We start from the raw sequence: 54620 nt of genomic DNA on the forward strand, positions 1-54620 counted from the left end.
CGGCGGTTTGTTTCCGTTTATTTGTCTGGCGTTGCTGATCCCGTTCTCTCTCGACTATCGGCCGTTGTTTGCGATGGCGCTTGTTAACTATGGCGCAGTCATCCTGAGCTTCGTCGGCGCCTTACACTGGGGCTTCGCGATGACAGTGCAGGACATTAGCGCCGAGCAGAGCAGAGATCGGTTCATCTGGAGTGTCATTCCGGCGCTTGTCGCTTGGATTGCCACGTTACTGCCAATGCCATTGGGCTGCTTGCTCTTGGTCATCGGCTTTGTTGTCCACCTCCGGCAGGACCGGCAGCTGTTGCAGAGCATGAGCTTGCCCGCCTGGTACCTGCCGATGCGATTAAGGCTGACCCTCGTGGCGAGCGTCTGCTTACTGCTTGCCGCGATCGTTGAGGTGCTTCACTCATGAAGCCTCGTGAGCCCGGCTCGTTGCCCGTGCCGGGCGGTCGCTTATCGCGATTGATGCGTTTTGGCAGTTTGGCCTCGGGCATCGCGGGCGGCATGCTAGCCGAAGGCGCTCGGCAGTGGGTTCAGGGCAAACGTCCGGTGCTCAGCGAACTGATGTTGACGTCGGGCAATGTGCATCGGGTGGTCGAGCAACTGTCGCAACTGCGTGGCGCCGCCATGAAGGTTGGGCAGTTGTTATCGATGGATGCAGGTGATTTGATGCCGCGTGAGTTCAGCGAGATCCTTTCTCGTCTGCGTTGCGACGCACATCCGATGCCCATGAGCCAGTTGGTGGCAGTCCTCAACGAAAGCTGGGGAAAGGGCTGGGAAGGGCGCTTCGAGCGGTTTTCCTTCACGCCATTGGCGGCAGCGTCGATCGGCTAGGTGCATGTGGCGAAAGGTAAAGACGGCCAACGCCTAGCGATCAAGGTTCAATACCCAGGCGTGCGCGAAAGTATTTCTAGCGACGTCGATAACGTTGCAACCTTGTTGCGCATGTCCGGGTTGCTTCCTAACGGCATGGACGTCACCCCACTGCTCCAAGAGGCCAAGCGTCAGCTCCAGGATGAAGCCGACTACCTAAAGGAAACTGAGCACTTACGGCGCTTTGAACAACTGTTGGCCGACAGCCCTGACTTTCTGGTTCCACATGCGCATGCCCAGTTCAGCACGACGAATATTTTGGTGATGTCCTACGTTGACGGAGTCGCGGTGGAGTCACTAGAGCACGCGCCCCAGGCAGAGCGCGACCGGATCATCATGTTGCTATTCGGCCTGTTTCTGCGCGAGGTGTTCGAGTTCCAGTGCGTGCAGACCGACCCTAACTTTGCCAACTACCGTTATCAGCAAGACTCCAGCCGGATGGTATTGTTGGACTTCGGCGCCACGCGACTTTATGACCGCAACACTACCGAGGCTTATCGCCGCTTGTTGATTGCAGGCCTGCATGAAGACCGTGCCGCCATCACTAATGCCGCGCTGGAAGTCGGCTACTTTCAGCCTGAAACGCTCCCCAAACACAGAGCGGTACTCACTGATCTCATTACGCAGGCCTGCGAGCCACTGAGGCATCAAGGTGCCTATGACTTTGCGACGTCTGACCTGGTCGTACGCCTGCGTGATACCGGTTGGGAACTAGGTCTCGACCGCGACTTCTGGCACACACCACCGGTTGATGTGCTGTTTCTGCATCGCAAGGTGGCAGGTTTGTACCTGCTGGCCGCGAAGCTGAAGGCGCGGGTGAATGTCCGGAAGCTATTCAAGTCTTACGTGATTTGAGCGTTTTATGGAACAAAATGATCGCCTTAGATATTGATTAGATCCCTAGCCGAGAATAAATGGCCTCATGAGTTGATAGGATCGTCGATAGTCTGGCATTAGCTGACGAGCCAGCGTATGCGTCCACCCAAGTCATCTACCCTCCCCGGAAAAGCCAGGACATCGTGTGCACTCAAATTTAGGTAGGCACCAGTTCTAGCATACTGAGCGGGTATTCCATGCAGCGAACACGCCGTTCGTATTCCACCCCTTCAAAGCCCAGGTTCAAGAGTGTGTCCAGCCCGGCGTTTCAATCACCAGCGTGGCCCTCAGCCACAGCCTCAACTCCAACCTCGTCCACAAGTAGATTCGGTTGTCATCGCAGAAGAATGCGGCAAGCTTAGCCACTCTCGGAGTACTACGAATCTTTGGTGAGTGTCATTCGACGGCCATAAAGTTGAACGGCTTTTCGGTAACGAATTGGCCCGATGCCTCCCCGGTAAGGATACGGTTCATGTCCACCCCGAGGTCGAGTTTTCGGACATGTGCACCTTCAGTGAAGTCAAGCTTCTTTAAGTCCACCCAGAAGACGTTGGGTGAAGTTGCCGATTCGCCATAGAAGAGCATGCTTTTCTGATCAGCAACCACACGCCAGCGGGTTGTGGAAAGATTCGGTGCTTCAGGAAGGCTTACGCCATAGGGTACCGAAGCGTTGCGGATCACGCTGAATACAGCTGCGTTGGCGATTCGCGGGTCGTCGCTTTGGGTTACCGCGTTGATGTAAAAACCCGCGCGCACGAAGCGGTCTTCGGAGCGGCCACTGCCGGGCAGGAAGTTGAGTGAGTCGACCGCGCTCCAGTATTTCTGGTTGGCGAGTTGGCTGCCATAGGGTGGGTCGTTCGTCACTACTTGGTGTTTGCGGTCATGATGAATGCTCAGCTTTCCGCCGATCCACTCCAGCACAGCGCTGTCGCCGGAGGCATCGGAGAGCGTCAAATGCAACGGCGCGAGGCTGCCGGGTCGGCCGGGTACTTCACCGCTTACCACCTGCACGGGATGGCTGCGCGTATATTCGACCGCCTCTGATACCGTCGCGAACTGATCAAGATAGAACTGTGCCCAGATTGAGAGTGACATGCGAGGCGTCTTCCCGTCGTCCTCGGGAAACTCTGTGGCGTTCAGCCAAAGCAGGCTGGCGTTTAGGCCGGCCTCGTTCATGCCGTCAACCGTCGAAATGTCATAGCCAGACACGGCGAGGCTGCCGAACTTAGATGTCCATTCAAGTGAGCGCGAACCGGAGGCTCCATTGCGCTTCATCCCGCGAGGGAAGACCCAGAAGTTGCTAACCATGGCATCCTTGAAGTCCATACTGCGGCCGGTAATATTCCTCCCATCAGGGCCATGATAAACAGCCCTTGTACAGGCCTGGACTTCGGCGCATAGCAGGGCGGCGGCTGCAATTAAGGTGGTGAGCGTGATTGCGAATTTAGACATGGCGAATACCAATCCTTGGGACGGCTGTGTGAAGCCTTAGCTGATCAAAACTGATAGGTCATTCCGAGTGCCGGGCCGCTGAGGCGTGTGTCGTAGAGGTGGCCGTTGTAATCGTAATCTACGTCGAGCAACTTATAGCCTACGGAGGTGGAAAGGCTATCTCTGAAAGCATAATTAACGGTAACCAGAGCCGACCATGTGAAGTCGGAGCCTGCGCCAAACCCACCGATGTCGGCCTGACCCTGAACGGAGAGCTTTTGCGTAATGGGAAGGAATGCACGCAGGCCGACCAGTGCTCGACCCAGCTGAAGCTTTCGCGGTAGCTGGCAGACTTGCTTAGGCCGCCAAGGCTCCCGGTAACCTTCATCCTGTTAGAGATGTGCCAAACGCGGGCCCCGGCCAGGGCATCGAGGCTGAGCCCAGGTGCATTGATGACCCGGTAACCTCCCATGAGGGTTGCGGTGAATTGTTTTGTGTCGACCTTCGCATCGATGTTGCCGCCTGGCGGTATTACGCCAAGGTCGGGAATCGAGAATGCAGGCAGCGGGCCGAAATTATCGATATATGTCGCATCGACATACATGATGTCGTCCGAGAGGACGAAGCGTTCATAGCGTCCCCAAACATTTATGAAGCCACCAAAGTTCATATCATCTACTACATCGGAGAACGGCTTGTCGCGCTGATTAAAAACTGACCCCACCCTGCCGATTGAAAATTGACCCAGGGCGGATTGCTGATTTTGGCGTCCGCAATTTTAGATAAGCTTAGCAGTCGTGTCCCGGTGGAAGAGGCATTAAAGCCCCACCGCATGTGGGCATGCGGCAGGGTATTTTCGGTGCAGATCAAAACAGCTCATCGTCCTCGGCACCATCATTGTCCTTGCGCTTTCGCTCACGTGATTTGATTTTGGTCTGGGGGACTAAGCTGCTGTGTTGCAGGCGGTATGACTCGTTGCCCGTTTCGACGATGTGGCAGTGGTGTGTCAGCCGATCCAGCAACGCCGTTGTCATCTTGGCGTCAGACCGCGTTTTAGCATCTGCAACGGCTTCGCCAGATCAGCAAACGGAGCGCCATTGCGCAGCGCTCCAGGCATGCGCTCGATAAGCGGGATGTAATGCTGCCAGTCAAAACTGACCCGATCTCGATCAAACAGACGCTCGTGGCTGGCAAACGTCGTTTCAACGGCGATGACCACCACCCGGGAAGGATAAAAACGGCTGCTGACCCACTGGCCGACCCGCTCACACTGCACCGAATAGCGATTTCGCGCCATGCTGATCAGGCAGGTGCTGGAGACCCGTACGGTGCGCTCGACGTAGCCATCAAAGGCAGTCGGCATCGGCATCAATTCAGCGCGTTCCAGCTCAAGGACGTCCGCCACGGTCAGCCCGTTGTACTGCGGGTGCATCAGTTCGTCCCAGAGCGCACGGCAGCGTTGTCTTGGTCGGAGTGAACCATCACCTCCTGTTTCGGCTTACGCCTCCAAACCGCCATCAATAACGCATCAATAACGCGTCAATGGCCAGATCACTGGTCATCTGCGACTTCATTGACCAGCCAACGACCTGACGAGAAAACAGATCCAGCACCACAGCCAAATAAAGCCAGCCTTCGTGCGTGCGAATGTAGGTGATGTCGGTGACCCACACTTTGTTGGGTTCTACGACATCGAACTGGCGCTTCAGTAAATTGGGTGAGGCGACTGCTGGCTTACAAAGGAGCAACAGTAGAAAGACTGGATATCCCGAACACATTGAACCGCGAGTTCGACGTGCCAGCACCCAATCAAGTCTGGTGCGGCGATAACCTCGCGACATAACAGGCTCAAGCACTTAGGCAAAGAAAAGCCCGCGTGGGGAGCGCGGGCTAAAGGGTTTAGAAGGAGCTGGGATCAATGTAATCAGATGCGTGTGAAAAAACTGTGAATCAAGAGCATCTGTCACTTTCCAATAACAGGCCGCTGCCAATCGGTAAACCTCATGGCAGCAATTTCAAGTTTATTTTGCCGCCTTATCAATCAGGTCAGCTACGGCCTTTGGATTGGATACCATCACAACGTGTGAGCCACCCTTGACCACGACAGTTTGCTTGGAGTGCGCACGCTCAGCCATGAACGCCAGGGCCTGAGGTGGGATGTTCTTGTCTTTGTCGCCGTAAACAAACCACGATGGAACGGTTTTCCAAGCCGGCGTGGTGGCTGCTTCATTCAAAGCAGCGACGGTGACAGGGCGCTGACCAGCAGCCATTAGCCGAGCGTCAGCTTCGGATACATCGGCAGCAAACTGTTTATGGAATTTATCCTGCTGGATGTAGAGATCTTTCCCACCGTCAGCAAGATCAACGGGTGCAGCTAGCGCAGATGCAAGCGTTCCGCCTGGGAAGCGGCCAGACAATTCCGCTGCCGTTTCGCCAGCCTCTGGCGCAAACGCTGCGACGAATACCAAGCTCTTCACGTTTGAGTTGCCATAAGCGGCTTCAGAAATCACAGGTCCGCCATACGAGTGACCGACCAGGACAACAGGCGTCTTGATGTTTTTGACGATGCTTGCAACAGACTGGGCGTCACTGGTAACACCACGCAGTGGATTCGCCGCTGCGATGACGGGGTAGCCGTCCTTTTCCAGAATTTTCACAACGCCATTCCAACTTGACGAATCAGCGAAAGCGCCGTGCACAAGGATCACGGTTGGCTTTACGTCAGCGGCGTGTGCAAGGGTTGCGGCAGTGATGGCAGTTGCGAGGGCCAAGCCCGAGAGAATCTTTTTCATTTGAGTGTCTACCAGTGAGTGGAACTGCTTAATATCTTGTGCGCTAATCAATCGCTATGGTAATGATCGTGCGACAGATAAAATCTGTTGTCAATAGCTTGCGATTGAATCGTGCACGTAATAATTTGCGTCCCCTACGTAGCGAGGGAGAAACAGGTGACCCAATTGAATATTCCGGAAGACGATTTCGCGCCACTGAATGAGTTTTTATGCTTCACGATCTACTCAACGGGACATGCGCTTACGCAGTTCTACCGTCCGATTTTGGAGGCAATAGGTCTGACGTATCCGCAGTATTTGCTGATGGTGGCGCTTTGGGCGAAGGATGATCAGATCATCAAGGATCTGGGTAGCAGGCTATTTCTGGAGTCGAGCACACTCACGCCATTAGTTAAGCGTATGGAAGGCGCGGGACTTATCAGCCGCTGCCGGGATCCGAAAGATGAGCGTCAGGTGCGGGTCAGGCTGACGGACAAGGGCAGGGCATTGAAGTCTGACGCACTTAAAGTTCCGGGTTGTATCCAGTCGGCAGTAGGAATGACCGCAGAAAATGTCATGGCGATTCAGGCTGCGGTTGCTGGTATCCGTGACCGGTTAATTGAGGGGAGATAACCTCATCTTGTTGGCGCTAATTGAAAATGGACCCGCCAGGCATGCGGCAGGGTGTTTATGGTGCAGATCAAAACGGTTTATCGTCCTCTATACTCCTAGGGCACTTACCAACTGGTAATTACTAGAAAAGCGCCTACCCATTATTCGACAATGACTTCTCAAAACGACCAGAGACTTAATGATCATGAATGGGCAAAACAATCTAGAATTTGCACAGAACTTCTTACAAAAACTGGGTGCTGGAGACTCTCAAGCACTGGCTCATCTATTTGCTGAGGACGCGCGTTGGGAAATTGCGGGTGATGAGGGGGCACTGCCATGGCTTGGTAAAAAAATAGGCCGAGAGGCTATTGTTGACTTCATAAGAGATACTGCGGCGTTGATAACAAGCGAGAGTCTCAACGTCCACGATATCCTTGCGAATGAGCATCGCGCATTGATACTTGGTGACCTTGCGTCAGTTGTAAAAGCCACGGGTAAACGTATTGAAACGTCATTTGTACTGGTGCTAGAGGTAGATGACGGATTGATTACGAGCTTTCGAATGTTGGAGGATAGCTTTACCGTATCCCAAGCCGCACGAGGCTAATAAATCTTGCTCATCGTCCGGCATATGGAAATGTCGGAGATGTTACATCTCCCGTCTCACTCTCCCAGGTGCTTCACCGTATTTTTCCTTGAGTTCTTTGCTGAAAGCCGCTTGGGATTGAGACCCGACTTACGAAGTAATGTCGCTCAAACCCAAATGTGAATGGTTTAGCAGGTTTGACCGCCAACTCCATTCGGACCTGAGTCAATAGTACCCAAGGTGAAACTCCAGCCACCCGTACGAAGGCTAGCATAAACTTTGCGCGAGACATGCTTGCGGTTTCAGCGAGACCGTCAACGGTCCACTCATGCGCAGGATCCGTCAGCATGGACAGCTGGATGGCATGCCAGCAGTTTCATCTTTCACTTAGTGCAATAGTGAGGGGGTTTACTATTCAATTGATGAGCAAAATATTATGCTGCTTCCTTGGCTGAAACAAGGTGCCCGATGGCTGCACCTTTTTCACAAAGATGACTACTGATACGGGAACGTAACCAGCGTTCACCAGGATCCGTATCTGAAGTCGCACTCCATGACATCGATAGGTCGAGCGCAAGGATGCTCAACGGAAGGGCATCCATCCGCAGGTAACCTCAGCGAATTATAGTCTTAGCTACGTAATCAAGAATTACCGCAACCATTTGCGTGTCCTCGATCAGGGTTTTTAGCGCACTATATTGCGGCACAGCCAAAACGACTTGGCGTTGCTGGCCTTACGCCAGTAGTGCTCGGTTAATAGGGCCAATCACCTCACATTTAAAGACTCGGAAACGTGTGGACGGTCGCCGTCGGGGTGCCGTCAACTAATCGCATACTTCTGCCCAAGAGTTTCTCCATATGTGAATCGTTCACCGGATGCCCAGTCTGCGATCCAGCGAAAGTGTTCCTGCACCGCGCGCGACGATGAGCAACAGCAAGCCAGCCCAGGAAAGATGAGTCGGCCAAGCATCGGGGTAAACGAAAACCTGGATGACAAAGGTCATGCACAGCAATGCCAAGGCGGATAAACGGGTGAACAGGCCGAGCACCAGGAGCAGTGGAAATAGGTGCTCGCTGTAAGTCGCAAGGTGTGCCGCCAGTTCTGGAGAGATCAGGGTCAAGGCGTATTCCGTTCGGAACAGTTCGTAGGTACTCGGTGTAATCGTCAGAATGTCGCTGACTTTGGTGCGCCCTGACATGAAAAAAATGGCGGCGATGGCGATGCGCGCCACCAACACCAGAAACGAATCGCTGATCAGATCGCCCAATCGGGTTGCAACGCGGTTCCAAAGGCCACGCAGGGAATTGTCGTCGACAGGTGGGCGGGTGTGGATGGTATCCATGCTGTGCTCCGTTGATGGCTTCAGCAATTGGTTGTCAGGAGTTCCGCCGTTACAAACGCGTCAGCACTCACCAGGCGAATAATGAGGTTTTCCAAGTTCAGGTCAGACTCGACATCAATGGCCCAGTCAGCGGCTACATCGAGGGGCAGGTGGGCCGCGCAGGCGTCGAGAAAGGCACAGTCTGCGGCACTGGCAGCTTGCCAATGCACGCGGCCGGACTTGCGTGTCAGTAGTGCACCTTCACCTTGCCATTCGAGGTTTTCAGGCATTTCCCGTTGTTCACGATTGACGCACCAGATCGTGTACGCGGGACAGTCCGGCAACCAGACCCAACGGGCGGTGTCCCGTGGTTTAAGCCGCAAGTTGCCCAATTCCGTAGCGGGAATCTGCGCCAAGTCGTTCAGCCCAAGACCAGGCTCATCAGCGGCGCAATGAACCTGTGTCCAGAGCAGGTCCAGACGGGCGACGTCGCCCAGATACGGCATGTCTTGCGCGTGCTCGAATTTGTCGAGAAAGTCGGGGAAGCCCGCTCCGTAACTCAGTAAACGTGCATCTGTTGGAGGTGAAAGCCGAGCATGTATGGCGGCGGCGCTTTTTAGCCAGTCAGTGCCCACCAGGCGCTCTACGGTAGGGAAGTTGGCTAGCAACGCATCCGTCGTGCCTTTGAGTACGGTATTGCGATAGACCGCAAAGCCTGGTTGTTGGGTCAGCGAATCCATCGTGGATGATTCAGTGCCGTATAACGCATCGACGAAGGCATCCTGAAAGCTTGCGAGAGAGGGCTTCATATCGCCACCTTCATTCGCTGATTTTGCCCAAGGTTCAATAACGTCTGCGCTCGGTTGCGCTCGGCCAGTAAAACGTCGAAAGCGGGGATATGGTCGTCGCGTTCGATCAGTGTCGGACGCTGGCCGATCCGCTCGATCAGCCGCTGGTACAGTGACCAGACATCTTCGGCGACAGGGGCATCATGGCTGTCGATCAGTAACGAGGATTCACCCGGATCCTTGGTGAACCCCGCCAGATGAATCTCCATGATGGCGTCGGCCGCAAAGGCATCCAGATAATCGGCGGCGTTAAAACCCAGGTTGTGCGCACTGATGTGCACGTTGTTGACGTCCAGCAACAAGCCGCAACCAGTCACCGTGCTCAATTCGGTGAGAAACTCCAGTTCGCTGTAGTCATGCCCGTCCAGGTGCAAATAATGGGTCGGGTTTTCGATGGCAATGCGACGTCCGAGGGCGTCTTGTGTGCGCTGGATATTGCTTGCTATTCGCTGTAACGCTTCATTTGTTCGGGGAAAAGGCAACAGGTCGGGGTGGTATTGTTCGCGCCAGGCTGACCAGGCCAGGTGCTCGGAAATCAGTGCCGGTTGAACGCGATCAGCGAGCTGTTTCAGGCGTTTCAAGTGCTCCGGGTCCGGCGGGCAATCGGCCGCCAGCGAAAGTGACACCCCGTGCAACGACAATGGGTGCCGCTCGCCAATGGCCTCCAGCCATGCCAGACGGGGGCCGCCACCAACCATGTAGTTTTCCGGATGAACTTCGAACCAGAGACCTTCGACCGTGCAGTCGTGGGCCTCTTGGTAATGATTCGGTTTGAGGCCAAGTCCGGCCCCGATCTGGAATGCCTTGCTCATGATAAGTACGTGCCCCGTGGCGTTGACGTTACATTGGTGTGAGGGTGCCGGTGCCTTTTGGTGTCTTGATGGTGGTGCAAGTGCCAGCGGGAACGTTTTTCCAGGCATTAGGCTGGTAATCCATTTTTGCCGTACCTGCGCATGTTGTACCTGCACCGGCCTTGCAATCGTTCTGACCGGCCATGGCGACGCCGTAGCATTTTTCCATGGCGCCTGCGGCGGCTGGGGTCTCGGCGGCAATGGCGCCGGCAGCAAAGGAGGAAAAGGCAACGGCGATGGCAGCAAGCTTCAGATTGTTCATGGTTATTCTCCGGGATCATGAGGGTGGGTCCTCGCATCAGTGCAGGAGTGCGCTGTGCTTCAGATCCGAAAGGTAGTTCGCTGAGTTTTCAAATCCGGTTACAGCCATCGCAAAATATTTTTTAGAACCGCAAAATGAATCTGCTTGTTGCCTTATGCCTTTGGCGGCAAGCATGATCCACCGCCCGTTATTGGCGCTGGCGTTATGCAAGTACAGAATATTTTCATCCTCGTGTAACCAGAGTGGACGATGGAACGAACTACACATAACGACGCATTGCGCAGCCGGGAAATTCATCTTCAGACTTTGTTCCTCGCGGGCCTGGGCGGAGACGAGCGGGCTTATGGCACTTTCCTCAAGGAGCTGAGTGGTCATATACGCGGCTTTGTTCGAACCCGACTTCAGCGGCAACCGGGTGAAGTCGAGGATTTGCTGCAAGAGGTTTTGCTGGCCGTCCATAACGGTCGACAAACGTACCGTGCGGACCAACCGCTGACGGCCTGGGTGTTTGCCATCACCCGCTACAAACTCACGGATTTTTTTCGTGGTAGGTCACGCAATGAAGTGCTCAATGACTCGCTCGACGATGTGGCGGAGCTGTTTGCCGAGCCTCATCTAGAGCCGGAGCAGGCCCATCGCGACCTCGGCAAGTTACTAGAGCAACTGCCTGACCGGCAGCGTTTGCCGATTCAGCAGGTAAAGCTTGAAGGCTTGTCGGTCGCCGAGTCCGCGCAAATGACCGGGCTTTCGGAGTCAGCGGTAAAGATTGGCATCCATCGCGGGCTTAAGGCGTTGGCCGAGAGGATTAGAGGTACACGATGAAAACTGACGATCTTATTTCCATGCTGGCGACCGGTGTTACACCGGTCGACCGGCATGCGCTAGCCAAGCGTTTCGGCGTCTCGGTGCTGGTCGGCCTGATAACGGCCTTCTTGCTGGTGATGGTCATGTTCGGCGCACGTCCGGATCTGGCCGCAGTGGCGGCAACTCCGATTTTCTGGGCGAAGATTGCCTTACCCCTGTGCCTGATGGTCGGCGCGTTGAGCCAGGTTGTGCGCCTCGCGAGGCCCGGACTTACGCCTGGCGCCGGACAACTGCTGGTCATTACTGCGGTTGCAGCGGTGTGGGCCGGCGCCCTCTATGTCCTGATGACAGCAGCCCCGGACGTGCGTGCTTCGATGATCTTCGGTAAAACCTGGCGCGTGTGTACGCTGAACATCACCTTGCTTTCGATTCCGGGGTTCATTGCTGTCTTTTGGGCGCTGCGCGGGTTGGCACCCACTCGCCTGAGACTGGCCGGCGCCTGCGGCGGACTGCTTTCAGGGGCGATGGCTACCATTGCTTATTGCCTGCATTGCCCTGAAATGGAAGTCCCGTTCTGGGGCGTCTGGTACTTGCTTGGGATGTTGATACCAACCGTTATCGGTGCGCTGCTCGGACCGCGCTGGCTTCAATGGTAGTGGGGTTGAAAGTCGCTAGTTATACAGCGACTCCACAACTGACCATCGTCGCAAATTTGAGATGAGTACATTATTGCCAGCTCACATCCCAGAGTGACAATTTATCGCTTTAGCTCTATTTCGGCTTGGCACTGAGAGCGATGCCAGTTCTGCCAGGTCTCCAGTTCATTTGCATAGGTCTTCGGGCAAACCAGTCTGGGTCTAATCAAGTGGATATCACCGGGGGCTTGAGCGAAGACATATCGATCAGCGTGCTCGATTATGATCTTTCGTATCAGCCCATAGGTCTTAAGATCAGGTGTCGTACCTCGGCGCCATGCTCGGTTACCGATGGACGTGTGAAGAAGGTGTTTCGGGCTCAAAGGCAGGAGTATGTCTCCGTTCTTGACTCCCCAACCGCCACCAAAGTCATAGTTTTCTGAGTCTTGGAAATTAAGACGTATTAGTGGGTTGTCTGATGTCGGCCATGACATGCCAGGCGGAGCATGCAAAATTGTCCATTTGTGTGCCGGTACACGACCTAAAGTTTTTGTTAACAAATGCCTCATTTGCCATATCCACATCCGTCTGCCGATGATGGTCTCGGCTTTTACCTGTCCGCCGCCGTCCTGTAGAGGCTCGATAGATATCTTGAAGAGGGAGAGAGCATCGTCATCCTCTGAGCCACATGCAAGCCGCTCGTTCCTTCCAACTGCCTCTTCCATATCGCGGACTGAACGTTGCATGGTCTCATCCATCAACGCTTCCAATGTCTCGTTCTGGTTACGAATGAACTGCCTAAGGCGAGCGGGAGTGCGGACATCTAAGGCAGCCGCGAAACGTACAAGCCGTCTCCAGTGTTCAGGTAAAAGGCGCTCTTCACGGACAACTCGGCGGATGGCTTCTTCAGCAGGATTTTCAAATTCACTGTCGAGCCAACGTTCGAACTCATCCGTCTCTTCTTGGCCTGCCAAGTAGGTGTAGAGATGTTGGTGGTAGGCGATTCCTTTCAGGGATTGCTCCCTCCAGAGGGGAACGTTTTCATTCTGTACTAGCAAGCGATAAGTAGGGATTTTGCCGTTGTTCGCCCATTGTTTCAGGTAGAGCTTTGGTACGTAGTGATTGTCTTTGCGTAGTTGCGGCATTCCAAGATCTCGCAAATTTGAAGAATCCGGCCAGTGCGATCATATCTGTTACTGATGGGTGGGCTGGCTGAATTCACTCTTGGTTTTTGGAGACAACGAAACCTTTTTTGTCTGATTGTTGCCTTCCACGAAAGCCTGTAATCGACCCAAAGCCGCCCTTTGTGAAGGACAGTTGACGGAAAAAGTAAGCCATAACTCCAATACCAGCACCAGCACCAGCACCAGCACCAGCACCAGCACCAGCACCAGCACCAGCACCAGCACCAGCTTCGGCAACTCAGCAGCGTATGTAGGGAAAGTCCCCCCGCTTTTTTGGGGGGGCATTAAGCAATATGAGTCTACCGTCCCCGAAGAGGGCGTTTCGTCGCAATGTCGTAATGTCTATACCTGATCCTACCAACTGGCTTGGTAATTGCTCGCATGGTTGTACTCACCATTCGTTGAGTAGTCGAAACGGGAGATTAGCCTTGTGGAAACGTGCTCAGCTTATCGTGGTTACCCTTGGAATTGGAGTCCTTACATTCGGTTTGGCTGTCAGCACTGTCCTTATGCAATGGCAGCTGAGATAACCAATTGACGCAACCGTTCAGGTGAAGTCCTGCGTCACGGCTGGATTGGCTTGAGTGGCGCCTAGATCTGTTTTGAACAAATTGCAGATCCAGAAACTGCATGTCAGATACTTTTGTTTAAGGTCGGTAATATTGGCTTAATTCAGGCTGTGTTTTATCGCATCACTCGGCCATTGGGGTCGACTTCATCCGATTGTAAGAGCCATTTGCAGCGACTACACTCCAGCCCATGAAACGCTATCTGCGGTTTTGCATCATCTTCATGATTAGCTTGGCGCTTCCCCTCAGCGGGATGGCGGGTGTCCAAGCACCGACAGAATCGTGCCCAATGAAGACGATGGGTATGGCGATGATGGACGACATGGGCATGGACTGCTGCAACGACATGAAAAGCCCTTCCGAGCACGGCAAACCTTGTAAGCCGGGCCAGGAATGCAAGACGGGCGGCATGCTGCAAGTCTCGATCTTCAAGCCTCCAGTAACCGTATTCAGCCCCGTAGTGCTTTCCTTCTTCAGCGATTCCCTACCCGTACAAACCCCGTCCGGGGTATGGCGACCGCCCCGCGTTTGATTCCTGTCCCACATTGAGCCTCATTCCGCGTTAGCGGGATGGACTAGCTGCGCGCATGTCTTTTGACGCGAGCAGTGGATCTTCACAGGAATCGTAAACATGAACTCCAAGTGCTATTGCACAGGTTGGTCCCTCGTGGCCGGTCTGGCGGCAAGCGTACTGGCATTGCCGAGCTTCGCTGCCGCATTGACACTCGATGAAGCGTTGCGGCTGGCCGAAAACAATGCGCCGTCCCTGACCGCACAAGACGCGAAAATTCAGGCTGCCAGCAGCGCGGCTATTCCAGCTGGTGAGCTACCTGACCCCAAACTGCTACTTGGTGTTCAGAACTACCCCATTGGCGGTCCGGATCGCTGGAGCATCGACCAGGACTTCATGACCATGCAAATGGTCGGGGTCAGGCAGGAGATGCCGAACAGCGACAAGCGCAAAGCGCGGATTGAGGTTGCCGATGCGGCCGTTGATCGCGCCGCTGCGGAGCGTCGAGTCGAACTTCTGAAGGTACGCCAGTCCACGGCTTTGGCCTGGATCAGCAGCTACTCGGTTGAGCGCAAAGATGCGCTGTTCCAGGACTTCTACAAAGAAAATCGTCTGCTGACCGATATCGTCCGGGCCCAGATTGCCGGTGGTCGCGCTCAACCTGCTGATGCGGTGACACCCAAGCAGGAAGCCGTTCAACTGGCGGAGCAACAGGACGATCTGATACTCCAAAGAGCAAGGGCCCGAGCGGCCCTCAAACGCTGGATTGGTTCCGCCGCCAACGACAAGCTTGTGGGCAGCTTGCCTGAATGGCCTGTCGAGACCTCAAGCTACTCCCATAAACTGCAACACCATCCCGAGTTGGTCGCGTTTGCGCCGATGACCCGTCAAGCGCAAGCCAAAGTTAATGAAGCGGTGTCGGAGAAGCAGTCAGACTGGAGCTGGGAACTGGATTACCAGCGCCGTGGCCGTGAGTTTGGCGATATGGTCAGCGTGCAATTTTCCTGGGACCTGCCGCTGTTTCCTGACTCGCGCCAAAACCCCAAAATTGCAGCCAAACAGGCTGAACTCAGTCAGCTTGAGGCCGAGCGCGAAGCCCTGTCTCGCGAGCACACCCAGCAACTGGAAAACGAACTGGCTGACTATGAGCGCCTGAATCGTGCTGTGCGCCGCAACCAGGAAAGCCTGTTGCCGCTGGCCAAGGAAAAGGTCGAACTCAGCATGGCAAGTTATCGCTCGGGCAAAGGCGATTTAAACGCCGTTGTTGCCGCCCGACGTGAACTCATAGAGGCCCGCCTCAAACAGATCGACGTGGAAGAGCAGCGAGCGCTGACCAGTGCGCGGCTGTATTTTGCTTATGGGGAGTCCAGCCAATGAGACTTAAAAAAGGGAACGGGGCATTGCTGGTTGGCATCTCGATGGCATTAGGTGTTGTGGGTGGTTACTGGTTCGCACATCAACGCATGAGCGGAGTACCCAATACCGCCTCGGAGCAGAGCCTCAATTCAACGGGCGAACGCAAAGCGCTCTATTGGTACGACCCCATGTACCCGCAGCAAAAGTTCGATAAGCCGGGTAAGTCACCCTTCATGGACATGCAACTGGTCCCGCAGTACGCCAGCGGCGCAGGGGACCAAGCGACTGTCAGCATCGATCCAAGTCTGACCCAAAATCTCGGCCTGCGTTTTGCGACAGTCAGCCGTGCGATCTTTGATTCCAGCCTCGACGTGACAGGTGTGCTGGGATTCAACGAACGTGATGTTGCTGTGATTCAGGCACGCACAGCCGGCTTTGTGGAGCGGGTTTACGCCCATGCCCCTGGTGATGTGCTCAAAGCCAACGCGGCGTTGGCGGATATCCTGGTGCCAGAGTGGGCAGCTGCGCAGACAGAGTTTCTTGCAATGCAGCGCAACGGGGATGCTGACCTGTTGGCTGCGGCCCGCCAGCGACTGCGGCTCACTGGAATGCCGGCAGCACTGATTGCTCAGGTAGAACGTGGCGGAAAGGTGCAGCCGTACCTGACGCTCACCAGCCCTATTGCCGGTGTACTGCAAGAGTTGAGCGTACGCACGGGGATGACCGTGGCGAACGGCGACACCCTGGCACGCGTCAATGGCTTGAGTAGTGTCTGGCTCGCGGTGGCCGTACCAGAATCGGATGCCGGATCGATCACCGTGGGACAGGCAGTCGAAGCGCGTCTGCCAGCTTTTCCAGGGACAATGCTCAATGGCAAGGTCAGCGCGATTCTGCCCGAGACCAATCCAGACAGCCGCACCCTTCGCGTGCGGGTGGAACTACCCAATCCGGACGGGCGCCTCAGACCGGGTTTGACGGCGCAGGTACGCCTGAACCGCTCGACCGAGCAAAGTGTGTTGTGGGTGCCGAGCGAAGCGGTGATGCGCACGGGCCGACGTGCTCTGGTGATGCTCGCCGCAGACGCGGGTCGCTACCGCCCTGTTGAAGTGCAACTCGGGCAGGAAAGCGATGGCAAGACAGCGATATTGAAAGGTCTGGAAGAAGGCCAGAAGGTGGTTACCTCTGGCCAGTTCTTGCTTGACTCGGAGGCCAGTCTAAAGGGCATTGTTGCAAGCTCGGAGGAAGAGTCACCGCCCAGCGCAGCAGCCTCCAGCTTTCATGAAGCGGATGGGCAGATCGTTGAGATCAACGACAAAGAAGTCACGCTTGCCCATGGTCCCTTCAAGACGCTGGGCATGCCTGGTATGACGATGACGTTCCCACTCGCTAGTCCGGCGCTGATGCAGGGCCTCAAAACGGGCGATAAGGTTCGGATTGCGGTGAGTCAGACCGATGATGGTTTGCGTGTTGAGCGCCTGGATAAATCGGGGAGCCAGCCATGATCGCTGCCCTGATTCGTTGGTCAGTGGCCAACCGATTCCTGGTGCTGCTGGCGACGCTGTTTGTCACGGCTTGGGGCATTTGGTCGGTGCAGAGCACGCCCATCGATGCGCTACCAGATCTCTCGGATGTCCAGGTGATCATCCGCACCCCTTATCCGGGACAAGCGCCGCAGATTGTCGAGAACCAGGTGACCTATCCGTTGGCCACCACCATGCTCTCAGTACCGGGAGCCAAGACCGTGCGTGGCTATTCCTTCTTCGGCGACAGCTTCGTTTATGTGCTGTTCGAAGACGGGACTGACCTGTACTGGGCGCGCTCGCGGGTGTTGGAATACTTAAGCCAGATACAAAGTCGGTTGCCGGCCAGCGCCAAACCGGCGTTGGGACCGGATGCCACGGGCGTAGGTTGGATCTATCAGTACGCACTGGTGGATCGCAGTGGCGGACACGATTTGGCACAGCTTCGCGCACTTCAGGACTGGTTCCTCAAGTTCGAACTCAAGACCCTGCCCAACGTTGCGGAAGTGGCCACCGTGGGTGGCATGGTCAAGCAGTACCAGGTCCAGCTTGATCCCCTCAAACTAGCCAGCCTCGGTATCACTCAGGCTGAGGTGACCGAAGCTATTGGCAAGGCCAATCAGGAAACTGGTGGCGCGGTGCTGGAGATGGCAGAGACCGAGTTTATCGTGCGTGCTTCCGGTTACCTTAAGACGCTCAATGACTTTCGGGCGATCCCGCTCAAGCTGGCTTCGGGAGGAGTGCCGGTAACCCTTGGCGATGTCGCCACGATTCAGTTGGGACCTGAAATGCGGCGTGGCATTACTGAACTCGACGGCGAAGGCGAGACCGTCGGCGGCGTAGTGATTTTGCGCAGTGGCAAGAACGCTCGCGAGACCATTGCGGCGGTCAAGACCAAACTCGACGAACTGAAAAGCAGTCTGCCGGCCGGAGTGGAAATCGTCACCACCTACGACCGCAGCAAGCTGATCGACCGTGCCGTGGAAAATCTCAGCCACAAGCTGATCGAAGAGTTCATCGTCGTCGCGTTGGTGTGTGGGATCTTCCTCTGGCACCTGCGCTCATCCCTGGTGGCGATCATCTCCTTGCCTGTTGGTGTGTTGATTGCCTTCATCGTCATGCGCTACCAGGGCATCAACGCCAACATCATGTCCTTGGGCGGGATAGCCATCGCCATCGGCGCCATGGTCGATGCCTCCGTGGTGATGATCGAGAACGCCCACAAGAAAATTGAGGCTTGGCACGTGGCCAATCCGGGGGAAGAACTGAAGGGTGAACATCATTGGCATGTAATGACCGAAGCGGCGGCAGAGGTAGGCCCGGCGCTGTTCTTCTGTCTGTTGATCATCACCCTGTCGTTCATTCCGGTGTTCACGCTGGAAGCTCAGGAAGGACGGTTGTTCGGCCCTTTGGCTTTCACCAAGACCTACGCCATGGCCGCAGCGGCGGGATTGTCAGTGACCTTGGTGCCGGTGCTGATGGGCTACTGGATTCGAGGACGAATTCCCAGTGAACATCAGAACCCGTTGAACCGGTGGTTGATTCGGATCTATCAGCCAGCCCTGGATGCAGTCTTGCGTCGACCAAAGATCACGCTGCTGGTGGCGCTAGTGGTTTTTGCCAGTGCGCTATGGCCAATGTCTCGCTTGGGTGGCGAGTTTCTCCCCCCGTTGGACGAAGGCGACCTGCTCTATATGCCTTCCGCTCTGCCAGGGCTGTCGGCACAGAAAGCGGCGCAACTGCTGCAACAGACTGACCGTCTGATCAAGACTGTGCCTGAGGTCGAACACGTCTTCGGTAAAGCGGGGCGCGCTGAAACCGCCACCGACCCCGCACCGCTGGAGATGTTCGAAACCACCATCCAGTTCAAGCCGCACGAGCAATGGCGCCCAGGCATGACCCAGGAAAAGTTGGTGGAAGAGCTGGATCGAGTGGTGCGAGTTCCTGGGCTGACCAATATCTGGATACCACCGATTCGCAACCGAATCGACATGCTGGCTACGGGGATCAAGAGTCCTATTGGGGTGAAAGTTGCCGGCACCAACCTGACGGAGATTGATGCCGCGACTCAGGCGGTCGAGCGAGTGGCCAAGGGCGTACCCGGTGTCAGTTCGGCTCTGGCCGAGCGGCTGACCGGTGGCCGCTATATCGACGTGGATATCGACCGCAAAGCCGCCGCCCGCTACGGACTGAATATCGCCGATGTGCAATCCATCGTGGCCGGTGCTATCGGCGGTGAGAACGTCGGGGAGACCATTGAAGGGCTCGCTCGTTTCCCGATCAACGTGCGTTACCCACGGGAGTGGCGTGACTCGCTCGGCGCCTTGGAGCAATTGCCGATCTACACCCCGTTAGGGAGCCAGATCACCCTCGGAACTGTGGCGAAGGTCAAGGTCAGCGACGGCCCGCCGATGCTCAAAAGCGAGAACGCACGACCCTCTGGTTGGGTTTACATCGACGTGCGTGGCCGGGACATTGCCTCGGTAGTCGCCGATCTACGCCGGGTCGTCAACGAGCAGGTCAAGTTGCAGCCCGGCATGAGCCTGAGTTATTCAGGGCAATTCGAGTTTCTGGAACGGGCCAACGCACGACTCAAACTGGTGGTGCCTGCCACGCTGTTGATCATCTTCGTGTTGCTCTATCTGACGTTCGCCCGCTTTGATGAGGCATTGTTGATCATGGCCACGCTGCCATTCGCTCTCACGGGTGGGGCATGGTTCCTCTATCTGTTGGGATTCAATCTGTCGGTCGCCACCGGGGTCGGCTTCATCGCCTTGGCCGGTGTGTCAGCCGAGTTCGGTGTGATCATGCTGCTCTACCTGAAAAATGCCTGGGCCGAACGTGAAGACCTCGGCGACAGCACTGAGCGCGGTCTGGTTTCGGCGATTCGTGAAGGCGCCGTGCAGCGTGTTCGACCCAAGGCCATGACCGTGGCCGTCATCATTGCTGGCCTGTTACCCATCTTGTTGGGCAGCGGTACCGGCAGCGAAGTGATGAGCCGCATCGCTGCGCCCATGGTTGGCGGCATGATCACGGCGCCCTTGCTGTCCCTGTTTGTCATCCCGGCGGCCTATCGCCTGATGCGGCGACGGCACCTCAGAGTTGAACCCATCAACCCTCAAGGAAAAGTCGTATGAAGCTGACCCTGATTGCATTTACCAGCACTATTATTGCACTGTCAATTTCAGCGCAAGCAGAGGACATGCCGGGCATGAAAGTGGACGGTATGGACGGTATGGAGGGCATGCAGATGAAGCAGGAAACAACGCAGGCTCCAGTCGCCACCGCCGATGGAACGATCAAGGCTATCGATACTACGAAGCGAACTGTGACCATCGCTCACGTCGCAGCAGCGATTAAGTTAGAATTCGCCCAATGAATCCGATCCATCTGTTGCTCCTGAAGCGCTGCGGTCGATACTGAGTTCTTAGCCATTCAATACTGATCAACCAACAAGAGCACACGAGACACCTGCATGAACGAGAATCTGAGCGAAGAAGAAATGCGCCAAGCGCTTTTCGGCACGACGAACAATGATGCCGTACCGGAAGCTCCTGATTTGCGAGTTACGTCAGATCAACAGCATGTCTCGAAAGCCCGGCCGGCTCCGACTTCTCGCTCTTCGAAATTGAAGGTGACGCTTCGTGTAACGGCGGAATTTGAGGGCAAAGCTGAGATGTTTGTTTACGAGGCAAGCACGCTGAGTAGCCTCATTGCTGAGCAGGAAGCGAAAGCGGAAGCGAAGAAGCGCAAGTTTAAGTACTTCGAACTGGTTTCGATTGAATCTGTTTAACTACTTTGCTCGCATCGCCTTCAATTCTCGTTTCAACCAGCAGTTGCGACAGGGCCCGTCAAAACATTATTGATGCATTTTTGAGTACCAAGCAAAGCAGTGAAAAAGCTGTAGATCGTCAAGGGCAATGGCCGAAACCAGTCAAGCGGTTCGCTCGCATAGAATGGTCGGATGGGAATTTTCCAATCTCGCCACAGTCATTTACATAACATCAACTGAAAACGACTTGCGGGTTTCCATTTTGCCTTTGTTTGTTCAGAGCGCAGTCTCCGGTATCGGGCGGTGCTCAGGATAGATGCAGTAATGAGCCGCGCAAGATCTGCTAGATTACCTTTACCACTTGGCTGGACCAGCTTTCACGTCGCGCGAAAGCAAACTTGACTAGCAGTGACCATTCGACCTGAGGAGCATTACATGTCCAAACTTGCAGAATATCGTCAGTTAGAAAAACATTTGGCCGAGCAGTTAGAGGCCCTTGAAGCATTGAAGGGTGACGCCGGACTGAAAAAAGAAATTGAATTTGAAACGAAGCTTCGCGATTTACTTGCGAAATATGGCTTCAGTCTCAAGGACGTCGTTAACCTTTTGGACCCAAAAAGCGCACGTCGGGGTGCTGGCGCTGGCACTGCCGCTGATGCTCCGAAAGCTGGGACTCGGAGAGCGCGCGAGGTGAAAATCTATGAACATCCAAAAACGGGTGAGCGCGTTGAAACAAAAGGTGGTAACCACAAGATTTTGAAGCAGTGGAAGTCTGAACACGGATCTGCGACGGTCGAGTCGTGGCTCAAAAAGTAAAGAACGCGACTGTGACCGAATGCCCTGTGGGACCTTTTTTCTTGTCCGAAAACGGCCTGGAATGACTGCGGAGGCTCCCAGTAGCCTCGATTTCTATGTCTGAACGCTCAGGAAGAACTGATAGTCAGGCAAGCAGGGCAGAGTTGCACCGCAAGCAGGATTTATAGGGAATTATAGAGCGATTATATAGAGGTGCTGGAGACGGTATTTTCACGATATTGGCCGGGTCGGATTGCCATCAAGTAGGCTGTAGGCATGCACCTCCAGCCGGTCTGCTTCGAGAAAGAGGTCAGCGTTGTGAGCCAGTTCATCATCGCCCTTCGATACCACCGGCGGCGTCGTCTCCTGATTCATGTTGTAACGGCCTCCGTCCAATCCACTTTGGTGATCTCGCGCCATCTCACATCCGTCGCTCCGAACCTTCCAGCCATAGGCTTGCTGAACACCTGGAGCGGTGCCTTCCCTGGTTTGGGAATAGGCGCAAGGTCCGCGTCGCAACATGCCCAATGCCAAGCATCCACGTTGCGCATTTTTGGCGAGCGAATAACAAACGATTTTGGCTTCCCATGAAGCCGGTACTCAATGACTTACAGATCTTTTGCTCATATGCAAAGAAGCAATGCGCTGATGAAAAATTCCAAAAAAATTACGTGTTTTGGTTTTTCTGTTGTGCCGTCCTTCCCACATATAAAGCGACTCTCCAAGGCTCCGGTTTGTCCTCTGGTCGGCTTTCATGGGCTGTCTCCAAATTAGCAGGTTCAACTGGCAAAACAAGTCGAAGAGATCATCGCCATGAACCCCTGTAAAAGCCTTTTCTCTCCCGACCAGGAAGCCAAGCTTCGCGTCTATGATCGCTGGCACCGAGCGATAGAAGTCTGCTCGATGCGGATGGACTGTCCGGATGCCTACCATGACGAACTATTGCGGCAGGCCGATGAAATGGATCGACTGGGTATCGTGACTTGGCAGGAGTGTGTGAGTTCACGCCGTTTTTGGCCCTTTTTCGCGCTGTCTTTGGCACCAATCCTGTTTGATATTTATCTTCTTTCTCAGCTTTTTCGCATGTCAGATAGCCTTGCCAAAAACCCTGTTTCCGGGCGATTAGGGCGTTTTTCCTCACCGGCTCCGCGGCGCTAAACCCTGGAAGCTCAGTTCCGATTCTTCGTTCTTAAAGGTCACCATCCAACATCCGCGAAACAGGCTGTACGTCACGCGGGCCGTGCCTTTGAAGACAAACGGAAGCACCTTTAGGCCGGACTTCCGATTGTGCGCTAGGGAAACGGAACAGAGCGCGGGGAGGGCGCATCTATTCGAATTGATTGCTGACGGGCTGTGGGCCTTCTGAAGACCCTTTGATCACAAGGCCCAGGGGCCGATTTGGAATCAAACCATCGCGTCCGAGAGCCTGACCTATACCTCCAAATTCGACGTTTTTGGGCCCAAACCGCAGTGCCAAACAGACCGCAAATTCACCCGACTTCTGGCTGTTTTGGTGACAAACCATTTTGCAGGTAGTTGGCACCGATTGAGTGACGCTGAACCCTCGAAAGATCCGTCGGCCGCGGCTTCTAGCGGTCAGCTCGGAATCTCTTGCAAGGTCCTGGTCGGTGCCAAATCCGCTGCTAACTCACATGGCCTCGGACCAGATGATTTCCTCGTGGTCTCGCTGGTAGTTTTTGGTCATGCCCTCGCTCGCATGCCCCGCAATTTTCTGCCCATCCTTTCCGGCTTTCTTGTAGAGATACAGCGACAGCGCTCGCACTTCGTGGAAGCCCGGCATCTCTTCTTCCTTCCATCCCTTGTAGCATTCCGCCGCCTCCCGGGCTTCCTTGAACGCTCGAGTCAAATATCGCTCTTCAACCTTCGTCCAGTGGTCCTTGGTCTGTGCCTGTCTCTGTTTCAGGCGATCGGGCTTGCGGTGCACTAGGTACGGCGAGACAACATCGTCACGGCACCGACTGATGACTGCTTGGAGTTCCGGCGTCACCCGAAAGCGAATCCATGCCGCGTCACTGGCCTTGGCCGTCTTCTTCTGCACGACGTACAGGAATCCCTCCCGAAAGCGCATATCAAGGATGTCGGTTCGGCGTTGCGCGGTGATCAGGGCCAGCACGAAAAAGCCCAGGGCGAGAAAGCAATTCTTGAAGCAATCGACGCGCTGCAGGTTCTGCGCGAATCGCTGTAGGCTGCCTGAATCCCAGACATAAAAAAACCGCCTGGCAGGGCGGCTTTTTCAACAACTTGTACAACACAGTGGAGCCATTAAGAACACGATCGTCGCTCCAAGCAATACGGTCACCATGTCGAGCCGGGAGATTGCTGATCTCACCGGCAAGCAGCATCAGCACGTCATGCGCGACACGAAACGCATGCTCGGCGACCTTGGTTTCGATGCGTCCACTTTTGGACGCATCTATCTCGATGGCCTGAACCGTCAGCAGACCGAGTACGTGCTGGGTCAGGATCTGGTCATCACGCTGCTTTCCGGGTACAGCGCGCCACTTCGATACCGTGTCGTGACACGTTTGCACGAACTAGAAAACGTGTCACGACAGGTTGTCACGATCCCGCAAATTCTTCCCGAGGCTCTGCGGTTCGCCGCCTTGCAAGCCGAAGAGAATCTCCAGCTTCAGCAGGTCATCGCCAAGCAAGCGCCGAAAGTCGAAGCACTGCAGCGCTTGGCCAAATCACAAGGCGACGTTTGCATCACCACGGCCGCCCAGCTTCTCGGCATTCGCCCAACCAATCTATTCGCCTGGCTGAACCAGAACCGCTGGATTCATCGCCGTACCGCTCGTTCGAGCTGGGTTGCGTACCAACCGCGCCTGAACACCGGCTGGCTCAAGCACAAGCTGGTCAAGGTCGGCGGTGGGGAAGGGCAGGACATCAAGGTCGTCGAGCAAGTCATGGTCACCCGTTCGGGCATGGTCACGCTCGCTGATCCGAGCAGCCCGCACCCGACATTTCGGCTTGCTGTTCATGGGCGTGATGGGCGTCTTGCGCAATCTCGCAGGCTGGCTGTTTCGACGTCACTGACAAGGTATAGGTATGCCCGGCCCAGGCCACAAACATGGCGATAACAAGCGCGATTACCACTGTCGTTGTCAGTGTTCTGCTGAACATGGCGTTCGGGTTTCAATTCGTTTTATAGGGCTTTCATGTGTTTGACCAGATCCCCCTAGGGGGGATAGGATGCCGGCGTAATTTATTGAGGCCTGAGGCTCAAGTCATGAGTGAGCACGATCACGAACACAACCATCCCCACACTCACCAAAGTCATGAGGCGATCATCAAACGCCTCAAACGGGCGGACGGCCATTTACGCGGCATCATCACCATGATCGAAGAGGGGCGTCAGTGCGTGGACATCGCCCAGCAGCTGCATGCAGTTGAAAAAGCGGTATGCCAAGCCAAGCGCACACTCATTCAGGATCACATCGATCACTGCCTGGAGGACACCGTCTCGGCATTGAACAATGGCGAGCGCGCGCCACTGGAAGCCTTCAAGCAAATCACCAAGTACCTCTAGGTCTGACATGCCCAACTTTGCTGAACTCTTGCAACAGGGCGGTTCACACGCCTGGCTGTATTTCCCGAGCGCCATCCTGCTCGGTGCTTTGCATGGCCTGGAACCGGGCCATTCAAAAACCATGATGGCGGCCTTCATCGTCGCCATCCGGGGCTCGGTCAAACAGGCCGTTTTATTGGGTTTGGCCGCGACGCTGTCGCACACCGCAGTGGTGTGGTTGGTCGCCATCGGTGGCATGTACCTGGGCAAAGGCCTGGATGCTCAAACCACTGAGCCTTACTTCCAGCTTGCGTCTTCCGCGCTGATCATTGTGATTGCATTTTGGATGCTGTGGCGAACCTGGCGTGGCGAGCAGATGTTCAAGTTCGAGCAAGAGGATGATCACCATCACGGCGAGCATGACCATGGTCATCACGATGAAACCCATCGCATCGATACCGGCCATGGCCGCATCGAACTGTCGATCTTTGAAGAGGGCATGCCACCGCACTGGCGCTTGAAGGCATTGACCGGGCATGCATGGCTTGCTTCAGACGTTCGTCTGACCACTACCCGTCCAGACGGCAGCACTCAAACGTTTTCATTCGTCGAGCGCGAAGGTTTCCTGGAGTCGGCGGTCGATATTCCAGAGCCTCATGAGTTCAGTGCGCGGTTGAGTCTTGGGCATGCAGGTCACTCCCATGATTACGACCTGGAGTACCAGGAGCATGATCACGGGCACGCGCATTCCGAACTGGAAGGTCTGGAGCTGTCGATTGATGGCTATCAGGATGCGCATGAACGTGCTCATGCCAACGATATCCGTAAACGCTTCACCAACCGCGAAGTCACCACCGGCCAAATCGTCATGTTCGGTCTGACGGGTGGCCTGATTCCGTGTCCGGCGGCCATCACCGTGCTGTTGCTATGCCTTCAGGTTAAAGAGGTGGCACTGGGAGGCATGCTCGTCTTGTGCTTCAGCATCGGTTTGGCGATCACCTTGGTCACTGTCGGTGCTGCGGCAGCTATTGGTGCTAAACAGGCTTCCAACCGTTGGCCGTGGTTGGGCACCGTGGCTCGTCGTGCACCTTACCTGTCCAGCGTACTGATCATCGGTGTTGGCCTTTACGTGGGCGTTCATGGCTGGATTGGCCTGAACGCATAAGGTGACGCGTGGGTGTTTGAACGCTCCAGCTACCTGGGGCTGTTCCTGGCGCTCCATTGAGCGATTGCTGCGCTCGTGACAACACGGCATTGAGCATTGCCCCACCAGCATTGGTGTTGATCTCAATCAGGCCGAAATTGTTCTCAGTGACATGAAAGTCATCCCCAAAGAACACTCCCTTGACCCCACCCGGATCATGTCGTGCGATAGCAGGAGAGTGAGCCAGCACTTCCTCACGGTAAGCTCGGAGTGAAACAACTGCTTCGACCGCGCGCACTACCTGCGCCATACGATGCAGGTGGGCTGGTGCGATGAAGACTGGATGGGCTGCGAATAGATGAGGGCAGCGTTGCTGCGCAAGCTCAAACAAACCTGGCTGCCCGAGAGCGTCGACTCCAGAGTTTCGTAGAGGACGTCTTTATCAAGGCTGATGCAAAAGCACTGGCTGTTGAGGGTTTCTATAGGCACCCTCGCCAGAGCTGCCGCAGCGGCTGCCGTCGAAAGAAACGCCGCGTCATTGTCGGAGAAGGGCAGTCAGGTCTCTCACCACCGAGTCTGGTTGGGTGTGCAGAGGCCTTTGTCTCAAGCGCTGAGCCATTCTTCAACCTTCTCACGGCTCGGGATGCCCCCTGAGTGAACGACTTTTCCATCAATCACGACGCTGGGCGTGGACATCACTCCGTAGCCGACGATCTGTTGCATGTCTTCGATTTTTTCCAGCTTAACGGGGACGCCTTTCGCACTCGCCACCTGTTCGATGATGGCTACTGTCGATTTACATTTTGCACAACCGGTGCCCAGAACCTTGATGTCTTTCATAAAAACCTCGGTAGGTGGATTACAAAGCGAAGTTGAAGACGTAACCAACGATGAGAATGCCGACGGCGACGACCCCAATGAAGGTGGCTATCAGGCGCACTTTCAACACCTTGCGCAAGATCACCATTTCCGGAAGGGATAGAGCGATGACACTCATCATAAAGGCCAGCACAGTGCCCAGCGCTGCGCCCTTTGCGAGCAGTGCCTGCACAATGGGGATGATGCCTGCCGCATTGGTATACATGGGGATGCCGATAAGAACCGCGAGCGGAACTGACCACCAGGCTTCCTTGCCCATGAAGCTGGCCATGAAATCCTCAGGCACATACCCGTGAATGCCTGCGCCAATGGCAATACCGGCAAGGATGTAAGGCCACACTTTTCCGACGATTTCACGCACGCTGCTGAACCCGGCATTTATCCGCTCATACAGCGGCATACTCGTGTCCCCGGCGGTTGCCTGGATCTTGGGCATATCACGGACCCAGTCTTCCAGATAGGCCTCCATTTTCAGACGCCCAATGACCCAGCCGGCAACAATCGCAATAAACAACCCCAGGCTGAGGTACAGCAATGCAACTTTCCAGCCGAACAGGCCAAGCAACAGTGTCAGCGCTACCTCGTTCACCATGGGTGCAGAAATGAGGAATGAGAAAGTCACCCCCAGGGGCACTCCAGCTTGAACAAAACCTATAAACAGAGGAACGGCTGAGCACGAGCAAAATGGGGTAAACACACCGAGAGTGGCCGCCATGACATTGGCCATGCCCTCGCTTCGCCCTGCCAACATTGCGCGGGTGCGTTCAGGCGTGAAGTGGGAATTGATCATGCCCATCAAGAACACGATGCCGGTCAGCAGCATCAGCACCTTGGGCGTATCGTAGAAAAAAAACTGTAAGGCACCTCCCAAGTGGCTGTTGCGATCAACAGGAAGCGCTGCGACCAAAGCCTCTGAAACAGGTATCAGGGCTTCATACAATCCGAACCAGACAAGCGCTGCTACCGCTAAAAACAGGCGGGGATTGCGCTCCGGCCAGCGCATGATCGTTTCATTCATGTCCTCTACTCCTGGGATGTAGGGCACTAGGCCACGGACGGATCGCCAAGATAGGTCGCGATCTCATTGACTGTGCTGCGTGCTGTGCGCGTTACACCGATCAGTGTGGCGGAAGCCGAACCTGTCCACTCGCCATAGCCCACCAGCCATAGTCTTGGTTCCTGGATCGAGTGAGTGCCGTCCACCTCAACACGACCTTCAGTGTCGATCACCCCCAACGAATCAAGATGCTGAAGTGCGGGCCTGAACCCGGTACACCAGATCACCACATCCACTGCGGATTCAGATCCATCGGGCCACATCACACCATCGCGAGTGAAGCGTGCAAAGGGGCGTACAGACTTGAGAGCATCCCGCTCACGGGCTTCTGCAACTGGTGGCACCATGACAATGTCCCCCAACCCGCCGACGGGCTGGTCAATGACACGCCCCTCCTGCTGGGCCTTCAAGCGCTGGGTGGCGCGCTCGAACAGTACTCGTCCATCCACTTCGTCAGGCAAAAACACCGGTTCGGCAGGGGTTACCCAAGTGGTCTCGGCGACCTTGGATACTTCTGCCAAAATCTGCGCTCCTGAATTGCCGCCACCCACCACCAAAACCTTCTTGCCAGCAAAGGCTTGTGCATCGACATAGTTCGCGGAATGCAATTGCCGACCGGCGAACAACTCGGCATCAGGGTAGTGAGGGATATACGGATTGCTCCAGGTGCCGGTGGCGCTGATTACAACCTTGGCATCCCAATACTTGCCGTCAGAACGTACTCGCAAGCCAGACTCTAAGCGTTCCACAGAAACGACCCGAACCGGGCGCTCCACCGGAAACTGGTAGCGCTGCTCATATTGGTTGAGATAGTCGATTACATGATTTCGCGTTGGATAGCCTTCTTGGGCGGGCGGCATCATCCAGCCTGGTATCGAACTCCAGGTGGCCGGAGAGAACAAGCGCAGCGAATTCCAGCCATGCCGCCAGGCACCACCGGGCTCTTCCTCTGCGTCGAGGATAACGAACGAAAGTTGAGTTCGGCGCAGGAAATACGCTACCGCCAAGGCTGACTGCCCCCCACCGATAATCACTACATCTCGTTGGTCACTGGGCGAAAGAGTCATGGGAAAAACCTTGAGTCGATGCTGGGGCGGTAGCCAGTATAGCGACCCAGGTTTGAACCCAACTGATCTAGCTCATAGGTTGAGGATTCTGTTTGGCCGACGGAAATAGGCCGAGGTGCTGAAAAAAGCATTTTAGAGCAGGTTTGACTGCCAGGATTTATCTAAAAAACGCGTTTCTACGAAAAATTTGTCGTTTGCTGACTAAATACGCGCTGACAGATTTTACTTAGCTACGCAGTCTTCAAGACGGTGCCCGCGTTTTTACAGAGCCTGGGCCAGAAGTCGGCATTCGCAAGACTATGCGAGAGCAGAGTTGATTCGCTGTGTGAAATATTACATTTCTGACAGCTAGCCGGCGGTAGGTGATCTATGGGCTAGAGTGAAGTACCAACGTAGTTATTCAAGGGCCTGCAGATGAGCTTAGCCATTGACGCTATTGCAAACCTGATTGGTGGAAACGACAGTGAGATCTGATTGGCGTTGGAAATTGCATCCGCGAAAGCTTCACTCAGCCAGGAGCACTTGAAATGACAAACACCCAAAAGTTGCTGTTCGCTTTAGGATCCGCAATCGCACTGCCAGTTGCCACATGCCTTGCACAAGCGGCAGAGCCGCAGATCAAGACGCTCACTTCACCGAAAGATCCAACGGAAAGCGCAGTGCTAATAGGCAGAGCCATCAACGACGGGCTGACAATCCAGTTGGAGCTTGAGGGCGCCGAAGCTATGTGGATGCAGATGGGAACGCCTGCTCAGTGGAGTGAACATGTTCCCGCAAAGAACGAGCGGTATCACCTCGAAATCAAGGTGACGGACAACGCAACCAAGACGCGACTCCCGTACTCCACAGTTACCTTCACTGCGATGAACAAAGCAAATGGAAAGAGCATAGATACGGTTCTACCACCAATGTGGGGCGGCAGTGGTTTGCATTACTCTGAAAACAGTCCCTTGGCTGGCGATGGTGTTTACGCCGCCACGGTCACGGTTGGTGTTCCAACATTCGCTCGTGAAATGAAGGACAAAGACCTGTGGTCGAAACCGGTAAGCGCCCACTTTCACTTCAAATTGAAGGACGGAGTACTTGTCGAGGTATCAGAACCCGTCTCGGCAGCAAACTAGCATTTGATCTACGATACGTCGATCACGTGACCCATGCCGCGTGACGTGTGAATCAATTTGTATTCAAAACTGTCATCAATTTTCGCTCGCTACGCACGGCAACTTCGATGCCATTGGTGCCACTCTCAAGGTGGATATGCCAAACCTGTGATGCAATGAGTGATTTCGGAAGAACACCGATGCCCCAATACAAGCTGATGTAATTTCTACGGCCGACTCCGCGCGGGCGCACCGGCTCAACTTAGAACATTGCAAAGCACTGCCCGCATTCACTTCAAGGGTTACTCAGCGGACATCTCCATCTCTGGGCTGAGTGTGCCGAGCCAGGCAACCAGGCCCATAATGATCACTGCGACCGAGAGCTCTAGAATCATGCTGCGCCGTAAAGCGTTGATGGCGACGATGTGAGTATCTGCCTGAATGGATCGCTCAAGCAGCGGGCTCAGGTGAAAGCGGTTCACCGCCGCAAATACCAGCATCCCCGCAAACAAGAAGACCTTCAAAGACAGCAGGGCTCCGTACGTGCTGGATGTCAGCGTCTCGAATGCTGGCCCGACAACCATCAGATAGTTGACGATCCCGGTGATAGCCAGGGTTGCGACGATAAGCGTCCCCGCTGATTCGAAACCCGTCAGCGTTCGAGCCAGCAACCGTATCTGCAGATCGCCTGTGAGGTGGGTTGAGCGCAATAACAGCGCGAATGCAGCGAGAGCGCCCAACCAGCTGCCTGCACCCAGAAGATGGACAATATCGCTGGTGAAATGCAGGTAGCGTCGACTACCTTCATCCATAGCGCCATGTCCTGTCCAGGCCAGCGTCGCGAGGGCGATGGCCCCACACAATGTGACCAGCCAGAGGCTCAATGCTGGGGCTCGTCGAGTGAGAGTCGCGGCGATGACCGCCACCGTCAACGAGGCTATTCGGGCCATCCAGGTCAACCCGACGTCAGTGTCCATCAGCATCATCTGCAGGATGTGGTGATGCAGTTCCATGACGCTGGACATACCGCTCATCGTCTTGGCCATGTGGAGCATGGCCGCCATCGATAGCAATATGCCGGTAAGGGCAGTTCCCCCCAGTAACGACCCAAAATTCAACACGGCACCGTCTGCGCGTTCTTTTCCTTTGAGACTGTACAGGCCAAACAGTGCCAGCCCGAAGAGCAGCATCAGGTCGATATAGAGCGCGAAGCGAAGGCTAATGTAGATTGAGTCGTCCATGGATCACTTGACTTTAAAGGTCACGGTGCCTGTGATCGGGTGGGTATCGGAAGAAACCGCCCTCCACTCAACCTTATATGTGCCAGGTACGAGCGGCGCTGCCGGGGTGATAACCATCATTTTCGGATCGGCGCTACCCGCGACACTCGCTTTGACACCCATGGGGGAGTGGGCGGCCATGCCCGGCATTTCGGTCATGATCAATTTCGCGCCGGAAAACTGGGTGGTGAGCTTTTCCGAGAAATTCAGTTCAATTTTTGCCGGTGCAGCTACCGTGGCGCCATCGGCCGGGGTAGAGGACAGTAGTTTTGGATGCGCCTGAGCGGCAGCGCTCAACAACAAACCGATGCTGAGTGCCGCTGCAACACCGAGGGCTTTAAAAGATGACATGCAAGGCTCCTGACGGCCTGGGCCGTGGGTGGGGGTTTATTGTTCGAATGGATGTGGGGCGTATCTATCGGTCAGGTTTAGAACCACATTCGCACACCGACGACAAAGCGCGTATCGCTCTGGTCTTCGCCTTCTTCAAGGCGGTAATCCGCCGTTTTGCCGTAGGAGCGGTTCCAGGTCACGCCGATGTAAGGTGCGAACTCGCGGCGTATTTCATACCGCAGTCTCAGGCCGACCTCGGTGTCCGACAGCCCGGAGCCTGTGGCCCGTTGTGGATCGTTTTTGCCATAGAGGTTGATTTCAGCCGTGGGTTGCAGAATCAAACGGTTGGTCAGCAGGATGTCGTAGTCGCCCTTGAGTCGCAGCGCGGTCTGGCCGGCCTCGCCCAGGTAAGCGGTGGCTTGAGTTTCGAAGTCGTAGAGCGCCATGCCTTGCAGCCCCAGCGCCGCCCATGTCTGGGGTGCACCAGGTTTGAAGTCTTGTCGCACTCCGCTGACCACGTCCCACCAGGGACTCACGGCGTGTCCCCAGAGTGCCTGAAGCTCAGCGCTTTCGGTCACGCCATTGGTTCGCTCGCCTTCGGTACGCAACCAGAGGCGATCCGTGTCGCCGCCAATCCAGCCGTTGGCTTCCCAACGTAATGCACTGCCCTCGTCAGCGTCTTGCCATTCGAGTTGATCGATCAGGAAAAATGAGTTGATGGAGCTGTCGTGCATCTGGTGGCCGGCATGGCTTTCAAACACCGCCGCGCGATCGGCATCGGTCAGCGCCGGAATGGGTGTGCGGCTTTGCTGGGGCGCTGCGGGTTTCATACCCTGCATCTGACTGTCATCCATGCCCTGCATCTGGGAGTGATCCATACCCTGCATTTGGGAATGATCCATATCCTGCATCTGCTTGCCGTCCATACCTTGCATTGGCTCGGTCTGCCCATAAGCAAGCGGCATGACACCCATCCCGAGGATGGCCAGGCCGGCGAGTAGCGGTTTAGCGGTTCTATCGAAGTTCATGTCTGGCTCCTACTCTTGTACACGGACTTCGCGGAACATGCCCATTTCCATGTGGTACATCAGGTGGCAGTGGTATGCCCATCGCCCCAGGGCATCGGCGGTCACACGGTAGCTGCGTTTAGTACCGGGCGGCATGTCGATGGTGTGCTTGCGAACCATGAAGTCACCGTTTTCATCCTCCAGGTCACTCCACATGCCATGCAGATGAATGGGATGCATCATCATGGTGTCATTGACTAGAACCACTCGGATGCGCTCTCCATATTTGAGATGTAGTGGCTCGGCATCCGCGAATTTGACGCCGTCAAAAGACCACGAGAACTTTTCCATGTGTCCGGTCAGGTGCAGGGTGATGGTGCGGCTGGGTTCCCGGCCATCGGGATCCTGGAAGGTGCTCTTCAGGTCTGAGTAGGTCAGTACCCGGCGACCGTTGTTTCTCAGTCCCATGCCAGGATCGTTGAGTTTCGGCGTGGGGCTCATCGCCTGCATGTCGACCAGAGGGTTGTTCGTTTCCGAGGCCGGGTGGGGCTCCATCGGGCCCATGCCGCTCATGCCCGGCATCGAGTGCCCCGACGTGTCTGCCGAGCCTGGCGTCTGACTGTGATCCATGCTCTGCATAGATCCACCGTCCATGCCCGTCATAGCCTGCATGCCGTTGTCGTCGCCGGCCGCCAGTTGGCTGTGATCCATACCCTCCATGCCTTGCATCGAGTCCTGGGTCATATCGCCATGATCCATGCCGGCCATATCCCCCATGCCCATGTCGCTCATCGTGATCAACGGACGTGGATCCAGGGGGGGCACAGGGGCCGAGAGCCCTTCATGTACAGCCAGCGTACCTCTTGCGAAACCGGTTCGATCCATCGACTGGGCGAACAAGGTGTATGCATTTTCGGTGGGTTCGACGATCACATCAAAGGTTTCGGCCACGGCGATGCGGAACTCATCGACGCTCACCGGTTTCACGTACTGCCCGTCTGCGGCGACCACAGTCATTTTCAGCCCAGGAATACGCACGTCAAAGTAGCTCATCGCCGAGCCGTTGATGAACCTCAGGCGCAGCCGTTCGCCGGGCTTGAAAATGCCTGTCCAGTTGCTGTCGGGAGCCTGTCCGTTGAGCAAGTAGGTGTAGGTGGCGCCGCTAACGTCGGCAAGATCGGTGGGGTTCATTTTCATTTCAGCCCACATTTTCCGATCCGCGACGGTGGCAGACCAACCGTTCTTGCTGACGTCATCAATGAAGTCGCCGACGGTGCGCTTGTGCAGGTTGTAGTAACTGGATTGTTTCTTGAGTTTCTTCATGACCCGCGCTGGGTCTTCATCCGTCCAGTCGGACAGCATCACCACATAGTCGCGGTCATAGCTGAAGGGTTCGGGATCCTTTGCATCGATGACCAGGGGGCCGTAGACGCCGATCTGCTCCTGGAACCCGGAATGACTGTGATACCAGTAGGTGCCGTTCTGTTTGACCTTGAACGAATAAACGTACAGGCCACCCGGTTCGATGCCGTGAAAGCTCAGACCCGGTACACCGTCCATGTTCACCGGCAGAATGATGCCGTGCCAATGGATCGAGGTGTCTTCCTTGAGCCGATTCCTGACCCGCAACGTCACCGTATCGCCCTCGCGCCAGCGCAGTATCGGGCCAGGGAGGCTGCCGTTGATGGTCATGGCGGTGCGGGGCGTGCCCGTGAAATTCACCTCCATCTCACCGATAGTTAGATCGAAATCAGTGCCGGCGAGCACATTCGGCTGCCCCTGACTGGTAATTGCCCACACCGGGCTGCGCCACAGCCCAAAGCCTGCGAGTACCCCGCCTGCCGCCAAGGCTTTCACGAAAGTGCGTCTTGATGTTCTGGAATGCATGGAGGGGTATCCAGTCAGTCGGAGTCCAGGCAGATACGGAACCGCTGCCACAGTACGGCCATGGCTCGCTTCAGAGAGTCGGTGCCAGTCGCCAATTTGCGAGCAAGATGTCACATCCTCAGGCGGCACGTGATTACATTTCCGTCAGGTAGGCAACGGCAATTTGGCAACGCTGCGATTGAGCAGCACCGATAGGTTTGTCTTGTTGTGATAGGCCGTGTCTGGCCAGCCCTAACGTAATCGTCAATTGCCGTTTAAAAATAGCGCTTACCGACAGCAGCAACCGCCGCCGTTCCCGCCACAACCTGAGGCTTTCTTGCTCGCTACGCTTTCCATTGTCGCCAGCTGTGCTGGATAGCCAGCGTCCTGCAGGGCTGCAAGCAGTGCAAGGCTGTCCGAATCGCCGCTGACCTTCACCCGTCCGGCTTGTAGATCCACTGCTATGTCACTGACGCCTTCAAGTGGGCGCAGCGCTTCGGTGACGTGTTTGACACATGAGCCACAGCTCATGCCTTGGACTTGCAGTTCAACGGTTTTCATCGGTGACTCCTCATAACAAAATGCATCATGCAAAGGCTGAGGCATTCGGCTTTTCTGCGATGTAGCCTTATCTTCAACCTTGCTGCCATGGCAAGGTCAAGCGGCCGTTATCACTCAATCAATGGAAGCCTGGCGCAGGCGTAACGCGTTGAATACCACCGACGCCGAGCTCACGCTCATGGCCAGCGCGGCAATTAGCGGTGACAGAAGGTGATCGGTAAGCGGGTAGAGCAAGCCGGCTGCCAACGGGATGCCCATGGCGTTGTAAAGGAAGGCGAATGTCAGGTTCTGGTGCATGTTTCTCACCGTTGCTACTGACAGGCTGCGTGCACGCAGGATACCGAGGAGATCGCCTTTGACCAGGGTAACCTGAGCGCTGTTCATCGCCACGTCAGTGCCAGTGCCCATGGCGATTCCGACATCAGCGCGAGCCAGCGCGGGGGCATCATTAATGCCGTCGCCAGCCATCGCCACGCGGTATCCGGCTCGTTGCAGAGACGCGACCAGGCGTTCTTTGTCTTGCGGTTTGACCTCTCCATGTACCTCCTCGATACCCAGCCGCAGAGCGACCGACCGCGCAGTGGTGAGGCCGTCGCCAGTGGCCATGATGACCTTGACGCCATCCGCCTGCAGGCGCTCGACTGCCAGTTTCGAGGTGGGTTTGATGGGGTCGGCTACAGCCAGCAGGCCTGCCAAGGCGCCATTGACCGCTAAGTACATGATGCTCGTGCCATCGCTGCGTAGCTTCTCTGCCTCCGTTTGCAAGCGCTCGGTGGTGACGCCAGCCTCTTGCATCAACGCCGTATTGCCCAGCTTCAGGCGACGGCCCTCGACTTGACCGCTTACTCCAATACCGGAAGCCGACTCGAAGGTTTCGGGTGGGCTCAGTGTCAGACCTGCGGCGCGTGCCTGATCGACGATGGCGCGGGCCAACGGGTGCTCGCTTCCCTGATCGAGACTGGCGGCCAGGCGCAGCACTTCATCCTGAGTAAATCCGGGTACAGCCTCGACGCTGTGGAATGCTGGCCGCCCTTCAGTGAGGGTGCCCGTCTTGTCGACAATCAAGGTGTCTATATTGCGAAGATTTTCGATGGCAGCGGCATCACGGAACAAGACGCCGCTGCCAGCGGCCTTGCCGGTGGCGACCATGATCGACATGGGTGTCGCCAGGCCAAGGGCGCAGGGACAGGCGATGATCATCACTGCGACAGCGTTGATCAGGCCAAAAACCCAGCTTGGCTCAGGCCCCCATAGCCCCCACCCCAGGAAAGTCAGTGCCGCGATGGTTATCACCACGATCACGAAGTAACCGGCGATAACATCAGCCAGGCGTTGCATCGGAGCCTTTGAGCGTTGGGCCTGAACAACCATCTGCACTATCTGTGCGAGCAGGGTGGCCGATCCTATCTTCTGCGCCTGCATTACCAGGCTGCCGTGGATGTTGAGAGTGGCGCCGATCAGCGCGTCGCCGGCCCTTTTCATGACCGGTATCGGTTCGCCAGTGAGCATCGACTCGTCCACAGCGCTTTCGCCTTGCAGCACCTGACCGTCGACAGGCACTTTTTCGCCTGGTCGCACACGTAACGTGTCGCCGCTGTGTACGTGCGTCAGGAGGATGTCTTCTTCCGTGCCGTCGGCATTGATCCGTCGTGCAGTTTTGGGGGCCAGTCCAAGCAGCGACTTGATGGCCGACGAGGTTTGCGAGCGAGCTTTGAGTTCGAGCATCTGGCCGAGCAGGGTCAGTGAGATGATCACAGCCGCTGCCTCGAAGTACACGCCGATACGGCCTTCCATCATGAAGTTGCCAGGGAAGGCGCTGGGGGTGAGGGTGGCGACGACGCTGTAAATGAAGGCCGCTGCCGTGCCGAGGCTGATCAGTGTCCACATGTTCGGACTGCGCTGAATCACCGAGCGTACGCCGCGAATATAAAATGGCCAGCCAGCCCAAAGCACCACGGGTGCGGCCAGTCCCAGCTCGATCCAGTTTTGCGTGGGGCCATGAAACAGCACCAAGGCATGGCCGCCCATGGCCAGAACGGTGACGATTATTGTCAGTGGCAATGTCCACCAGAAGCGTTGGGTGAAGTTCTTGAGTTCAGGGTTCTCTTCTTCCTCCAACTCGGGAATCACCGGCTCCAAGGTCATGCCGCACTTAGGACAGACGCCGGGGCCCATCTGGCGAATCTCCGGATGCATGGGGCAGGTGTATTCAGTGTCAACGGACAACGGTTCTGCTGGTGCCTGATGGACGTGTTCAATTTCAGTCGGAGATATTCGGTAGCGCTCGGGCTCTGCACTGAAGGTCGTTTGGCATTTCTGGCTGCAGAACCGGTAGGTTTGCCCCTTATATTGCGTACTGAATTGGCTTTCGTTACTGACGGTCATGCCACATACCGGGTCATGGGAGCCGGTGGCTTGAGGTGCAGGCTTGTGCATTGGGTCGTCTTGACGAAGCTCAGGAGCGTGCATGGGCTAATTCCTGTTCGCATCCTTGGTTGAGTCTGAGCCTTCGCCGTGATGACGGTGTCCGCCGTGGTGGTGCCCAAAAAAATGCATCAGCGGGCACAACAGCAAAATCATGTAAGGCAGTAGGCCCAACATATGGCCGTAGTGTTCTCTGGCCAGATAAAACAGCGCGATCACCAACAGCATGCCCAGCGCTACGCCGGGTTTGCTCCTCCAGAATGCTGGAGAGGTGTTAGCTGAATGTGGTGAGTTCATCATTGCTTTGTACTCCTGAGGGAGTGCTATCTAGCAGTACGGCGTTGTCGCCCAAGCCATGCTGGCCACGGCGACAACGCCTTTGCATTGCCAGCGTCGCAATCCTTGGTGGATATCGATCATCACTTCTCCATCGGCATGTCCATCATCGACGACTGTTGATCCATCATTTTCATCATCATCTCCATCATTCCTTTACCCATGCCCATACCGTCCTTGGAGCCAGACATCCCCATGCCTGAGCCCATCCCCATGCCCGTACAACCAGCAGCCCCTTGCTGCTTACTCATCATGGTCAAGCTGTCCTTCATCGTTTTCATGCCCTCTTGCATAGCGGCTTGCCGTTCGGCTGGCGTCTTCGCAGCGGCGGCTTTGTCATGAGCGGCCTGCATTTTCTGCATTTGCTCACTCATCGCTTTATTCATCGCCGACTCGGACGGTGCGCTGGCAGCCGTTGCGCTGGCAGGTGCGTCGGCTGGGTGATGCTCATCTTCGGCAGAAGCCATGAAGACGCTGCTGGCCAAAATGGCGGCAAGAACCAGTTTCAATTGTGTTTGCATGGTGAACTCCGGGTATTTAGAGATAGGTAGGAACTACTAAGCCGCGCCGAATCGGCGCAATGAAGCAGAGCGGCCACGGTGTGGCCGCCCTGAAAGGCGAATTAATCGTTGAAGCGGACGAATATAAGGCGGGCGGGTGGCCCCGATGGGGCGGGGCGCTTCAGTGCGAGTGCAGCGAAGGTTATTGTTTGAGCGGAGTTAAGCAGCATCATCGCAGGTAGCAGCAACGCAAGCGCTAAACTGGCGAGATCCAGTGTCGGTATCTGCGATGTGGGACTGATCGCCTTTGCTGCATCGGCACAATGCTTAAGGCAGCCGCTGGCATGCAGCGCATGTTCATCCACCTGTTGCAGCGTGGAAGGCATCTCGTGCGTTGTACTCAGGCTGTGCTGCGGCTGCACCAGGCAGCCGTGAAATACCGTCACGATCACAGCCAACACCCACACCCCTAGGGTGAGTCGCAAAAGATTGCGGTAGTGATGACGGAACCAATACATGACGTGCTCCACGGGCTTGTTAGTCCCTCATATTTCCAGTGTAGCCATCCAGGCAGTCGCAGAGTTGACTTCAATCAGGTAAGTGGTTTTTCGGTAGGCTTGGGCAGCAAGGCTGTTGCTCGGCAAGCAGGTGTTGCTGTGGTCATGATTCCGTGAGTGCATTCCCTCCGAGTCGATTTATCTCGGCAAAACTACACTCAGCTTTTTTGGATACAGGCCGTCCTCGCCGGCTGTTCGGTCGCACGTAGTTTCTGGAAAGGCTGAGCAAGAGGGGGGGGCGCAGATCGGCAAGAACCAACAACCTCCAAGCCCTCCGTTTGCGTTTCGAGAGCGTGCGCCTTACTAAACCACTGCTCCGAACAGCGATCCCACCAGCGCCGTCATGCCCATGGCCAGCGCACCCCAGAGGGTCACCCGCCAGGCTCCGGTCATGACCTTGGCCCCGCCGGCCCTGGCAGCAATGGCACCCAATATCCCGAGAAACACCAATGACATGCCCGATATCCAGGGCACCACGCTGTGCTCCGGAGCAACAAGCGTCACCGCCAGTGGCAATGCGGCGCCCACCACAAAACTGGCGGCCGAGGCGAGGGCAGCCTGCAAGGGTTTGGCGGTGAGGGTGGCGCTGATGCCCAGTTCGTCCCGGGCGTGAGAGCCCAGCGCGTCGTGGGCCATCAATTGATCGGCCACCTGATGCGCCAGTTCAGGTGATACGCCGCGATGCATATAGATGTTCGCAAGTTCAAGGTGTTCGGCTTTCGGGTCGCTTGCCAATTCTGCCCGTTCGCGGGACAGATCGGCCCGCTCGGTATCGGCCTGGGAGTGCACGGAAATGTACTCGCCAGCGGCCATGGACATGGCCCCGGCCATCAGCCCCGCCATTCCGGTGACCAGCAACGTGGCATGGCTGGCGTTGGCGGCAGCGACGCCGATCAGCAGGCTGGCGGTAGAGACAATCCCATCGTTGGCACCCAGGACAGCGGCGCGCAGCCAGCCGATACGATCGCTTCTGTGTGCCTCGGTGTGCCTGTGCATGAATTTCATTGTTTAAAGGGATTCCCTGTCATTAGGCGGTCCACGTCGGACGGGTTCCGAGCGGGCCGGCAATCGGCGTCAGCGGGTTTCAATTTGCGCCTGCAGCTGGCCGCCGACAATGGATATTTCTTTGAATTGTTCACCCTCGCGCAGCACGAACAACGCGTCCATCCCGCGTTCCTGAGCCAGACGTGGGCCCTCGGTTTCGCCCAGGACCATTAGCGCCGTGGCCCAGGCATCGGCGAGCATGCACGAGGCCGCCACCACGGTGACGGCGGCGAGCGGGTTGCACAGCGGCGCACCGGTGGCCGGGTTCATGGTGTGAGCATAGGATTGACCGGCCACATCGACCCAATGTCGATAGTCCCCGGAGGTCGCGATTGCGGCATCGCTGAGTTCCATCACCCCCATGACTTCACGCACGCCCCGGTTGGGCTTTTCCAGGGCCACGGCCCAGCACTGGCCGTCAGGTTTGACGCCCCGGGCGCGCATCTCGCCATCGATGCCGACCAGGTAGCGGGTGATGCCAAAACCCTCCAGGCAACGGGCTAGTTCATCAACGCCAAAACCTTTGGCGATGCCACTCAAGTCAAGGTTCAGCGGGACGCGCTTGCGCGCCTGATTGTGTTGCGGCTCAACCACCAATGCGGCGCTGGCTAACAGCCGGGCGCGCGGCGCAATCGTGCCGATCGCCTGCTCTGTGACCGTCTGCTCCCCTGGGCCGAAGCCCCAGGCGTTCACCAGGTCACCGACAGCGATGTCGAAGGCGCCGCCCGATTGCTGACTGACGCGCAGTGCCGCAGACAGCACCGTGGCCAGTTCCTTGGGCACGGACACCCATTCCTGCTCGGGGGCGGCGTTGAGGCGGTTGAGGTCCGAGTCGGGTTTCCAGCTGGACATTTGCTGGTCCACCCGGGCCACGGCGCGCGCCAGGCGCTGGCCAATTTCGTCGGTATCGATCCCGGTCCCAGCATAAAACAGGGCGGTGTATCGGGTGCCCATGGTTTCGCCGTTCAGGCTATAGCGCTGCAACTCAGTAGACGTCTTCACGGTAGCGTCCTTGTGCCTTGAGAGTCAGCACACTCAGGTTGAGAGGCGCCAACACTTCATCGAGGGCCTGCATCACGCCTTTGGCCATTTCGCGACTGCCACACACCAGCACCTGGGCACCTTTTTCAATCAGCCGGCGCAAGGCCAGGGCATCGCTGATCAGCCGGTCCTGCACGTAGCTGCGGTCCTGAACCTGAGAGAAGGCGGCGCGCAGTGCCGTGAGGCGGCGGTCCGACAAGTATTGGTTGAGCTCCGGTTCATAGAGAAAGTCCGAAGCCGGGTTGCGCCCGCCCCAATACAAGTGCATCGGGTGTCGGGCCTTGTTGTTGCGGATAAAACCGGCCAGGGGACCGATGCCGGTCCCGGCGCCGATCAGGATCACCGGGTGCGCGCCCGATGCCGGACGAAATTGCGGGTTGGGCTGGATGAAGGCTTCGATCTGCGCGCCGATGTCCAGGCCATGAAGGAATTCCGAGCACACGCCACCGTTGTGTTTACGCACACAGATCTCCAGCACGCCGTCCTGGGAACCGCTGGCCAGCGAGTAGAAACGCGGGATCGGGCTGCCCGGCGGCAGAATCCCGACCAGGTCGCCGGCCAGAAAGTCCGGCAGTTCGCCGCAGGCTTTGAAGCGCAGGATGTGGGTCGGCGCGTTCACCTGTTCGCCATAGGCAATCCGCTCTGTCAGCTTCAATTGATGGGTACGCGGCTGCTGCGGGGTGTGAACCAGCGCCAGCTCCTGCCCCAACACGTCACCCAACGCGTGGCCCCAGCGCGCAAACTCCTGAGGGGACTGGCGGTTGACGGTTTCCAGCGCCAGCAATGGCGAGCCACCGGCCTGCAACATGGCGTCCTGCACTTGATGGGCGTACTGACAGAACTGCGCAAACTGACGGTCTCCCAGGCCCAGCACCGCAAAGGGCAGGCCGGGCTTGAGGCCGGTTTTGGCCAGCCGCGCCAGAAACTGCGAAGCCGAGGCCGGCGCATCGCCGTCACCGTGGGTCGCGGTGAGGATGAAGACCCGTTGGGCATTGCGGTAATCGCCCGCCCATTCATTCATCGCCGCGCTGTGTACCTGATGGCCACTCTGGTGCAAGGCGTCGTGCAAGGTTTTGGCAAAGCCCCAGGTGCTGTTGTTTTCGCTGCCCACCAGAATCACGCTGTCGGCGGAGTGGGCAGGGCTGTTGTGGCGGATGTTCGGGCCAGCCTTGCGGCGGCGCCACCACAACAGGATGCCGGTCACGCTCATCAACGGCACGCAGAGGGCGCAGAGCCCCAGCGGCAGGCCCAGCCACCAGAGGCCTTCGCCGGTGTGCAACTGATAGATCAATTCGTAGAGGTTGTGCATCGAGTCGTGGGCTTGATAAGACAACAAAGCGCCGCTGGCCTGATCCACATAGCCGTCGCCCTGGGCCGTGCGCAGGGAAAACACATCGCGCGGGTTGCCGGGGTTCGGGTAGACCAGCTCGCGCAGGTCGTTCAGGTCAGTGGCCTGCAAGGCTTGCAGCTTCGCTACCGGCAAGGCCGGGCCGGCGCTGACGTGGGCGGGGAAGGCGGGTTCACTTTGACTGCCGTCGGCGATAAAACCAAAAGTGGTGGCGGACATGTAGAGCCCGCTCAAAGCCGACAGCAGCAGCCCCAGCAAGGCCAATCGCCCGACTTCAGCATGCCAGCGCTGGCTGAAAGTGCCCCGCAGTGGCCGCAGCAGGTTGCGCCAGCCACCCAGGCGCCGGGCCAGCAATAGCGCGCCGGACACTGACAGCATCAGCATGAACAGGGCGCCGACCCCCGACACCCCATGGCCCGGCGTACCAAGAAATAGCGAGCGGTGCAGGTCTTTCACCCAGCGTGTGAACGCGGATGGTTCGTAAGGGGCGAGGCCTTTGCCGGTCAGTGGGTCGACCTTTTCCGCCCCGGCCTGGCCGTTCTGGTTGTAGTAGACGATCACCGTGCCGGACGCTGAGCGCTGGATCTGCTCCACGCCTGGAAAGTGGTTGGCAACGCGCCCGGCCAGTTGGCCGACGTTGAGTTGTCCGGCAGGGGTGGACGTGCTGTGCAGGCGTTCCAGCGCCGGGTCGACCGACAGGATCGCGCCGCTGATGGCCAATAACATGACCAACAGGGCGGCGATCAGGCCAGGAAGGGAATGGAACTGACGAAGCATGTTCAGCCTCCAGAGATGGCGGGTGCTATAGATCGTAAGTAAAGGACTCGACATAGGTACTGCCGGGCGCTGGCTTGCCGGCGCCCTTGGATGTCAACGGCACGCTGACATCGGCGCGAGCGTCACGTTTGTCCTCGACGGCGCTGTCGATGCGGATCTGATACCCGGCATCGATCAGGGTGTCTGCCAGTTCGACGCTGACTTTGAGCGTGCGCCCGCTGCCGACACTGGCGCCGCTGACCCCGTCAAATTCGCTGGGGTTCATCCCGCTGCCACGGGCCCAGTCGCCCAGGTGCTTGTAGTACTTGGCCTTCTTGCCGGCCACCCACAGGGTTTTCTGGTATTGGCCATTGGCGTCGGTGACGTAGATCGCCAGGTAGGCATCATTGCCGCTGTAGTCCTTGAGCTGGGTGGTCAGGGTCACTTCACGGGCCTGGGCCAGCCCTGGCAGGGCAATGGCGCCGACGAGGCAGGTGGCTGCGATGATCTTCTTCATGAGGGTGTCCTTTTGATCGTTAGGTCGAGAGCCTGGACCTGCTTGCTGACAGCAACCTGAAACGCAGGAAAAACTCATCGACAGGTGAGGTGTCATTCGGTGATCGGGCTACCGAGGTAATCCCTGGCATTGCCATCGTCGCGGAAGTGGATCTCGAGGGTGCGCAGGCGCAGCGAGGCCGGTGAGTAGCTGGCTTCGATGGCGTTGCCTTTGCGGTCCAGGCCCTTGAGCTCGTAACAGCCGTCGTCGACTTTGATGCGCTGCACGCTCCAGCCGTATTGCCGCTCGACCTGCTGACGCAAGGTGTCGCGCGGTTGCCAGTCGCTCACCGGGTCGCTGCAGTCGTCGTCAGCCAGGGCGTAACCGCTGAGCAGCAGGCTCAACAGCGCGGCATTGGCAATAAAACCTGATTTCATGATCTGTCTCCTGCCGAGGTCGGCGTCTGTGGCATACCCTAAGGTGCATTCCTGACAACCAGCTGAATCTTCAGATTCACGTCAGGTAAGGCGATTAAGGTGCTGCACGACAACCATCACAGGAGGTTCCAGATGCGGGTTCTATTGGTCGAGGACGCACCAGGGTTGGGGGATGCGGTGCGCGAGCAGATTGCCGATGACGGCCACGCCGTCGATTGGGTGCAGCGCCTGGACCACGCACGCAACAGCGTCCGCACCACGCCTTACGACCTGATCCTGCTGGACCTGATGCTCCCGGACGGTCGCGGGCTGGACTTTTTGCGTCAGCAGCGTTCGGCAGGTGACGTGACCCCGGTGATAATCCTGACGGCCCAGGATCAGATATCCGATCGCATTGCCGGCCTCAATGCCGGGGCCGACGATTACCTGGTCAAACCGTTCGATCTTTTCGAGCTTTCGGCCCGTGTGGCGGCGGTGGCCCGGCGTTATAGCGGCAATCCCAACCCGCAGATCAAGCTCGGTGATTTGCAGGTCGACATGAGCGCCCGCACTGTGCAGCGGGCCGGCACCACCGTGGACCTGACGGCTCGCGAATGGGCGCTGTTCGAAGCGTTCGTGCAGCGGCCCAGCGCGTTGTTGTCCAAGTCGCAGCTGGAAGAACGTCTGTATGCCTTCGGTGCCGAAATCGAGAGCAATACCATCGAGGTCTACATCAGCCGGCTGCGCAAAAAACTGGGGCGCGAGCTGATTGAAACCGTGCGCGGCATGGGCTACCGGTTGATGGCTGTATGAAGTCTTCTTTGAGCCTGCAAAAACGCCTCGGCCTGGGGCTGACCCTGGGCATGACTTTGCTGTGGCTGGGCGCGACCGTCGGCGCCTGGCTGGTGGTGCAACATGAGTTGAACGAGGCGTTCGACAGCGCGCTGGAAGAGACCGCGCAACGCATCTTGCCACTGGCCGTGCTGGAAATCAGCAACCGGGAGGAACCCCGTGAGGCTCAGCACGTTGCGACGTTGAAAATGCACAAGGAATACCTGACGTACCTGGTGCGCGATGCCAGCGGCAAGATCCTGATGCAGTCCCACGACGCCAACCCGAAGATCTTCAGCCAACAGCCGACTGAGGGTTTTTCCACCTCTGAAAAATACCGCTTGTATGGTGCCAGTGCATTGCGCGAAACGCTGTTCATTGAGATCGCCGAGCCGCTGGGGCATCGCCGTGAAGCCGCGCGGGAAGCCTTGTTTGCCTTGTTGTTGCCGCTGTTGGCGCTGATTCCCGTCAGCCTGTTGGGCACCTGGTTGTTCGTGCGGATCAGCCTGCGCAGTGTGTTGGCGTATCGTCGTGCGGTCGAGGCGCGTGGCGTGGGTGACTTGTCGCCGATCAAGGTAGCCCGCCTGCCGGCAGAAATCGATCCATTGGCCGAGGCGGTCAACCACCTGCTGGAGCGCTTGCGCAAGGCCCTGGAAGCCGAGCGCAGCTTTACCGCCAACAGCGCCCATGAACTGCGCACGCCACTGGCCGCGACCCTGGCGCAGATCCAGCGGTTACACCACGAGGCGCCCGAAGGCCCGTTGCGGGTACGAGCGGCGAAGATCGAAAACGCGTTGCGCGAGTTGGCGCGGCTTTCGGAAAAACTCATGCAACTGGCCAAGGCCGAGGGCGGTGGGCTGTTGTCCGAAACACCTCAGGACCTGATTCCATTGCTGGCCCATGGGGTCGACGAGTGGAACCATCGCAGCGGTCAGCGCATTGAGTTGCATTTGCCCGGTCAAGCCAGCGTGTACTCGAGCATCGATCCGGACGCCTTTGGTATCCTGTTGCGCAACCTGATCGAGAACGCGCTGAAGTACGGCGCAGCGGATCAACCGATCGAAGTCAGCCTCACCGAACAGGCACAACTGCGGGTGGTCAATAGCGGCCCGGCGGTGCCGCAGTCGGTATTGCAGCATCTGACAGAGCGCTTTGTGCGCGGTCACAGTGAAATCAGTGGTTCAGGGCTGGGGTTGGCGATTACTAAAACCATCGTTCAGGGGGTTAACGCGAGAATGAAACTGTTTTCCCCTGCTACAGGTCGACAGGAGGGTTTCGAAGTGTGCGTCTGGTTACCGCTTGCCTAGTTTTAAACAGATCGCCCGCTCCGCTGGGCTCTTTCTCAGCGTCGAGAATAACGAACATCTCCCGTCAGGGTACAGCCGGATCAGCGTTCGAACATCATGCTCGGAAACACTGGTTGGTCGTGCGAGGACGGCAGATACCGTGGTGCTCCGTCCAAGGGATATTGGTGGGTACCTGGTTGTGTTTTCACAGTGGTTACGGCTGGTGGGACGCCTTTCGTATCGTGACAGTCAATGTGGCGACCAAAGGATTTGGTCCCCCTTCGACAAAAAGCCCGCCAAGTGTGCAATGTTGTTCACTTAAGAGTGTCTTGAATCAAAGGAAACTTGTGGCGAGGGAGCTTGCTCCCGCTTGAGTGCGTAGCACTCACAAAACTCGGCAATAGTTGTCAGATTTTTGGGGCCGCTACGCAGCCCAGCGCGAGCAAGCTCGCTCGCCACAAAGGTATGCACGATCCAAGAGCGCGCTTAAGTGAACAGCATTGCGCCAAGTGTGGGCTTTTTGTCGTCTGGCTATCCGTTTAAACCGTGGCAATTTCCTTCATGACACGGGCGGCCAAGGTGGAAAGTCAACTCATGCCCAGCCAGTTTGGCAGCACAAGGGAAATCCAGGGAACGTAGGTAACCAGGATCAGGAACAGCAGCAGGATCATCAGCCAGGGCATGGCGGCCCTTACGGTGGCTGGCAATGTCATACCTGTCACAGCCGAGGTGACGAACAGATTCAGGCCCACCGGTGGCGTGATCAGGCCGATCTCAAGATTGACCACCATGATGATGCCGAGGTGAATCGGGTCGATACCCAGTTTGATGGCAATGGGAAAGAGGATCGGCGCCAGAATCAGAATGATGGCCGACGGTTCCATAAAGGCGCCCGCAATCAGTAGCACGATGTTTACCACCAGCAGAAACATGACGGGCGTCAGGCCGGCCTCGATCACCCAGGCGGTAATCTGTTGCGGAAGCTGCTCGGTGGTCAGCACATGGGCGAAGAGCATGGCGTTGGCGATGATGAACATCAGCATGATGCTCAACTTCGCAGAGTCCAGCAGGACTTTCGGGGTTTCACGAAACGTCAGGTCCTTGTAGACGAACAAGGCGATGAAGGCCGAGTAAACCGCCGCCACAGCTGCCGCCTCGGTCGGGGTAAACATTCCGGAGTAGATGCCACCCAGGATGATCAGCATCAGCAACAGGCCCCAAATTGCCTGGCGTGCGGTACCGAGTAGTTCACGCAATGTCGCGCGGGGCAGCGCGGGCAGGTTTTTCTTAACGGCGACAATATAGATCGCCACCATCAGCGCTGTACCCAACAACAAACCTGGCACCACACCCGCCATGAACAGCTTGCCGACGGAGGTTTCGGTCGCGGCGGCATAGACTACCATCACGATCGAGGGAGGAATCAGAATGCCCAGGGTCCCGGCATTGCAGATGATCCCTGCGCCAAAGGCCTGCGGATAACCGGAGCGCACCATACCGGCAATGGCAATCGAACCTACGGCGGCCACAGTCGCCGGACTGGAGCCGGAAAGAGCAGCGAATAGCATGCAGGCCAACACCGCCGCAATAGCGAGGCCGCCGCGAATATGGCCGACACAGGCATTGGCAAAATCGATCAGTCGACGGGCAACGCCACCGGTGGTCATGAATGCACCAGCGAGCAGGAAAAACGGAATGGCCAGCAGCGTGTAATGTTCCGAAGTCTCGAATAGCTTAATCGCCAGGGAGCGCACGGAATCGGGACTGAAAAAAATGATGGTCAAGGAGCCGGCCAGTCCCAGGGAAATGGCGATGGGAACGCCGATGAACATCAGGACGAACAGGGCCGCGAAAAGGAAAGTAATGGTCATGGCTTGTCGTCCTCGTGTTCGGCCAGTCTCAAGGCATCGGCGGCTTCATCAGCCAGCCCCAGACCGGTTTGGCGGTTCAGCAGGATGCGCACGAGAATCTCAGCGAAGCGAATGAAGACCAGGGCAAAACCCAAAGGGACGATCAAACCGATATGCCATTGCATGATGCCAAAGTGGCCAAGGTCCTCGGCACCGATGCCTGCATTCATCAGGGTCTGAATCCATTCGAAGCTGGCAACGCTGAGTAGCCCTGCGTAGGTCAGGCAGCACAGACAGGCCACAATACCTATGTACTTCTGTACCGATCTGCTGGTCAGTCGGACGAGCGCGTCTACACCTATATGCCCCGCCGTGCGCACGCCGTAGGCCAGTCCGAAAAAGATCAACCAGCCAAACAGGGCTTTGGTCAGTGCGCTGCTCCAGGTCATCGCCTGGGCCATGCCCATGATCCCGTCGCCCATTGCGAATAACGGGGCGCTCGCAGCACCCCAGTGATCGCCTAGCCAGTAGAAAAAACTGTAGAGGTTGTTGAGGATCACATAAACGAACGTGACCAGCGTCATGGCGGCAAGAAGGAAGACGATAAAACCCTCCTCGAAGTGTTCCCAGATACGCTGAAGCGCTTTCATGGATGGCATCTCCTATCGAGTAATGATCGGCAGGTGCCGCCCTGGGCAGCACCTGCATTGCGATCATTGGGCCTTGTTGGCGGCTTCAGCGGCAGAGATCAATTCAGGACCGATATCGCCCTCAAACTTCTTCCATACCGGTTTCATCGCTTCTCGCCATTGTTCGCGTTCCTCTGGCGTCAGGGTGATGATTTCAGTGGTCTTGGCCGCCAGGATGCGCTGCTTGTCGCCCTCATTGAGTTGTTCCGCGTCCTTGTTCACCTGAGCTGTGACTTCAACGACAATCTTGTCCAGTTCACTTCGAACATCCGGCGGCAAACCATTCCAGAACTTGGTGTTAGTGATCAGCATATAGTCCAGTACACCATGATTGGATTCCGTGATGTACTTCTGCACTTCATACATCTTCTGGCTGTAAATGTTCGAGTAAGGATTCTCCGCACCGTTGACCACACCGGTCTGCAGCCCCTGATAAACCTCTGCAAAACTCATCTTGCGCGGATTGGCGCGAACAGCCTTGAACTGCTCCTCAAGCACGGCAGACGCCTGCACCCGGAACTTCAGGCCACGGGCATCGGTAGGGACGCGCAGTGGCTTGTTGGCCGAAAGTTGCTTCATGCCGTTGTGCCAATAGGCCAGGCCGGTGATGTTCTTGCTCTCCATGGACTTGAGCAGCCCTTGCCCCTGCGGACTCAACTGGAAGCGGTTGACCGCGGCGATGTCGTCAAACAGGAAGGGCAGATCGAACAACTGGACAGACTTCGTGTACTGCTCAAACTTTGCGAGCGAGGGGGCAATCAACTGCACATCTCCCAACAGCAAGGCTTCCATCTCCTTACCGTCACCAAACAGGGACGAGTTGGGATAGACCTCGACCTTGACCTTGCCGGGCAGGCGCTCCTCGACCAATTTCTTGAACAGCAAGGCGCCTTGACCCTTGGGCGTTTGCTCGGCGACTACATGTGAGAACTTGATAATTATTGGATCGGCGGCCATCGCTGTGCTCAGCGTACCGAAGACAAGGGTACAGGCGAGTGCTTTGCATATTGACTTGAACATCGGAGGTATTCCTCTTGTTTTAGTTTTTTGTACATTCCAGGCATTGGAGCTCATTCATGCGGCGGACAAGAGGCAAGTCTAGGCGGAAAAATTCCATTGGGAGGATGACAACCAGGATGGATTGAAATCCAGGTCATCGAATTCACTGAGATTGCAGCGAAAAATTAATACTGACGCGAGGAGCCGTACATCGTCCAATCCGACACAAGGTGCCGGAACAGGTCGTGAAGGCGGGAGAGCAGATACTCCCACCAGTGGACGAACTCATTGTGGCGCCGGGAGTATGAGCAAGTTCGCTCTGTCGTCGCGGCGCTGGCGGGTGATTGGGACGCGGTCAAAAGGGTTGAGCTGGTCCTCCCGGAAACTGGCATTTACAACTCGGAATTCGATGAAGTCGATGATCGCTTGAAGGCTTCGGCAAACCAGACATCTTGTTGTGGCACTGGAGAGACAACCCTTGAGGCCGCGTGAGCGACAGATTTATTACAGATACCATATATATTTCGCAGCAGGTATTTGAAGAGCGCCGGAAAGCGATTCGACGTGGCTAACCCTGTATTACAGGGCTTTCATTGACAACGGTCGTCGGGATCCAGTCATTTTGATGGATTAATGTGTCGTTGACTCTTTACCTTGCATATGGGAAAACATATATTCGTTAAGCCGTATATGAGCTGAGGCTGCACAATGACCAGCAAAGCCCGTGTCCTGTTCGTCTGGAGTTTTGAAGACCCGGTCACCAGCACCAAACATGATGCCTTTCGTCTCACCCTTCACGAAATTCATGAGCGCATCAAGATGTTCGTCTTGGTCAAAAACAAACACTGAGAAACGATATGGCTGACCATCTGACACCGACCACTGTTTTCAAATGCCTGGCTGACGACACTCGGGTCCGCACGATGATGCTCATCACCCGTGAAGGAGAGCTTTGTGTTTGCGAGCTGACCTGCGCGTTGAACGAGAGTCAGCCAAAAGTCTCCAGGCACCTCGCGCAGCTGCGGAGTTGCGGCCTGTTGTCGGACCGTCGACAAGGCCAATGGGTGTATTACCGACTGCACCCGAATCTCCCGGATTGGGTTCATCAAGTACTGACCACTGTGCTCGAAAGCAACAAGCACTGGTTGAGCCCTGATGCCAAACGCCTTGATGAAATGGGCGACCGTCCTGAACGGGCACTGGCCTGCTGTGAACGCTAAATAGCCTGACTCCGCCTTCGACTACGAGATCGCTCGATGAAAATCCTGTTCCTCTGCACTGCCAATAGCTGTCGCAGCATCCTCTGTGAAGCAGTCTTCAATCACTTGGCACCGGAAGGCATGAAAGCCTGCAGTGCGGGCAGTCAGCCCAAAGGTGAAGTGCATCCGCTGAGTCTCAAGACTCTGGAAAACGCTGGTATTTCGACGCTTGGGCTGTTCAGTAAGTCCAGCGATGCCCATGTGAATTTGGCGCCCGACTTCGTCATCACGGTGTGCGACAAGGCTGCCGGTGAAGCTTGCCCGGTATTTTTCGGACCGGCCACCAAGGCCCACTGGGGGCTGGCTGATCCTTCGGAATATCACGGGACTCAAGAAGAGATCGAGGCGGCTTTTGAAGCCACGCTGGAGCAGATCAGAACCCGTATCCAGGCCTTCCTGGCATTACCGCTTTCGCAACTGAGTGCCGAACAGCTCAAGGCACAGCTGGCCCTGATTGGCACGCTGTAACCACAGGAGCAATTAACATGAGTAAAGGCCGTCTTTCTTTCCTGGACCGTTACCTGACCCGTCACCAGTGGCCTTCGCCACGGTGATTGACCCTTGGGTGGAAGTGCCAGTGCTGATTTCCCTGGTCGGCGTGGCCCTCTGGTTGAAACGCCGTTGGTTCGATGAATCCAAGAGCGCCGTTGCGCAGGACAAACACTATGTTTGATGACTCTATCCCTCAACTCGATACCGAACTGGTTGATCTCCCATCGACTGACAAACTGGGTATCGAAAAGACCTCCATCCACAAGCCGCGCATTTTGCTGCTGTACGGATCGACCCGTGAGCGCTCCTTCAGTCGCCTGTTGGTCGAGGAGGCCGCTCGATTGCTGGAGCACTTCGGCGCCGAGGCGCGGATTTTCAATCCGTCAGGTTTGCCGCTGCCCGATGACGCACCCGACGATCATCCCCGTGTGAAGGAACTGCGCGAACTGATGTTGTGGTCCGAGGGGCAGGTCTGGTGCTCTCCAGAGCGTCACGGTTCCATGAGCGCGGTCTTCAAGGCGCAGATCGACTGGGTGCCACTGGCGATGGGCGCGGTACGCCCGACCCAGGGCAAAACCCTCGCCGTCATGCAGGTGTGCGGCGGCTCGCAGTCGTTCAACGTGGTCAATCAGCTGCGGGTGCTGGGACGTTGGATGCGCATGTTCACCATCCCCAATCAATCTTCAGTGCCAAAGGCCTATATGGAGTTCGACGACAACGGCCGGATGAAGCCGTCTCCGTTCTACGACCGTGTCGTTGATGTGATGGAAGAGTTGGTGAAGTTCACGCTACTGCTTCGCGACCGTCAGGACTATCTGGTCGATCGTTATTCCGAGCGCAAGGAGTCGGCGGAAGAACTCATGAAACGTGTCAATCAGCGCTCCATCTGAGGGTTTTTCACCGTGCAACAACACCCATATTCCGTACTGCCGCTGGCACAGTTCAATGGCCAATTGATCTTCACCCCGTGTCCCGGCACGAAGGGCACCAAGCCTTTCGAGGCGCTGCAAACCGTCAAGGACGCGGGGGCATCGGCACTGCTGACGCTAACCGGTTTGGTTGCCACTCGGCTGTTGATCGAAAGCGGTGTGCCATTGTGCGATGCCATCCGCGATGTTCAGTCGCTGCGCCCGCGCGCTATCCAGCATCCTGCCCACATTGAATACATCGGCCAGTTCGACACCCGGTCGAACGCCCACTGACACTCAATACAGAGCACAACAACATGGCTATCAAAGTTGGTATCAATGGTTTCGGCCGGATCGGTCGCCTCGCGCTACGAGCAGCCTGGAGCTGGCCAGAATTCGAATTCGTGCAGATCAACGACCCAGCGGGTGACGCGGCGACCCATGCGCACCTACTGAACTTCGACTCGGTACATGGTCGTTGGAATTACCAGGCCGACTCCGAGGGCAACAGCATCGTCATTGACGGCAAACGAATCAAGGTAACGGCCAACAAGGCAATTGCCGACACCGATTGGTCGGGTTGCGATCTGGTGATTGAAGCCAGCGGCAAGATGAAGACCGTCGCGGTGCTTCAGGCGTATCTCGACCAAGGCGTGAAGCGCGTAGTGGTGAGTGCGCCCGTGAAAGAGAAGGGCGCGCTGAATATCGTCATGGGTGTCAACCATCAGCTGTTCAAGCCGGCTGAACATCGCATCGTCACGGCGGCGTCATGCACCACCAACTGTCTGGCGCCGGTGGTGAAAGTCATCCACGAGAAGCTGGGCATTCGCCACGGTTCGATCACCACCATCCACGACCTGACCAACACCCAAAGCATTCTCGATCAACCGCACAAGGATCTGCGCCGTGCGCGTGCTTGCGGAATGAGCCTGATCCCAACCAGTACCGGATCGGCCACCGCCATTGCCGAAATCTTCCCGGAGCTGCGTGGGCGCCTGAATGGTCACGCCGTACGCGTGCCGCTGGCCAACGCTTCGCTGACGGACTGTGTCTTCGAGGTCGAGCGAGCCACCACTGTCGAAGAGGTGAATAAACTTCTCAAGGACGCTTCCGAGAATGAACTGAAAGACATCCTCGGTTTCGAGGAGCGTCCATTGGTGTCTATCGACTACCGTACCGATCCGCGTTCATCGATCATCGATGCGCTGTCGACCATGGTTATCAACGGCACCCAGGTCAAACTCTATGCCTGGTACGACAACGAATGGGGCTATGCCAACCGCACCGTTGAACTGGCCAGAATGGTCGGTCTGGCAGTCTGAGGAGCGGTTATGAAATCGTTGTCAGCCCTGGCGCCGGAAGTGCGGCAGTACCTGCTCGTGACGGGCAACTACTGGGCCTTCACTCTCACCGATGGCGCCCTGCGCATGTTGGTGGTGCTGCACTTTCACGCGTTGGGCTACAGCCCACTGCAAATCGCGGCGTTGTTTCTGTTCTACGAACTCTTTGGCGTGATCACCAACCTGGTGGGGGGCTATCTCGGCGCGCGATTAGGCTTGAACCGAACCATGAACATCGGGCTGGGGATGCAGGTCGCAGCGTTGTTGATGCTGACAGTACCCTCGGCCTTGTTGACCATCCCTTGGGTGATGGGCGCGCAGGCGTTGTCGGGGATTGCCAAAGACCTGAACAAGATGAGCGCCAAAAGCTCGATCAAACTTTTAGTGCCCGATGGGCAGCAGGGCAAGCTTTATCAATGGATAGCCATCCTCACCGGCTCGAAGAACGCGCTCAAGGGTGTCGGCTTCTTTCTTGGCGGAGCCTTGCTGGCATTGATCGGTTTCAAAGGTGCCTTGCTGGCCATGGCGAGTGTCCTGGCGCTGATCTGGATCAGCAGCTTGATCCTGTTAAAAAAGGACCTGGGTAAGGCCAAAGCCAAGCCCAAATTTCGCGACATCCTCTCCAAGAGCCGGGCGATCAATAT

General features: G+C 56.7%; 56 protein-coding genes and 10 pseudogenes (2 of these 66 cut by a window edge). 28 read left to right on the plus strand and 38 right to left on the minus strand.

Annotation, left to right across the window (positions count from 1 at the left end; genetic code table 11):
• Nucleotides 1–412: the 3' portion of a DUF3429 domain-containing protein gene (locus ACM1ZW_RS20075; RefSeq protein WP_416739149.1), read on the plus strand. The gene continues 53 nt to the left of window position 1, outside the view; the window shows 412 of its 465 coding nt (coding positions 54–465); its start codon lies beyond the left edge, outside the window; its stop codon occupies nucleotides 410–412.
• Nucleotides 413–723: 311 nt separating this feature from the next.
• A pseudogene (locus tag ACM1ZW_RS20080) lies at nucleotides 724–1728 on the plus strand (ABC1 kinase family protein).
• 417 nt (nucleotides 1729–2145) lie between these two features.
• Here the strand turns inward: ACM1ZW_RS20080 and ACM1ZW_RS20085 are convergent.
• The 6 genes and pseudogenes from ACM1ZW_RS20085 to ACM1ZW_RS20110 form a co-directional block, all read right to left on the minus strand.
• The gene (locus ACM1ZW_RS20085) at nucleotides 2146–3201 is read right to left on the minus strand and encodes a linear amide C-N hydrolase (protein WP_416739150.1); all 1056 of its coding nucleotides are present in this window, start codon (nucleotides 3199–3201) and stop codon (nucleotides 2146–2148) included.
• 139 nt (nucleotides 3202–3340) lie between these two features.
• Entirely contained in the window at nucleotides 3341–3850 is a 510-nt protein-coding gene (locus ACM1ZW_RS20090; RefSeq protein ID WP_416739151.1) for a hypothetical protein, read from the minus strand.
• Nucleotides 3851–4046: 196 nt separating this feature from the next.
• Nucleotides 4047–4223, minus strand: a pseudogene (locus ACM1ZW_RS20095) (ATP-binding protein); the annotation flags it as partial.
• Nucleotides 4223–4642: pseudogene (locus ACM1ZW_RS20100) on the minus strand (Mu transposase domain-containing protein); the annotation flags it as partial. The pseudogenes ACM1ZW_RS20095 and ACM1ZW_RS20100, both read right to left, overlap by 1 nt.
• Before the next feature lie 2 nt (nucleotides 4643–4644).
• Nucleotides 4645–4916, minus strand: a pseudogene (locus tag ACM1ZW_RS20105) (DDE-type integrase/transposase/recombinase); the annotation flags it as partial.
• Between the two features lie 285 nt (nucleotides 4917–5201).
• The gene (locus tag ACM1ZW_RS20110; RefSeq protein WP_416739152.1) at nucleotides 5202–5972 is read right to left on the minus strand and encodes an alpha/beta fold hydrolase; all 771 of its coding nucleotides are present in this window, start codon (nucleotides 5970–5972) and stop codon (nucleotides 5202–5204) included.
• Between the two features lie 156 nt (nucleotides 5973–6128).
• Between ACM1ZW_RS20110 and ACM1ZW_RS20115 the strand changes: the two genes are divergently transcribed.
• Entirely contained in the window at nucleotides 6129–6584 is a 456-nt protein-coding gene (locus tag ACM1ZW_RS20115) for a MarR family winged helix-turn-helix transcriptional regulator (RefSeq protein WP_416739153.1), read from the plus strand.
• Between the two features lie 184 nt (nucleotides 6585–6768).
• On the plus strand, nucleotides 6769–7173 hold the full coding sequence (locus ACM1ZW_RS20120) for a nuclear transport factor 2 family protein (RefSeq protein ID WP_416739154.1): 405 nt from the start codon (nucleotides 6769–6771) through the stop codon (nucleotides 7171–7173).
• 42 nt (nucleotides 7174–7215) lie between these two features.
• On the opposite strand, the pseudogene ACM1ZW_RS20125 reads toward ACM1ZW_RS20120, so the two are convergent.
• The 6 genes and pseudogenes from ACM1ZW_RS20125 to ACM1ZW_RS20150 form a co-directional block, all read right to left on the minus strand.
• A pseudogene (locus ACM1ZW_RS20125) lies at nucleotides 7216–7504 on the minus strand (helix-turn-helix transcriptional regulator); the annotation flags it as partial.
• Nucleotides 7505–8021: 517 nt separating this feature from the next.
• Nucleotides 8022–8495 (minus strand): DoxX family protein, encoded by a 474-nt coding sequence (locus tag ACM1ZW_RS20130; RefSeq protein WP_416739155.1) that lies wholly within the window; start codon nucleotides 8493–8495, stop codon nucleotides 8022–8024.
• Nucleotides 8496–8515: 20 nt separating this feature from the next.
• Nucleotides 8516–9283, minus strand: a complete 768-nt coding sequence (locus ACM1ZW_RS20135; protein ID WP_416739156.1) for a putative DNA-binding domain-containing protein — start codon at nucleotides 9281–9283, stop codon at nucleotides 8516–8518.
• Entirely contained in the window at nucleotides 9280–10134 is an 855-nt protein-coding gene (locus ACM1ZW_RS20140) for a DUF692 domain-containing protein (RefSeq protein ID WP_416739157.1), read from the minus strand. Before ACM1ZW_RS20140 ends, ACM1ZW_RS20135 begins: the two co-directional genes overlap by 4 nt.
• A 28-nt stretch (nucleotides 10135–10162) precedes the next feature.
• Complete coding sequence (locus tag ACM1ZW_RS20145) at nucleotides 10163–10435, minus strand: DUF2282 domain-containing protein (RefSeq protein WP_416739158.1); 273 nt, start codon at nucleotides 10433–10435, stop codon at nucleotides 10163–10165.
• A gap of 36 nt (nucleotides 10436–10471) precedes the next feature.
• Nucleotides 10472–10609, minus strand: a complete 138-nt coding sequence (locus tag ACM1ZW_RS20150; protein ID WP_161599957.1) for a hypothetical protein — start codon at nucleotides 10607–10609, stop codon at nucleotides 10472–10474.
• Nucleotides 10610–10684: 75 nt separating this feature from the next.
• Here ACM1ZW_RS20150 and ACM1ZW_RS20155 point away from each other — a divergent pair, with 75 nt between their 5' ends.
• Together ACM1ZW_RS20155 and ACM1ZW_RS20160 are read left to right on the plus strand one after the other, a co-directional pair.
• On the plus strand, nucleotides 10685–11257 hold the full coding sequence (locus ACM1ZW_RS20155) for a sigma-70 family RNA polymerase sigma factor (protein ID WP_172792168.1): 573 nt from the start codon (nucleotides 10685–10687) through the stop codon (nucleotides 11255–11257).
• Complete coding sequence (locus tag ACM1ZW_RS20160) at nucleotides 11254–11895, plus strand: DUF1109 domain-containing protein (RefSeq protein ID WP_416739159.1); 642 nt, start codon at nucleotides 11254–11256, stop codon at nucleotides 11893–11895. Before ACM1ZW_RS20155 ends, ACM1ZW_RS20160 begins: the two co-directional genes overlap by 4 nt.
• Before the next feature lie 101 nt (nucleotides 11896–11996).
• Here the strand turns inward: ACM1ZW_RS20160 and ACM1ZW_RS20165 are convergent, their stop codons facing one another.
• Both ACM1ZW_RS20165 and ACM1ZW_RS20170 read right to left on the minus strand, forming a co-directional pair.
• Nucleotides 11997–13019, minus strand: a complete 1023-nt coding sequence (locus tag ACM1ZW_RS20165; protein ID WP_416739160.1) for a DUF4238 domain-containing protein — start codon at nucleotides 13017–13019, stop codon at nucleotides 11997–11999.
• Nucleotides 13020–13067: 48 nt separating this feature from the next.
• Nucleotides 13068–13343, minus strand: a complete 276-nt coding sequence (locus ACM1ZW_RS20170; RefSeq protein WP_416739161.1) for a hypothetical protein — start codon at nucleotides 13341–13343, stop codon at nucleotides 13068–13070.
• Between the two features lie 474 nt (nucleotides 13344–13817).
• Here ACM1ZW_RS20170 and ACM1ZW_RS20175 point away from each other — a divergent pair, with 474 nt between their 5' ends.
• The 7 genes and pseudogenes from ACM1ZW_RS20175 to ACM1ZW_RS20205 all read left to right on the plus strand — a co-directional run bounded on the left by ACM1ZW_RS20175 (nucleotide 13818) and on the right by ACM1ZW_RS20205 (nucleotide 21602).
• Nucleotides 13818–14159, plus strand: a complete 342-nt coding sequence (locus ACM1ZW_RS20175) for a hypothetical protein (RefSeq protein WP_416739162.1) — start codon at nucleotides 13818–13820, stop codon at nucleotides 14157–14159.
• A gap of 99 nt (nucleotides 14160–14258) precedes the next feature.
• Entirely contained in the window at nucleotides 14259–15515 is a 1257-nt protein-coding gene (locus tag ACM1ZW_RS20180) for a TolC family protein (protein ID WP_416739163.1), read from the plus strand.
• Nucleotides 15512–16996, plus strand: a complete 1485-nt coding sequence (locus tag ACM1ZW_RS20185; RefSeq protein WP_416739164.1) for an efflux RND transporter periplasmic adaptor subunit — start codon at nucleotides 15512–15514, stop codon at nucleotides 16994–16996. The genes ACM1ZW_RS20180 and ACM1ZW_RS20185 overlap by 4 nt, the downstream gene beginning before the upstream one ends.
• Nucleotides 16993–20151: an efflux RND transporter permease subunit gene (locus ACM1ZW_RS20190; protein ID WP_416739165.1), complete on the plus strand. Its 3159-nt coding sequence runs from the start codon at nucleotides 16993–16995 to the stop codon at nucleotides 20149–20151. Before ACM1ZW_RS20185 ends, ACM1ZW_RS20190 begins: the two co-directional genes overlap by 4 nt.
• Nucleotides 20148–20363: pseudogene (locus ACM1ZW_RS20195) on the plus strand (heat-shock protein HtpX); the annotation flags it as partial. The gene ACM1ZW_RS20190 and the pseudogene ACM1ZW_RS20195, both read left to right, overlap by 4 nt.
• Before the next feature lie 126 nt (nucleotides 20364–20489).
• The gene (locus tag ACM1ZW_RS20200; RefSeq protein ID WP_416739166.1) at nucleotides 20490–20807 is read left to right on the plus strand and encodes a hypothetical protein; all 318 of its coding nucleotides are present in this window, start codon (nucleotides 20490–20492) and stop codon (nucleotides 20805–20807) included.
• 414 nt (nucleotides 20808–21221) lie between these two features.
• Nucleotides 21222–21602 (plus strand): histone-like nucleoid-structuring protein, MvaT/MvaU family, encoded by a 381-nt coding sequence (locus ACM1ZW_RS20205; RefSeq protein WP_172792176.1) that lies wholly within the window; start codon nucleotides 21222–21224, stop codon nucleotides 21600–21602.
• A gap of 210 nt (nucleotides 21603–21812) precedes the next feature.
• On the opposite strand, the gene ACM1ZW_RS20210 is transcribed toward ACM1ZW_RS20205, so the two are convergent.
• Together ACM1ZW_RS20210 and ACM1ZW_RS20215 are read right to left on the minus strand one after the other, a co-directional pair.
• The gene (locus ACM1ZW_RS20210) at nucleotides 21813–21956 is read right to left on the minus strand and encodes a hypothetical protein (protein ID WP_416739167.1); all 144 of its coding nucleotides are present in this window, start codon (nucleotides 21954–21956) and stop codon (nucleotides 21813–21815) included.
• Complete coding sequence (locus ACM1ZW_RS20215; protein WP_416740825.1) at nucleotides 21953–22186, minus strand: DUF6555 family protein; 234 nt, start codon at nucleotides 22184–22186, stop codon at nucleotides 21953–21955. Before ACM1ZW_RS20215 ends, ACM1ZW_RS20210 begins: the two co-directional genes overlap by 4 nt.
• Nucleotides 22187–22394: 208 nt before the next feature.
• Between ACM1ZW_RS20215 and ACM1ZW_RS20220 the strand changes: the two genes are divergently transcribed.
• On the plus strand, nucleotides 22395–22739 hold the full coding sequence (locus ACM1ZW_RS20220; RefSeq protein WP_416739168.1) for a hypothetical protein: 345 nt from the start codon (nucleotides 22395–22397) through the stop codon (nucleotides 22737–22739).
• Nucleotides 22740–23229: 490 nt separating this feature from the next.
• On the opposite strand, the pseudogene ACM1ZW_RS20225 reads toward ACM1ZW_RS20220, so the two are convergent.
• Nucleotides 23230–23712 (minus strand): annotated as a pseudogene (locus ACM1ZW_RS20225) (integrase); the annotation flags it as partial.
• A 190-nt stretch (nucleotides 23713–23902) separates the two neighbouring features.
• On the opposite strand from ACM1ZW_RS20225, the gene ACM1ZW_RS20230 reads away from it, so the two are divergent.
• The 3 genes from ACM1ZW_RS20230 (at nucleotide 23903) to ACM1ZW_RS20240 (ending at nucleotide 26275) form a co-directional block, all read left to right on the plus strand.
• Complete coding sequence (locus ACM1ZW_RS20230) at nucleotides 23903–24682, plus strand: phage antirepressor KilAC domain-containing protein (protein ID WP_416739169.1); 780 nt, start codon at nucleotides 23903–23905, stop codon at nucleotides 24680–24682.
• A gap of 149 nt (nucleotides 24683–24831) precedes the next feature.
• Nucleotides 24832–25131: a metal-sensing transcriptional repressor gene (locus tag ACM1ZW_RS20235; RefSeq protein ID WP_017337834.1), complete on the plus strand. Its 300-nt coding sequence runs from the start codon at nucleotides 24832–24834 to the stop codon at nucleotides 25129–25131.
• Nucleotides 25132–25138: 7 nt separating this feature from the next.
• Nucleotides 25139–26275 (plus strand): nickel/cobalt efflux protein RcnA, encoded by a 1137-nt coding sequence (locus ACM1ZW_RS20240; protein WP_416739170.1) that lies wholly within the window; start codon nucleotides 25139–25141, stop codon nucleotides 26273–26275.
• Between the two features lie 582 nt (nucleotides 26276–26857).
• On the opposite strand, the gene ACM1ZW_RS20245 is transcribed toward ACM1ZW_RS20240, so the two are convergent.
• The 3 genes from ACM1ZW_RS20245 to ACM1ZW_RS20255 are packed head-to-tail and all read right to left on the minus strand — an operon-like array spanning nucleotide 26858 to nucleotide 29257.
• On the minus strand, nucleotides 26858–27094 hold the full coding sequence (locus ACM1ZW_RS20245) for a thioredoxin family protein (protein WP_017337836.1): 237 nt from the start codon (nucleotides 27092–27094) through the stop codon (nucleotides 26858–26860).
• A gap of 19 nt (nucleotides 27095–27113) precedes the next feature.
• Nucleotides 27114–28151 carry a permease gene (locus tag ACM1ZW_RS20250; protein ID WP_416739171.1) on the minus strand — a complete coding sequence of 346 codons (1038 nt, stop codon included), beginning with the start codon at nucleotides 28149–28151 and terminating at the stop codon, nucleotides 27114–27116.
• 26 nt (nucleotides 28152–28177) lie between these two features.
• Nucleotides 28178–29257, minus strand: a complete 1080-nt coding sequence (locus ACM1ZW_RS20255) for an ArsO family NAD(P)H-dependent flavin-containing monooxygenase (RefSeq protein WP_416739172.1) — start codon at nucleotides 29255–29257, stop codon at nucleotides 28178–28180.
• Nucleotides 29258–29784: 527 nt separating this feature from the next.
• On the opposite strand from ACM1ZW_RS20255, the gene ACM1ZW_RS20260 reads away from it, so the two are divergent.
• Complete coding sequence (locus tag ACM1ZW_RS20260; RefSeq protein ID WP_416739173.1) at nucleotides 29785–30378, plus strand: iron transporter; 594 nt, start codon at nucleotides 29785–29787, stop codon at nucleotides 30376–30378.
• Nucleotides 30379–30386: 8 nt separating this feature from the next.
• Here ACM1ZW_RS20260 and ACM1ZW_RS20265 read toward each other — a convergent pair.
• The 15 genes and pseudogenes from ACM1ZW_RS20265 to ACM1ZW_RS20335 all read right to left on the minus strand — a co-directional run.
• Nucleotides 30387–30553: pseudogene (locus ACM1ZW_RS20265) on the minus strand (winged helix-turn-helix domain-containing protein); the annotation flags it as partial.
• Nucleotides 30554–30659: 106 nt separating this feature from the next.
• Entirely contained in the window at nucleotides 30660–31598 is a 939-nt protein-coding gene (copD, locus tag ACM1ZW_RS20270) for a copper homeostasis membrane protein CopD (protein ID WP_416739174.1), read from the minus strand.
• A 3-nt stretch (nucleotides 31599–31601) separates the two neighbouring features.
• Nucleotides 31602–31988, minus strand: a complete 387-nt coding sequence (copC, locus tag ACM1ZW_RS20275) for a copper homeostasis periplasmic binding protein CopC (protein WP_416739175.1) — start codon at nucleotides 31986–31988, stop codon at nucleotides 31602–31604.
• A gap of 77 nt (nucleotides 31989–32065) precedes the next feature.
• Nucleotides 32066–32935: a copper resistance protein B gene (locus ACM1ZW_RS20280; RefSeq protein WP_416740826.1), complete on the minus strand. Its 870-nt coding sequence runs from the start codon at nucleotides 32933–32935 to the stop codon at nucleotides 32066–32068.
• 72 nt (nucleotides 32936–33007) lie between these two features.
• Nucleotides 33008–34864: a copper resistance system multicopper oxidase gene (locus ACM1ZW_RS20285; protein WP_414884562.1), complete on the minus strand. Its 1857-nt coding sequence runs from the start codon at nucleotides 34862–34864 to the stop codon at nucleotides 33008–33010.
• Between the two features lie 267 nt (nucleotides 34865–35131).
• On the minus strand, nucleotides 35132–35404 hold the full coding sequence (locus tag ACM1ZW_RS20290; RefSeq protein ID WP_414884561.1) for a heavy-metal-associated domain-containing protein: 273 nt from the start codon (nucleotides 35402–35404) through the stop codon (nucleotides 35132–35134).
• Nucleotides 35405–35518: 114 nt separating this feature from the next.
• Nucleotides 35519–37840, minus strand: coding sequence for a heavy metal translocating P-type ATPase (locus ACM1ZW_RS20295; RefSeq protein WP_416740827.1), 2322 nt, complete (start codon nucleotides 37838–37840; stop codon nucleotides 35519–35521).
• Between the two features lie 36 nt (nucleotides 37841–37876).
• Nucleotides 37877–38128, minus strand: coding sequence for a DUF2933 domain-containing protein (locus ACM1ZW_RS20300; RefSeq protein ID WP_416739176.1), 252 nt, complete (start codon nucleotides 38126–38128; stop codon nucleotides 37877–37879).
• Between the two features lie 119 nt (nucleotides 38129–38247).
• Complete coding sequence (locus ACM1ZW_RS20305) at nucleotides 38248–38685, minus strand: hypothetical protein (RefSeq protein WP_416739177.1); 438 nt, start codon at nucleotides 38683–38685, stop codon at nucleotides 38248–38250.
• A 101-nt stretch (nucleotides 38686–38786) separates the two neighbouring features.
• Entirely contained in the window at nucleotides 38787–39182 is a 396-nt protein-coding gene (locus ACM1ZW_RS20310; protein ID WP_416739178.1) for a hypothetical protein, read from the minus strand.
• Nucleotides 39183–39524: 342 nt separating this feature from the next.
• Entirely contained in the window at nucleotides 39525–40226 is a 702-nt protein-coding gene (locus ACM1ZW_RS20315; RefSeq protein WP_017337841.1) for a VIT1/CCC1 transporter family protein, read from the minus strand.
• 69 nt (nucleotides 40227–40295) lie between these two features.
• Nucleotides 40296–41267 (minus strand): FAD:protein FMN transferase, encoded by a 972-nt coding sequence (locus tag ACM1ZW_RS20320; RefSeq protein WP_416739179.1) that lies wholly within the window; start codon nucleotides 41265–41267, stop codon nucleotides 40296–40298.
• The gene (locus ACM1ZW_RS20325; protein WP_414878808.1) at nucleotides 41251–43431 is read right to left on the minus strand and encodes a PepSY domain-containing protein; all 2181 of its coding nucleotides are present in this window, start codon (nucleotides 43429–43431) and stop codon (nucleotides 41251–41253) included. The genes ACM1ZW_RS20320 and ACM1ZW_RS20325 overlap by 17 nt, the downstream gene beginning before the upstream one ends.
• 25 nt (nucleotides 43432–43456) lie before the next feature.
• Complete coding sequence (locus ACM1ZW_RS20330) at nucleotides 43457–43927, minus strand: DUF2271 domain-containing protein (RefSeq protein WP_414878809.1); 471 nt, start codon at nucleotides 43925–43927, stop codon at nucleotides 43457–43459.
• 92 nt (nucleotides 43928–44019) lie between these two features.
• Complete coding sequence (locus ACM1ZW_RS20335) at nucleotides 44020–44343, minus strand: PepSY domain-containing protein (RefSeq protein WP_017337845.1); 324 nt, start codon at nucleotides 44341–44343, stop codon at nucleotides 44020–44022.
• Nucleotides 44344–44475: 132 nt separating this feature from the next.
• On the opposite strand from ACM1ZW_RS20335, the gene ACM1ZW_RS20340 reads away from it, so the two are divergent.
• Together ACM1ZW_RS20340 and ACM1ZW_RS20345 are read left to right on the plus strand one after the other, a co-directional pair.
• Entirely contained in the window at nucleotides 44476–45135 is a 660-nt protein-coding gene (locus ACM1ZW_RS20340) for a response regulator transcription factor (RefSeq protein WP_414878810.1), read from the plus strand.
• Nucleotides 45132–46460 (plus strand): sensor histidine kinase, encoded by a 1329-nt coding sequence (locus ACM1ZW_RS20345; RefSeq protein ID WP_017337847.1) that lies wholly within the window; start codon nucleotides 45132–45134, stop codon nucleotides 46458–46460. Before ACM1ZW_RS20340 ends, ACM1ZW_RS20345 begins: the two co-directional genes overlap by 4 nt.
• A 566-nt stretch (nucleotides 46461–47026) precedes the next feature.
• On the opposite strand, the gene dctM is transcribed toward ACM1ZW_RS20345, so the two are convergent.
• From dctM to dctP, 3 genes are all read right to left on the minus strand, one after another.
• The gene (dctM, locus tag ACM1ZW_RS20350) at nucleotides 47027–48310 is read right to left on the minus strand and encodes a C4-dicarboxylate TRAP transporter large permease protein DctM (RefSeq protein WP_414878812.1); all 1284 of its coding nucleotides are present in this window, start codon (nucleotides 48308–48310) and stop codon (nucleotides 47027–47029) included.
• The gene (locus tag ACM1ZW_RS20355) at nucleotides 48307–48939 is read right to left on the minus strand and encodes a TRAP transporter small permease (protein ID WP_414878813.1); all 633 of its coding nucleotides are present in this window, start codon (nucleotides 48937–48939) and stop codon (nucleotides 48307–48309) included. The genes dctM and ACM1ZW_RS20355 overlap by 4 nt, the downstream gene beginning before the upstream one ends.
• A gap of 63 nt (nucleotides 48940–49002) precedes the next feature.
• Entirely contained in the window at nucleotides 49003–49998 is a 996-nt protein-coding gene (gene dctP, locus ACM1ZW_RS20360; protein ID WP_031318693.1) for a C4-dicarboxylate TRAP substrate-binding protein DctP, read from the minus strand.
• A gap of 717 nt (nucleotides 49999–50715) precedes the next feature.
• Here dctP and ACM1ZW_RS20365 point away from each other — a divergent pair.
• The 8 genes and pseudogenes from ACM1ZW_RS20365 to arsJ all read left to right on the plus strand — a co-directional run.
• Nucleotides 50716–50826: pseudogene (locus ACM1ZW_RS20365) on the plus strand (ArsR family transcriptional regulator); the annotation flags it as partial.
• An 8-nt stretch (nucleotides 50827–50834) separates the two neighbouring features.
• Nucleotides 50835–51197 (plus strand): metalloregulator ArsR/SmtB family transcription factor, encoded by a 363-nt coding sequence (locus ACM1ZW_RS20370; RefSeq protein WP_414878815.1) that lies wholly within the window; start codon nucleotides 50835–50837, stop codon nucleotides 51195–51197.
• Nucleotides 51198–51233: 36 nt separating this feature from the next.
• Nucleotides 51234–51704: an arsenate reductase ArsC gene (locus ACM1ZW_RS20375; protein WP_017337865.1), complete on the plus strand. Its 471-nt coding sequence runs from the start codon at nucleotides 51234–51236 to the stop codon at nucleotides 51702–51704.
• Between the two features lie 61 nt (nucleotides 51705–51765).
• Nucleotides 51766–51909: pseudogene (locus tag ACM1ZW_RS20380) on the plus strand (arsenical-resistance protein); the annotation flags it as partial.
• Entirely contained in the window at nucleotides 51902–52618 is a 717-nt protein-coding gene (gene arsH, locus ACM1ZW_RS20385) for an arsenical resistance protein ArsH (RefSeq protein WP_414878816.1), read from the plus strand. The pseudogene ACM1ZW_RS20380 and the gene arsH, both read left to right, overlap by 8 nt.
• Before the next feature lie 12 nt (nucleotides 52619–52630).
• Nucleotides 52631–52930, plus strand: a complete 300-nt coding sequence (locus ACM1ZW_RS20390; protein WP_017337867.1) for a hypothetical protein — start codon at nucleotides 52631–52633, stop codon at nucleotides 52928–52930.
• Between the two features lie 23 nt (nucleotides 52931–52953).
• Nucleotides 52954–53958 (plus strand): ArsJ-associated glyceraldehyde-3-phosphate dehydrogenase, encoded by a 1005-nt coding sequence (locus tag ACM1ZW_RS20395; protein ID WP_414878817.1) that lies wholly within the window; start codon nucleotides 52954–52956, stop codon nucleotides 53956–53958.
• Nucleotides 53959–53967: 9 nt separating this feature from the next.
• Nucleotides 53968–54620, plus strand: the 5' portion of a protein-coding gene (gene arsJ, locus ACM1ZW_RS20400) for an organoarsenical effux MFS transporter ArsJ (RefSeq protein WP_017337869.1). Its footprint extends 568 nt past the window's final position; the window shows 653 of its 1221 coding nt (coding positions 1–653); its start codon is at nucleotides 53968–53970; its stop codon lies beyond the right edge, outside the window.

Source organism: Pseudomonas sp. NFX71 (assembly GCF_048079215.1).
Classification (GTDB): domain Bacteria; phylum Pseudomonadota; class Gammaproteobacteria; order Pseudomonadales; family Pseudomonadaceae; genus Aquipseudomonas; species Aquipseudomonas fluorescens_B.

Bases quoted from the DNA above. Each gene is read 5' to 3' on its own strand.
- ACM1ZW_RS20110 (WP_416739152.1), bottom strand. From the start codon at position 5,972: ATGAAAAAGATTCTCTCGGGCTTGGCCCTCGCAACTGCCATCACTGCC.
- ACM1ZW_RS20240 (WP_416739170.1), top strand. From the start codon at position 25,139: ATGCCCAACTTTGCTGAACTCTTGCAACAGGGCGGTTCACACGCCTGG.
- copC (WP_416739175.1), bottom strand. From the start codon at position 31,988: ATGTCATCTTTTAAAGCCCTCGGTGTTGCAGCGGCACTCAGCATCGGT.
- ACM1ZW_RS20200 (WP_416739166.1), top strand. From the start codon at position 20,490: ATGAACGAGAATCTGAGCGAAGAAGAAATGCGCCAAGCGCTTTTCGGC.
- ACM1ZW_RS20155 (WP_172792168.1), top strand. From the start codon at position 10,685: ATGGAACGAACTACACATAACGACGCATTGCGCAGCCGGGAAATTCAT.
- ACM1ZW_RS20130 (WP_416739155.1), bottom strand. From the start codon at position 8,495: ATGGATACCATCCACACCCGCCCACCTGTCGACGACAATTCCCTGCGT.
- ACM1ZW_RS20250 (WP_416739171.1), bottom strand. From the start codon at position 28,151: ATGAATGAAACGATCATGCGCTGGCCGGAGCGCAATCCCCGCCTGTTT.
- ACM1ZW_RS20185 (WP_416739164.1), top strand. From the start codon at position 15,512: ATGAGACTTAAAAAAGGGAACGGGGCATTGCTGGTTGGCATCTCGATG.
- ACM1ZW_RS20395 (WP_414878817.1), top strand. From the start codon at position 52,954: ATGGCTATCAAAGTTGGTATCAATGGTTTCGGCCGGATCGGTCGCCTC.
- ACM1ZW_RS20340 (WP_414878810.1), top strand. From the start codon at position 44,476: ATGCGGGTTCTATTGGTCGAGGACGCACCAGGGTTGGGGGATGCGGTG.
- ACM1ZW_RS20295 (WP_416740827.1), bottom strand. From the start codon at position 37,840: ATGCACAAGCCTGCACCTCAAGCCACCGGCTCCCATGACCCGGTATGT.
- arsH (WP_414878816.1), top strand. From the start codon at position 51,902: ATGTTTGATGACTCTATCCCTCAACTCGATACCGAACTGGTTGATCTC.
- ACM1ZW_RS20120 (WP_416739154.1), top strand. From the start codon at position 6,769: ATGAATGGGCAAAACAATCTAGAATTTGCACAGAACTTCTTACAAAAA.
- ACM1ZW_RS20220 (WP_416739168.1), top strand. From the start codon at position 22,395: ATGAACCCCTGTAAAAGCCTTTTCTCTCCCGACCAGGAAGCCAAGCTT.
- ACM1ZW_RS20370 (WP_414878815.1), top strand. From the start codon at position 50,835: ATGGCTGACCATCTGACACCGACCACTGTTTTCAAATGCCTGGCTGAC.
- ACM1ZW_RS20325 (WP_414878808.1), bottom strand. From the start codon at position 43,431: ATGCTTCGTCAGTTCCATTCCCTTCCTGGCCTGATCGCCGCCCTGTTG.
- ACM1ZW_RS20230 (WP_416739169.1), top strand. From the start codon at position 23,903: ATGTCGAGCCGGGAGATTGCTGATCTCACCGGCAAGCAGCATCAGCAC.
- ACM1ZW_RS20190 (WP_416739165.1), top strand. From the start codon at position 16,993: ATGATCGCTGCCCTGATTCGTTGGTCAGTGGCCAACCGATTCCTGGTG.
- ACM1ZW_RS20235 (WP_017337834.1), top strand. From the start codon at position 24,832: ATGAGTGAGCACGATCACGAACACAACCATCCCCACACTCACCAAAGT.
- ACM1ZW_RS20300 (WP_416739176.1), bottom strand. From the start codon at position 38,128: ATGATGAACTCACCACATTCAGCTAACACCTCTCCAGCATTCTGGAGG.
- ACM1ZW_RS20175 (WP_416739162.1), top strand. From the start codon at position 13,818: ATGAAACGCTATCTGCGGTTTTGCATCATCTTCATGATTAGCTTGGCG.
- ACM1ZW_RS20315 (WP_017337841.1), bottom strand. From the start codon at position 40,226: ATGAAATTCATGCACAGGCACACCGAGGCACACAGAAGCGATCGTATC.
- ACM1ZW_RS20355 (WP_414878813.1), bottom strand. From the start codon at position 48,939: ATGAAAGCGCTTCAGCGTATCTGGGAACACTTCGAGGAGGGTTTTATC.
- ACM1ZW_RS20305 (WP_416739177.1), bottom strand. From the start codon at position 38,685: ATGCAAACACAATTGAAACTGGTTCTTGCCGCCATTTTGGCCAGCAGC.
- ACM1ZW_RS20335 (WP_017337845.1), bottom strand. From the start codon at position 44,343: ATGAAATCAGGTTTTATTGCCAATGCCGCGCTGTTGAGCCTGCTGCTC.
- ACM1ZW_RS20290 (WP_414884561.1), bottom strand. From the start codon at position 35,404: ATGAAAACCGTTGAACTGCAAGTCCAAGGCATGAGCTGTGGCTCATGT.
- ACM1ZW_RS20245 (WP_017337836.1), bottom strand. From the start codon at position 27,094: ATGAAAGACATCAAGGTTCTGGGCACCGGTTGTGCAAAATGTAAATCG.
- ACM1ZW_RS20210 (WP_416739167.1), bottom strand. From the start codon at position 21,956: ATGAATCAGGAGACGACGCCGCCGGTGGTATCGAAGGGCGATGATGAA.
- dctP (WP_031318693.1), bottom strand. From the start codon at position 49,998: ATGTTCAAGTCAATATGCAAAGCACTCGCCTGTACCCTTGTCTTCGGT.
- ACM1ZW_RS20255 (WP_416739172.1), bottom strand. From the start codon at position 29,257: ATGACTCTTTCGCCCAGTGACCAACGAGATGTAGTGATTATCGGTGGG.
- ACM1ZW_RS20145 (WP_416739158.1), bottom strand. From the start codon at position 10,435: ATGAACAATCTGAAGCTTGCTGCCATCGCCGTTGCCTTTTCCTCCTTT.
- ACM1ZW_RS20280 (WP_416740826.1), bottom strand. From the start codon at position 32,935: ATGCCGCTTGCTTATGGGCAGACCGAGCCAATGCAAGGTATGGACGGC.
- ACM1ZW_RS20285 (WP_414884562.1), bottom strand. From the start codon at position 34,864: ATGCATTCCAGAACATCAAGACGCACTTTCGTGAAAGCCTTGGCGGCA.
- ACM1ZW_RS20150 (WP_161599957.1), bottom strand. From the start codon at position 10,609: ATGCTTGCCGCCAAAGGCATAAGGCAACAAGCAGATTCATTTTGCGGT.
- ACM1ZW_RS20180 (WP_416739163.1), top strand. From the start codon at position 14,259: ATGAACTCCAAGTGCTATTGCACAGGTTGGTCCCTCGTGGCCGGTCTG.
- ACM1ZW_RS20160 (WP_416739159.1), top strand. From the start codon at position 11,254: ATGAAAACTGACGATCTTATTTCCATGCTGGCGACCGGTGTTACACCG.
- copD (WP_416739174.1), bottom strand. From the start codon at position 31,598: ATGGACGACTCAATCTACATTAGCCTTCGCTTCGCGCTCTATATCGAC.
- ACM1ZW_RS20345 (WP_017337847.1), top strand. From the start codon at position 45,132: ATGAAGTCTTCTTTGAGCCTGCAAAAACGCCTCGGCCTGGGGCTGACC.
- ACM1ZW_RS20260 (WP_416739173.1), top strand. From the start codon at position 29,785: ATGACAAACACCCAAAAGTTGCTGTTCGCTTTAGGATCCGCAATCGCA.
- ACM1ZW_RS20330 (WP_414878809.1), bottom strand. From the start codon at position 43,927: ATGAAGAAGATCATCGCAGCCACCTGCCTCGTCGGCGCCATTGCCCTG.
- ACM1ZW_RS20375 (WP_017337865.1), top strand. From the start codon at position 51,234: ATGAAAATCCTGTTCCTCTGCACTGCCAATAGCTGTCGCAGCATCCTC.
- ACM1ZW_RS20085 (WP_416739150.1), bottom strand. From the start codon at position 3,201: ATGTCTAAATTCGCAATCACGCTCACCACCTTAATTGCAGCCGCCGCC.
- ACM1ZW_RS20205 (WP_172792176.1), top strand. From the start codon at position 21,222: ATGTCCAAACTTGCAGAATATCGTCAGTTAGAAAAACATTTGGCCGAG.
- ACM1ZW_RS20310 (WP_416739178.1), bottom strand. From the start codon at position 39,182: ATGTATTGGTTCCGTCATCACTACCGCAATCTTTTGCGACTCACCCTA.
- ACM1ZW_RS20165 (WP_416739160.1), bottom strand. From the start codon at position 13,019: ATGCCGCAACTACGCAAAGACAATCACTACGTACCAAAGCTCTACCTG.
- ACM1ZW_RS20170 (WP_416739161.1), bottom strand. From the start codon at position 13,343: ATGCCCCCCCAAAAAAGCGGGGGGACTTTCCCTACATACGCTGCTGAG.
- ACM1ZW_RS20140 (WP_416739157.1), bottom strand. From the start codon at position 10,134: ATGAGCAAGGCATTCCAGATCGGGGCCGGACTTGGCCTCAAACCGAAT.
- ACM1ZW_RS20135 (WP_416739156.1), bottom strand. From the start codon at position 9,283: ATGAAGCCCTCTCTCGCAAGCTTTCAGGATGCCTTCGTCGATGCGTTA.
- ACM1ZW_RS20090 (WP_416739151.1), bottom strand. From the start codon at position 3,850: ATGAACTTTGGTGGCTTCATAAATGTTTGGGGACGCTATGAACGCTTC.
- dctM (WP_414878812.1), bottom strand. From the start codon at position 48,310: ATGACCATTACTTTCCTTTTCGCGGCCCTGTTCGTCCTGATGTTCATC.